A 48,254-nucleotide genomic window follows, 5' to 3' on the forward strand; every position below is an offset into this window, starting at 1 on the left:
GATGTTCGAGGTAGGCTCGTTCAACTGTTCGGGCTTATAGCCAGAGCGGAGAGGTGAATGGCGGTTCTGCTGCTACACGTGCTTATCAACACTGCTGCTGAACAACCTGCCATTCACCGCTCTCACCTCAGATTCTATTCCTTCTTCTAGACACAAGCTGCCGAAGGCTGCGTCCAGGACCCGCGCGACTTTCCTGGAACTACGCGGCGGCCATGACGCGGCCTGCGGCCGCTGCTACGGGGTTATGCCAAACGTTCGGTGGGGTTGTAGGGGGCGGGGTCGATGATCGGCTCACGCCCCAGCATCAGGTCGGCGAATAGCTGGCACGAGGCCGGCGCCAGCACCAGGCCGTTGCGGTAGTGGCCGCAGTTGAGCCACAGGCCCTCGAAACCTTCCAGCCGGCCAATGAACGGGATGCCTTCCGGCGACCCCGGCCGCAAGCCCGCCCAGTGTTTCACCGGCGTCGCCTGCGCCAGCGCCGGCAACAGTTCCACGGCCGAAGCCTTGAGGCTCTCCAGCGCGCTGACGGTCGGCGTCTTGTCGTAGCCTTCATGCTCCAGCGTGCTACCCACCAGGATATGCCCGTCGCGCCGCGGGATCGCATAGCGCCCCTTGGCCAGCACCATGCTCGGCAGGAAGTCCGCCTCGCACTTGAACAAAATCATCTGGCCCTTCACCGGCTCCACCGGCAGGCGCACGCCCAGGCTTTCCAGCAGATCGCCGCTCCAGGCGCCAGCGGTCAGCACCACCTGGTCTGCACGCAGCGCGCCCTCGGCCGTGTCCACCCCAACCACCGCCTGCCCGTCGCGCAGGAAGCCGCGCACCTCGCAATGCTCACGCACGCTAACGTTGGCGCAGGCCTGCAGCGCCGCCTTCAGCGACTTCACCAGGCGCGGGTTGCGCACGTTGGCCACGTCGGCCATGTACACCGCGCTGCGGTAGCCACCGCCCAGCACCGGCACGTCGTCGTAGGCGGCGGAAATATCCACCTTGCTCAGCGGCCGGTTCAGCCGCGCCGCCCAGGCCAGGGCCTCGTCCTCGTCGGGCAGGTCCAACCAGTACAGGCCGGTGGTATGCACCTCGGGGTCGATGCCGGTGTCGGCAAACAGCCGCGCACCCAGTTGCGGGTAGAAGTCCTGGGACCAATGCGCCAGCGCCGTCACTGCGGCGCTGTAGCGCCAGGGGTACAGCGGCGAGACGATGCCGCCGCCCGCCCACGAGGACTCCTGGCCCACGCCTGAACGGTCTAGCAGGGTGATGTGGCCCACGTGGGGAGCCAGGTTGAGGGCGGTCAGTAGGCCGATGACGCCGCCGCCGACGATGATCAGTTCTTGTTGTGTGGGCATGCTTGGTCCAAGGGTGAAAAGGTGATCAACGGCCCCAGCAGGTCGCAACGGTGACACCAGAGCCGGTGCCGCTAATAGAGCGGGTACCATCCTGAAGCAGGGTAAAAGTTCCGCAGGCATCAGAGGCCATCAGCGTACCGGCGATGGGCGTGGCCGTCAGCGAATAGGTAGTACTTGTGGGACGCGAAAGGGCAACCGAGTACCACGCATTGCTCGAAGGCGGCGTAAATACTGCCGTGGGCGCCGTGGTGACATCTGCGTAGCTACCGTACTTCGAGTTCCAGCGCTCGAGGTTTTGCGCAGTCTCCGACATCAACTCGACAATTTCCGCGCGGTGCGTGCGCTTTACGTAGTTGGTGTAGGAGGGATAGGCAATGGCGGCCAGGATGCCGACGATTGCTACCACGATCATCAGCTCGATCAAGGTAAAGCCGCGTGTCTTGCTATTCATGCTCATGTTCCTTCATTGAATTTGCCGCCACATGATCCGCCCCGGCGACGTGGTAATCCCCAGTTCCCCTTGGGACCTTTTCTCGCCGCTGGACAGGTTGACGATCTTCACCTGGGCACCATTGGTGGAAAGGATGCCGTTGACGTTGGGAATACCCGTCGAGTAATAAACCCCAGCGACGATAGTGTCACTGGAATTGACCAGCAGATCCCCCGTGGTGTCCAGCACCGGGTAGCTGAACATGCTGCCATTGATGGCGTCCAGCTCCACAAGGTAGCCCGAGCCCTGGCTGGAACAGGGGTCGGTGGTATCGACGTAGGCCGTGGTGAAGATGATCCGCCCGTTGGTGGTCAGGGCCGGGTAGATCACCCGCTGGCCGGTCAGTTGGGTACCCAGCACCAGCGGCAGGTACCAGCCCTTGAGCGAGGCATAGTTGGTGGCCGTCGTGGATGTGAGCAAGTACTGGCTGGTGCCCACGGTGGTGATGGCAGTTATCGACTGGGGCTGCAAGTTGGCCACAGTGTAGTTGCCGGCACCGTTGTCGGCGTCCCATACCGCGTAGAACCCCTGGGCGGCGGTGGTGGTCTTGTCCGCTGTTTCCAGCAGCTTGCCAGTGCCGAAATACACCATCTTGCCGCTGGTGGTGTTGTTGATCAGCAGCGGTTGCGCGGTGATGGGCTGGTTGGCGCCGCCTGGGGCGGTGAACAGCGGGTTGCCGGAAAACGCCACGCCCCAGCTGGCCGTGGAAGTGCTGCTGAGGTCGAACTTCCACATGTGCCCCAGCAGGTCGCCGCCGTAGGCAGCCTGCACCACGTTGGAGGCGTTGACCTTGAGCTTCACCGACGACAGCCCATTGCTGCCATTGGTGCTCTCGGCGACGATCTCCTTGATCAGCGCACCGGTGGCCAGGTTCACCACGAACAGCGAAGCCACGCCTTTGGTGCTGCCATAGCCGTTGGCGATGAACGCGGCCCAGGTGCCATCGGGCATGCGCGCCACTTCCGGCTTCGAATAGGCGTAACCCAGGTTGGCGAACGCCGTGGCGGTGTCGGGGCGCAATTCCCACAGCGCCTTGACCACGTTGCCGGCGGTGGCGTCGTACAGCTGGATAGCCTCGTAGGCCTTGCCACCGGCCCCGGTGCCTCCCAGGGCCAGGGTCTTCCAGCCGCTGTTGATCTGCGCATCGTAGATGCCTATCTGCCCATCGTTGAGGAACGCGTGGGCAGTGCCATTGATGTAGCCGGTGTCCGACACCTTGTACAACGATGCCAGCGCCGTCGAGGGCATGTAGGCGTAGGTCCGCGCGCCTGTCGCGGCGTTGAGGACGTTGGTGTAGCCGTCGTTGGCATTCACCACCAGGCTGGCGGTCATGCCGGCGGCCTTGGTGGCCAGGTAGGCCGTGTAGGTGGTGTCGTTGGTGAGGTCCGAAGCGGTTTGCGCGGTGGGCGACGCCAGGGCCAGGGTCGAGTTGATGATATCGCCCATCAGCACGCTGCGCGTGCGCAGCCCGGTGATGTTGGTGCCCTGGCTCCAGGCCACCAGGTTGGCACCGGTGATGCCGGTAGGCAGGTTGGCGTTGAGCACCGCCTGCTGCGCGCTCGAGTAGTTGCCGTAGGCCATGGTGATGGGGGCGGCGGTGCTGGTGTTGTACGACTCGAACAGCGGCGTGATGGTGCCCACCGCCATGCTGGTGTTGGTGGTCCAGGTGGGCGTGGTGCCGATGACCCCGGTGCTGCTGAGTGGGTAGTTGTTGACGATGCCGCGCCAGTCCACCGGGTCATACAGGGTCTGGTAGTAGGCGGTGCTCGCGCTCAGGGTGGATGAACTAGTGGTACCGGCGCCCCCGGAACCCGCCTTGGAGGTGATGTCGCTCAACGCCGAGGACAACGCGGTGGTCAGGGTAGCGCTGTCGGTGGCCAGGTAATACTTGCCGTGGCCATAGCTGGCGGTGTCGAGCAGCATCTGGTTGCTGGCGGTGAAACCCACGGCGTAGGTCGACATGTTCTGCGTGGGGAAATCCACCGCGTCCCAGCTCTTGCCGGCGGCATCGGTGCCGTTGCTGGTAGTGCGCATGTCGATGTCGTAGGCGAACTTGGCAAGGTCATCGAGGTACAGCGTGTCGCCCTCGGCATCGCCGTTGAGGTTGTTGCCGTCGTTGTTGATGCCGTCCCAGTTGGGCAGGTTTTTGCCACCCAGAGGATCGTTGGTCGGGAACGTCCGGTCATAGGTGGGCAGGCCGTCGGTGATGACCACGCCGAAGTTTTTCTGGCAGCGCCACTGGATGGGGCTGGTATAGGTGTTGGGCGTGGAGTTGTAATACGGCGCCATGCCGCGCATGTAGCGGGTGATTTCGTAGTAGGTCTCTGCCAGCGGCGTGTTTGAACTGGCGGTCAGCGCGGCGATGGAGTTCTTCAGGTTGTTGAAGTTGCTGTCCGCCGTGGCCTGGCTGACAGCGGTCACCGTACCGCTTGCCGCCACCGGCGACAGGTCACTGATGGCCTGGGCGATCTTGCCGCCGGGGCCGGGGTCGGAGTTGGTCGGCGGGTTGAAGGTGGCCAGGCCGATGCGCAGCGCCCGATTGGCGGTGATCAGGCTGGTGGCCACGCTGATGGCCGTGAGGATCCGCGTGCTGTTGGTCACCGTGATGGTGTTGCCAGCGATGGCTTGCGCTACCAGATAGTTGATGTAGTTGATCGGGTAGCGGGTCAGGCCGCTGCCACGGGGGTCGGGCAGCGTCAGGCAGAGCACGGTGGTGGCGTTCTTGTAGAACGAATATTGACCGCTGCTGCAGTAGGAGGTGCTGAGATTGCCCACGAACACGTAGTCGGCGCTGCCATTGCTGATGGCACTGCCAGGCGCGTAGCCACCGCAGACAAACAGGAAGCAAGAGCGCGTGACCGAATAGCTGGTCGGGTATGTGAGGGCCGAGTTGAAGCCCGAGTCCATCAGGATGCTGTCCATGCTGCCGGAGTTGTCCACCAGCAGCATGAGGTTGGGCGGCACGGCGGCAGCGCTCAACAGCGGCGAGGTCGAGGGTGCGAACGCGTCAGCGGGGGTGCCGATGAACAGGGTCAGCACCAACCCCATGAGCAGGCTCAGCCACCGCGGCAATGGCTGCTTTTTACTTGACATAGATACTCTCCACCACGCTGCGCGGGTTGGTCGTGGCTACGGCAGTGAAACCAATGGCCGTGATGCGGTAGAGCGAGGCGCTGGTGGTACCCGAGGTGTTGTTCACCGGATCGCTGGTGGTGCCCACCAATTGCACGCCATAGAAACCGGTGGTGCCCACGGCGACCCAGGTGATGCCCGCAGTGCCGTACACCCCGGCCGCGGTGACGTTGTTGTAGTCCGACGCTGGCGGCGGCGCGCAGCCGGCGACGCCGGAGCAAGCCGTGAGGCTGTACGAGGTGGCAGCCACCGCGTTCTCGCCCACGCGCAGTGCGGCTTCGGCAGCCTGGAAGGTGGTGTTACGGGTCTGCACACTGTTGGCCATTTTTTCCTGCATCGTCGCGTTTTGCATGGACGAGACGCCGATCATGGTGATCAGCAGGAGCATGACCAGCGCTATAAGCAGCACCATGCCCTGTTGCCGGCGTGCGCCTGGGGCGCGATGGATGTGTCGCAAATTGCTCATGGCGCCTCCGTCAGGGTAAGCGATTACGAATGCCAGCCACCGCCGAGAATGCGCGCGGCTGCAGGCGACCTTTGGGATCGGTCAGGGTAATGCTGATTCGCACGCTGCGAATCAGCCCCGGCAATGTGGGCGTGGCATTGTACGAACTGATTGGGGTGCTCAAGCTGGTGTCGGTTGCCATGCCAAACAACACGTTGAACGCACTGACGTTGCTCAGCAGCGTGTAAGCAGTTCCCGCGACCGTGGTGGTGAGCGTCTGGGTTGCACTGTTGTAGGTGTAGATGACCTTGCGGATGGGCAGGGCAATCTGCCCTGTGCCCGCAGCCTTCGCCCCCCCATACACGGTGGCCGGGCTGCTTACACAGTCGGTGAGAATCGTCCAGTTAGGCGTGCCGCCATTGCTGCCAACGTCGCCCGTGATCAGCGTCAGCACCTGTGTGGTGCCCGTGGTGACATAGCTGATGGGCGTCGCTGCCGCGAGCAGGTAGTCGGGAGCACTGGCATCAGGGGTTACGGTGGCAATGCATCCGAACATGCCGACCATCCGCACTTCCTGCAGTATTTTGCTCAGGCCATAGCGCGCATCTTCCTGCATGGCAGCTGCGGAATTCTGACTGAGGTAAGTATTTTTCGCCGAGACGAATACTTGCGAAACGCCTAACAGGATGATCAGCCCCAGGGTCAATGCCACCATCAACTCGATCAGGCCGAAACCGGCCGACTGCTTCTTCATTGGGTCACCGTGGCGTTATTGAAGGCGCGGGAGACCAGCGTGAAGGTCTGCAGGGTGGCGCTGTTAGTGGCCGCGTTGGCATTTATGGCATTGATCGTCGTCCCGGCGCGGCTGTCATCCCAGGTGATGGTTATGGTGATCACGTTGTTGGCAATGCTGATAGTGCCATCTGCCGAACTCCCCAGAATGGCGACATTGCCCTTGAAGTCCGACCAGTCAAACAGCCGGGGGTTGCTCAGATCCGTCGTGGTGGCCGCCGCCTTGGCGGAGGCCAGGGAATAGTTCACCGCGTTGTTGGCCCGGATACGATCCAGCATGTCATAGGCAATGAAGCTTGCTTGGGTTCGCATGGACGAACTGTCAGTATATTTCAGCGCGTTGAGTTGGATTGCCGCCGCGCCTAGTAAGCCGACGCAGAGCACCAGCACAGCTACCATGACCTCGATCAGGGAAAAGGCCCGCTGGGAATGTTTCAGGCTCATGAGCATGTCCCGTTCAATACTACCCTGCCGTTCAGGCACACCCCCAAGTTGCGGGTCACCGGCCCCTGGGTGTAGGTCAGCGTCAACGCGGCGGCAGGATACGCCAGCCCACCCAGGTTATTGAATTCGATATAGCCGGGCGCGGTGTTGAAGGACAGGGCCGAGCTTGCCGCCATGGCCGGGATCACACGCAGGGTGGTACCGGCAGAACTCAGGGTAATGTTCAGGGCGCCGGTCCATACGCCTGTAGTTGCGGGGGTAACCCGTACGCTCAAACCACGATTGATCGCCTCCAGGCGCGTGTAATTGAGTGCGCGGTAAAAGTCTCCGGTTTCCGTGTCTGCCCGGTTCTTGGAAATGATGGAGGTGTACGACGGCAAGGCGAGGGACACCATTATCGCCAACACCACCAGCGCCATCAGCAGCTCCACCATGGTAAATCCATTACGTCTTGAATCCATTTTCCCCACTCCCCCCGGATGCGCTGGACTATAAACCAGCAGTGCCTGCGCCAAAGCACGGCACAGGATATACGGTTGTTCCAGAGGGATCAGCGTTCATCTGTACAAAGACGTCTCGGCTTTGCCACGCAAGGAGCACCGGCATGCACCAACAAGGTTTTTCACTGCTGCAATTGATGATCGCCACGGCGGTCGCCGGGGTACTGATGCATCTGGCCGTGCCCCACTACCAGGGCATGACCCAGGCGCTGCGCCGCCAGGTGCTGGCGCAGGAGCTGCACGACAGCCTGCGTGCCGCGCGCAGCGAGGCGGTGCTGCGTGGCCGCGATGTGCTGATGCATCCACTGGAAGGCAACTGGGCCAACGGCTGGCGGATCGTGGTGGCGCCTGACGAGGCAGTGCTACGGGTGCACCAGGGCAACCCCAAGGTGCGGGTGCAAGGCAACGGCCCGGTGCGTGGGCAGGTGCGCTTCAATGCCAATGGCTGGGGAAGGCTGGAAGGCGGCGGCTTTCTGGCCGGTACTATCCATGTGTGCGATGGGCTGGGCTACAGCGATTATCAGGTGGTGGTGGCCATGTCCGGCCGCGTGCACCTGACAAACAAAAGGGCCCATGAGGCCCTTTGTTCAGTACAACGTTCAGATCGCCTTGACGCGTAGTTCCTTGGGCATCGAGAACGTGATGTTCTCCGGGCGGCCGTCCAGTTCTTCGGCGCCCGTCGCGCCCCACGCATGCAGCTGGTCGATCACGCCGCGCACCAGCACTTCGGGTGCCGATGCACCGGCGGTGATGCCGATGCGCTGCACGCCGTCGAACCAGGCCTTTTGCATGTCCTCGGCACCGTCGATCAGGTACGCCGGGGTGGCCATGCGCTCGGCCAGCTCGCGCAGGCGGTTGGAGTTGGAGCTGTTGGGGCTGCCCACTACCAGCACCACGTCGCACTCGTCGGCCAGTTGCTTGACCGCGTCCTGGCGGTTTTGCGTGGCGTAGCAGATGTCGTCCTTGCGCGGGCCGCCGATGTTGGGGAAGCGTGCGCGCAGGGCGTCGATGACACGGCTGGTGTCGTCCATCGACAGGGTGGTCTGGGTGACGAAGGCGAGGTTGTCGGGGTTGCGCACATCGAGCGTGGCAACGTCCTTCTCGTCTTCCACCAGGTAGATGCTGCCGCCGTTGCTGGCGTCGTACTGGCCCATGGTGCCTTCCACTTCCGGGTGGCCGGCGTGGCCGATCAGGATGCATTCGCGGCCGTCACGGCTGTAGCGAGCGACCTCGATGTGCACCTTGGTCACCAGCGGGCACGTGGCGTCGAACACCTTCAGGCCACGGCCAGCGGCTTCCTGGCGCACAGCCTGGGAAACCCCGTGGGCGCTGAAGATGACGATGACGTCGTCCGGCACCTGGTCCAGTTCCTCGACGAAGATGGCCCCGCGGTTGCGCAGGTCTTCGACCACGAACTTGTTGTGCACCACTTCATGGCGCACGTAGATCGGCGGGCCGAAGACTTCCAGGGCGCGGTTGACGATTTCGATCGCCCGGTCCACGCCAGCGCAGAAGCCACGGGGGTTGGCGAGTTTGATTTGCATGCTAGGCCTCGTGTCAGCGCGCTGGCGTCAGGCTCAAAGAGCCTTGACGTCGATGATTTCCACTTCGAAGTTCAGGGTCTTGCCAGCCAGCGGGTGGTTGAAGTCGACGGTCACTTGCGCGTCGTCGAACGCTTTCACCACGCCAGGCAGTTCAGTATTGGCCGCGTCGTTGAAAATCACCAGCAGGCCTTCCGACAGCTCCATGTCCTGGAACTGGGAGCGTGGCATGATTTGCACGTTCTGCGGGTTGGGCTGACCGAAGGCGTTCTCCGGCGGCACGACCACGGTGCGCTTGTCCCCGGCCTTGAAGCCGAAGATGGCGGCCTCGAAGCCTGGCAGCAGGTTGCCGTCGCCGACCTTGAACACGGCCGGGGCCTTGTCGAAGGTGCTGTCGACGGTGTCACCGTTTTCCAGGTGCAAGGCGAAGTGCAGGGTCACTTCGGTGTTTTGAGCGATACGCTGCTCAGTCATTGACCGCTTCTCCGGTTTTCTTGCTCTTGAACATATCCAGGGCCAGCATCACGGCGCCCACGGTAATAGCGCTGTCGGCCAGGTTGAACGCCGGGAAGTACCAGCGGTTCTGCCAGTGCACCAGCACGAAGTCGATCACGTGGCCCAGCACGATGCGGTCGTACAGGTTGCCCAGCGCGCCGCCCAGTACCAGCACCAGCGCCACGGCCAGCCAGTTCTCGTTGCGCCCCAGGCGCTTGAGCCACACCAACAGCACGGCGCTGACCACCACGGCGATCAGCGCGAACAGCCAGCGCTGCCAGCCCGAGCTGTCAGCCAGGAAGCTGAACGCGGCACCGGTGTTGTAGGCCAGGGTCCAGCTGAAGTAGTCGGGAATGACCACCATCTGCTGGTACAGGCTCAGGTTGCTCTGGAAGTAGAACTTGCTGGCCTGGTCGAGGACCAGGACCAGCACGCTCAGCCAGAGCCAGCCCAGGCGCCCGAAGCGCCCGGCATCGGCCTTAGGCATAGTGACGTACCTCACCGGCACCGCTGATGTTGTCGACGCAACGGCCGCAGATTTCCGGATGCTCGGCGTTCACGCCGATGTCATCGCGGAAGTGCCAGCAACGGGCGCACTTGGTGTAGCCGGACTTGACCACCTTCAGCTTCAGGCCCGCCACTTCGGTGACCACGGCATCGGCCGGGGCATCGACGAACGGCGCGACCGTGGCCTTGGAGGTGATCAGCACGAAGCGCAGCTCGTTGCCCAGCTTGGCCAGGTCGGCGCTCACGGCTTCATCGGCGTACAGGGTGACTTCGGCCTGCAGGTTGCCACCGATGGCTTTCGCCGCACGCTGGTTCTCCAGTTCCTTGTTGACCGCGGTCTTCACCGCCATCACGCCTTCCCAGTACTGGCGACCCAGCTCGAAGCCTTCCGGCAGTTCGGTCAGGCCCTGGTACCAGGTGTTGAGCATCACCGATTCGTTGCGCTCGCCCGGCAGGTACTGCCACAGCTCGTCGGCGGTGAACGCCAGGATCGGTGCGATCCAGCGCACCAGCGCCTCGGAGATGTGGAAGAGCGCGGTCTGGCACGAACGGCGTGCGGTGCTGTTGGCGCCGGTGGTGTACTGGCGGTCCTTGATGATGTCCAGGTAGAAGCCACCCAGCTCCTGCACGCAGAAGTTGTGGATCTTGGAGTACACGTTCCAGAAGCGGTATTCGCCGTAGTGCTCTTCCAGCTCGCGCTGCAGCAGCAGGGCGCGGTCCACGGCCCAGCGGTCCAAGGCGATCATTTCCTCAGCCGGCAGCAGGTCGGTGGCCGGGTTGAAGCCCGACAGGTTCGACAGCAGGAAGCGCGCGGTGTTGCGGATACGACGGTAGGCGTCGGCGCTGCGCTGCAGGATGGTGTCCGAGACGGCCATTTCGCCCGAGTAGTCGGTGGCCGATACCCACAGGCGCATGATGTCGGCGCCCAGGGTGTCGTTGACCTTCTGCGGGGCGATGACGTTGCCCAGCGACTTGGACATCTTGCGGCCGTTCTCGTCCACGGTGAAGCCGTGGGTCAGCAGCTCGCGGTACGGCGCGTGGTTGTCGATGGCGCAGCCGGTCAGCAAGGAGGAGTGGAACCAGCCGCGGTGCTGGTCGCTACCTTCCAGGTACAGGTCGGCGCGCGGGCCGGTCTCGTGGCCCATCGGGTGCGAACCGCGCAGCACGTGCCAGTGGGTGGTACCGGAGTCGAACCACACGTCCAGGGTGTCGCTGATCTTGTCGTACTGGGCAGCTTCCGCGCCCAGCAGCTCGGTGGCGTCCAGCTTGAACCAGGCCTCGATGCCTTCCACTTCAACGCGCTTGGCGACTTCTTCCATCAGCTCGACGGTGCGTGGGTGCAGCTCGCCGCTTTCCTTGTGCAGGAAGAACGGGATCGGCACGCCCCAGTTGCGCTGACGCGAGATGCACCAGTCCGGACGGTTGGCGATCATCGAGTGCAGGCGCGCCTGGCCCCAGGCCGGGACGAACTTGGTCTCTTCGATGGCTTTGACCGCGCGGTTGCGCAGGGTGGCGCCTTCGACAGGCTGCTTGTCCATGCCCACGAACCACTGCGCGGTGGCGCGGTAGATCAGCGGGGTCTTGTGACGCCAGCAGTGCATGTAGCTGTGGCTGATGGTCTCGGTGTTCATCAGCGCGCCGACTTCGGCCAGCTTGGCGATGATGTTCGGGTTGGCCTTCCAGATGAACTGGCCACCGAAGAACTCCAGCGAGTCCACGTACACGCCGTTGCTCTGCACCGGGTTGAGGATGTCGTCGTTGACCATGCCGTACTTCTTGCAGGTCACGAAGTCGTCTTCACCGTAGGCAGGCGCCGAGTGAACCACGCCGGTGCCGGCGCCCAGTTCCACGTACTCGGCCAGGTAGACTGGCGAAGTGCGGTGGTAGAACGGGTGCTGGAAGTGAATGTTTTCCAGGGCCGAGCCCTTGGCGGTGGCAATCACGTTGCCGGTCAGGCCGTAGCGGCTCAGGCAGGCTTCCACCAGCTCTTCGGCCAGGATCAGCAGGCGGTCACCGACGTCCACCAGGGCGTAGGTGAAGTCGGGGTGCACGTTCAGCGCCTGGTTGGCCGGGATGGTCCACGCGGTGGTGGTCCAGATGACGATGGCGGCGGTCTTTTCCAGGCCCGGCAGGCCGAAGGCGTCGGCCAGGCTCTGCTGGTCGGCGACATTGAAGGCCACGTCGATGGTGTCGGATTTCTTGTCCTGGTATTCCACTTCCGCCTCGGCCAGGGCCGAACCGCAGTCGAAGCACCAGTTCACAGGCTTCAGGCCCTTGAACACGAAGCCGTTCTTGACCATTTCCGCCAGGGCGCGGATCTCGCCGGCCTCGTTGGTGAAGTTCATGGTCTTGTACGGGTTGGCCCAGTCACCCAGCACACCCAGGCGGATGAACTCGGCCTTCTGGCCCTCGATCTGCTCGCTGGCGTAGGCGCGGCACAGTTCGCGGGTCTTGTCGGCACCCAGGTTCTTGCCGTGGGTGACTTCGACCTTGTGCTCGATCGGCAGGCCATGGCAGTCCCAACCCGGCACGTACGGCGCATCGAAGCCGGCCAGGGTCTTGGAACGGATGATCATGTCCTTGAGGATCTTGTTGACCGCATGACCGATGTGAATGCTGCCGTTGGCGTACGGAGGACCGTCGTGCAGGACGAACTTTGGACGGTCCTTGCCAATCTCACGCAGCTTCTGGTACAGGCCAATGCTGTCCCAGCGCTGCAGAGTTTGCGGCTCGCGCTGGGGCAGGCCGGCCTTCATTGGGAAGGCGGTGTCCGGAAGGTTTAGCGTGGCTTTGTAGTCGGTCATTTCAGGCTCTTGGGTTAGCAGTTGGCCGATGCTCAAGGGCATAGGCTCGGGCGGCGGCGACATCCGCATCGATCGCCGACTTCAGCGCCTCAAGGGAGGCGAAACGCTGCTCATCACGCAGCTTGTGGTGGAATACCACCGTCAAACGCCGGCCATAGAGGTCACCGGCAAAGTCCAGCAAATGTACTTCCAGGTGGGCACTGCCATCACCTGCAACGGTTGGCCGCACGCCTATGTTGGCGACTCCCGGCCATAGCGTGCCGTCGATTTCGGCGCTTACCTGGTATACCCCGGTAAACGGCACGCGACGGCGCTTGAGCTGCACGTTGGCGGTGGGCCAGCCCAGTTGGCGGGCCAGCTTCTGGCCGTGCAGCACCCGCCCGGCAATGCGGTACGGGCGGCCGAGCAGTTGCTCGGCCAGGGAAAAATCGGCGGCGGCCAGGGCCTTGCGCACCTGCGTGCTGCTGACGCGCACGCCATTAAGCTCGACGGTCTGCGCCGCTTCCACGGTGAAGCCCTGGACCACGCCTGCCTGCATCAGGAAGTCGAAGTCGCCCAGGCGGTCGCAGCCGAAGCGGAAGTCATCCCCCACTTCCAGGTGCTGCACGCCCAGGCCATCGACCAATATGGTGTCGACGAACTCGGCGGCGCTGAGCTTGCTCAGGCGCTGGTTGAAGGCCAGGCACAACACGCGGTCGACGCCCTCCTCGGCCAGCAGCGCGAGCTTGTCACGCAGGCGCGCCAGGCGTGCCGGGGCCGTCTCGGGGGCGAAGTACTCGCGCGGCTGCGGCTCGAAGATCACCACGCAGCTGGGCACGCCCAGCTCCCGGGCACGCTCGCGCAGCCGCGCCAGGATAGCCTGGTGGCCACGGTGAACACCGTCAAAGTTGCCAATAGTGGCGACACAGCCCCGATGTTGGGGCCGCAGGTTGTGGAGGCCTCGAACCAGCTGCATAACGCGCTTCTTGCTCATAAAGTGGCCGATTATAACCACACACGGGCGCTGGCGACAGGCGCCACCGCCCGCCATGGGGCACTAAACCGGAAAACCGACGCCGGACGGTCAGGCCAGCCCGCGGCGGGCAAAGTCCCGCAGCCGGAAGCCGAACGCGAACAGCACACCGAAATACACTACCACGCCTGTCAATACCAGGGCGCCCAGGCGCAGGAAACGCGCCAGCATCTGGCCGTCGGACCAGGCCGGCATATAGTGCATCAAGCCCAGCAGCACGGCGGCCATGGCAATTACTGCCAGCAACAGCTTGACGAAAAATTTCATCCAGCCCGGCTGCGGCTGGAACATGTCCTGCTTGCGCAGTTGCCAGAACAGCAGCCCGGCGTTCAGGCAGGCACCGCCGCTGATAGCCAGGGCCAGGCCGGCGTGGGCCAGTGGGCCGATGAACACCAGGTTCATCAATTGCGTGGCCACCAGGGTAAAGATGGCGATCTTCACCGGCGTGCGGATGTTCTGCTGGGCATAGAAGCCGGGGGCCAGCACCTTGATCAGAATGATCCCCAGCAGGCCCACCGCGTAGGCAATCAGTGCGCGCTGGGTCATGGAGGCGTCGAAGGCGTCGAACTTGCCGTACTGGAACAGCGCCACGGTCAGCGGCTCGGACAGCAGCGCCAGGGCCACGGAACACGGTAGCACCAGCATGAAACACAGGCGCAGGCCCCAGTCCAGGATGCGCGAGTATTCCTGGCGGTCGCGGTTGGCGTAGGTCTTGGCCAGGGTGGGCAGCAGGATGGTGCCCAGGGCCACGCCCAGCACGCCGGACGGCAGCTCCATCAGCCGGTCGGCGTAGTACATCCACGACACCGAGCCCGCCGCCAGGAACGAGGCGAAGATGGTGTTGATGATCAGCGAGATCTGGCTCACCGACACACCCAGGATCGCCGGCCCCATCTGCTTCATCACCCGCAGCGCGCCAGTGTCGCGCCAGCTGAAACGCGGCAGCACCAGCATGCCGATCTTCTTCAGGTGCGGCAGCTGGTACAGCAGTTGCGCCAGGCCACCGGCCAGCACGCCCCAGGCCAGCACCATGATGGGCGGGTGGAAATAGGGGGTCAGGAACAGCGCGAAGATGATCTGCGCGATGTTCAGCAGCGTCGGGGTGAAGGCCGGCACCGAGAAACGGTTCCAGGTGTTGAGAATGGCGCCGACGAACGATGACAGCGAGATCAGCAGGATATAGGGGAAGGTCACCCGCAGCAGGTCAGCCGTGAGCTGGAATTTTTCCGGCGTGTCGGCGAAACCCGGGGCCGTGACCCAGATGACGAACGGCGCGGCGATCATCCCCGCCACCGTCACCAGGGCCAGCACCAGAGTCAGCATGCCGGCTACATAGGCAATGAAGGTGCGCGTGGCCTCCTCGCCCTGCTGGCTCTTGTACTCGGCCAGGATCGGCACGAAGGCCTGGGAGAAAGCCCCTTCGGCGAAGATCCGCCGCAGCAGGTTGGGCAGCTTGAAGGCAATGAAAAAGGCGTCGGTAGCCATGCCGGCGCCGAAGATACGGGCGATCAGGGTGTCGCGCACGAAGCCCAGCACCCGCGAGATCATGGTGATGGAGCTGACCGCAGCCAGTGACTTGAGAAGATTCATCGAAAGATTTTTCTGCCTTCTGGACGAAAGAGCAGCGCGAGAATGCGCCCAACTGTGCGATACTCCGCGCCGCATCAGCAGGCAGAGCCAAAACTCGCGAGTTTACAGGTCATGCGCCAGAAGTGAATCACTTCACTCTGGAGAGTGACCACTCAGCGGAACGTCTCACCCACCCTTGACAATAGATCCAGTCATCGGCATGATTCGCGGCCTATTTTGTTTGCTATTTAAAAAGTCTTTCGAGGAGCTCGACGGTGGCCAACTCACCTTCCGCCAAAAAACGTGCTAAACAGGCTGAGAAGCGTCGCAGCCACAACGCCAGCCTGCGTTCCATGGTCCGCACCTACATCAAGAATGTAGTCAAAGCCATTGACGCAAAAGACGCCGAAAAAGCACAAGCTGCTTACGTTCTGGCCGTGCCAGTTATCGACCGTATGGCCGATAAAGGCATCATCCACAAGAACAAGGCTGCTCGCCATAAAGGCCGTCTGAATGGCCACATCAAAGCACTGGTTCAGGCTGCCGCCTAAGCAATTGCTTGATGTACCAAAAAACCGACCCTAGGGTCGGTTTTTTGTTGCCCGCGATAAAGCTACCGCTTAAAACGTGATCAGGCCCTGAGACACGGCAATGCCGATGGCATGCCCGCGATTGGTCGAGCCCAACTTGTGGCCCGCGTTAGCAATGTGAAAATCCACGGTGCGCTCGGCACAGCCGATGATGCGACCAATTTCCCAACTGGTCTTGCCCATGCTCGCCCAGCCCAGGCACTCCGCCTCCTTGAGCGTCAGGCAGGTCTCTGGCGACTGTTCGATGACCATGCGCCGCTGCAAACCCTCGATCAGGTAGGGCACCAGCATGAACAACATGCCCAGGTCGTCGTCACGCCCAACCTGCACCCCCTCCCCCGCAACATGCGCCACGCTGAGCGCGCCCACCAGCGTCTTGCCGCGCAGCGGAATGCTGACCCCACCCTGCAACCCCTCGGCCGCCAGCGCCTCCCAGTACTCCTTGGTGCGCCCCCGTGCGCGACGCTGGGCACGCTCCCAGAACAGCGGCTTGAGGTGCTGGCGACAGTGGCGAGCAATAGGATCGATGTCCTGGTAGTGCTCACGCTCATAATGCTCCAGCCAGCCACTGGGGAAGTTGGTCAATGGGCGAACAGGCTCGGCCCCCTTGACCGAACCAAACGACATCGAATAATAACGAAAGCTCATGCGCTTCAATATCCGGCGCAATCGCAACTCCCAACCGCGCTGATGAGCACGCCCCGCCAACAAGGCAAAGTCTGCCAGCAATGAACTTTCCAACAGACGAACGCTGTCGACCGACTGATTCGAAATCCGGCTTTTCATATTATTTCGCACTCAATTTACACTGCAACCATTACAAGGGGGACAGCGCTATCCCCCTCCATGGCAACACCCACGACCCATGGGCCCTGCCGTCGCGCCGGCGTGCGACGGGCGGGACACTACGCATGGACGGAAAACGTGTCAATGCGCCGAAACACTTTGGATTAGCCGGGAAGTGCAACCCTGGAAAGTGAATAGCGAGGGAACATTCAGCATTGAATCAAGGCGCCAAGCTTTGTTTCAACGGGTTAAAAAGATGTTTTCGAAAAATAGCCGACAGCAACCCACATAACAAAATTTCCGCCGCAGCAATACTGTGCTTTCCCCAAGGAAACCAACCCCCCTTATTAATCACAGATTAATTAATAACAATAATATTCAAGAGGGAATAATAGTCCCGCACATTAATCCCGCACATAAAAAACGGCGAGCAATGCTCGCCGTTATGTGCAGCCGTTAGACCAGGCCCGGTTATGGCTGGGCCCAGGGCAGGATCGGAATGGCCGTCACCGCATTCTGCGGGCTACCCTCGATCAGGCGGTCGCTGTACACCAGATACACCAAAGTGTTGCGCTTCTTGTCCAGGAAGCGCACCACCTGCATGGTCTTGAATACCAGCGAGGTGCGCTCCTTGAACACCTCCTCGCCATCCTTCAGGTCATCAAGCAGGTGGATCGGCCCCACCTGCCGGCAGGCGATCGACGCTTCGGCACGGTCCTCGGCCAGGCCCAGGCCGCCCTTGATGCCACCGGTCTTGGCGCGCGACAGGTAGCAGGTCACGCCCTGCACCTTGGGATCATCAAAGGCCTCGACGACGATACGGTCGTTGGGGCCCACGAACTTGAACACCGTCGACACCTGGCCAATTTCCTCGGCCAAGGCAAACAACGGCAACGCCAGCAGCAGCCCGACCGCCGCCTTGATGATCACGCGCATGAGTATTCCTCAGACCAGAATGAGATTGTCGCGGTGCACCAGCTCCGGCTCGGCGATGTAGCCCAGCAGGCGCTCGATGACCTCGGAGGACTGGCCGATGATCTTCTGCGCCTCGGCAGCGCTGTAGTTGGCCAGGCCGCGCGCCACTTCACGCCCATCGGGCGCCAGGCACACCACCATCTCGCCACGGCGGAAACCGCCCTGCACACCCTTCACGCCTACCGGCAGCAGGCTCTTGTGACCTTCCAGCAGGGCCTGCACGGCACCAGCGTCCAGGGTCAGGGTGCCACGCGTCTGCAGGTGGCCAGCCAGCCACTGCTTGCGCGCTGCCAGCATGCCACGCTCGGGCGACAGCAGGGTGCCCAGGCGCTCGCCAGCCTTGAGACGGTCCAGCACGCGCTCCAGGCGCCCACCAACGATAATGGTATGGGCACCGGAACGGGCAGCCAGGCGCGCGGCACGCAGCTTGGTCTGCATGCCGCCGCGGCCCAGCGCGCCACCGGTACCACCCGCCACCGCGTCCAGCGCCGGATCATCGGCACGGGCTTCGTAGATCAGCTGGGCATCGGGGTTGTTGCGCGGGTCGGCGTCGAACATGCCGTCACGGTCGGTGAGGATCACCAGCAGGTCAGCCTCCACCAGGTTGGCCACCAGGGCCGCCAGGGTGTCGTTGTCGCCGAAACGGATCTCGTCGGTGACCACCGTGTCGTTTTCGTTGATGACCGGGATCACCCCCAGCTGCACCAGGGTGCGCAGGGTGCTGCGGGCGTTCAGGTAGCGCTTGCGGTCGGACAGGTCGTCGTGTGTCAGCAGGATCTGCGCCGTGTGCCGCCCATGCTCGGCAAAGCTCGACTCCCAGGCCTGCACCAGGCCCATCTGGCCGATGGCAGCAGCCGCCTGCAGCTCGTGCATGCCACTGGGTCGCTTGGCCCAGCCCAGGCGGCTCATGCCGGCCGCTACCGCGCCTGACGACACCAGCACCAGCTCCACGCCAGCCTCGTGCAGCGCCACCATCTGCTCAACCCAGACGCCCATGGCGGCACGGTCCAGACCCTTGCCGTCAGCTGTCAGCAACGCGCTGCCGATTTTCACGACCCAGCGCTGCGCACCCGTCACCTTGCTCCGCATGTTCTTCCAACCTATGCCCGGGAGAATTAATTCGTAGAAACCAAAACGCCGCTCCCTGGGGAGCGGCGCTGTAGTTTACTACGGGTCCTGCATCAAGCGGTGTGTCAGTTACGACCTCTTCGCGGGCAGAGCCCGCTCCCACAGAGCCCGGGACCGGCCTCAACGCGTGGGAGCGGGCTCTGCCCGCGAAGAAAACACCACCAATCAGTCGCGCACGTAGATGATTTCCGGACCGTCTTCAGCGTCCTCTTCATCCCAGAAGCTGTCGTCCTCGCCAATGTCGTGGACGCTCTTCACGCCGCTGCGGCGCAGGGCACGGGCATCGTCCAGGGCTTGCAGCTGGGCGCGCGCCTCGTCTTCGATGCGCTGGTCCAGGTCACGCAACTCTTCGGCGTAGGCCGGGTCGTTGGCCAGGCGGTCGGCACGGTCTTCCAGGTAGCGCATCAGGTCGCGAGTCAGGCGCTCGGTCCCTTCCTTGGCGATGGCCGAGATCACGTAGACCGGGCCTTCCCACTGCAGGCGCTCGACGATTTCCTTGACGCGCGCCTCGTGCTCTTCTTCCAGGATCTGGTCGCACTTGTTCAGTACCAGCCAGCGCTCGCGCTCGGTCAGCGACGGGCTGAACTTGGTCAGCTCGTTGACGATGACTTCAGCGGCATCGGCCGGGCTGGTTTCATCCAGCGGCGCCATGTCGACCAGGTGCAGCAGCACGCGGGTACGCGCCAAGTGCTTGAGGAAACGAATGCCCAGGCCAGCACCGTCGGAAGCACCTTCGATCAGACCAGGAATGTCGGCGATGACGAAGCTCTTCCAGCGGTCGACGCTGACCACGCCCAGGTTCGGCACCAGGGTGGTGAACGGGTAGTCGGCGACTTTCGGCTTGGCGGCCGACACCGAGCGAATGAAGGTGCTCTTGCCGGCGTTCGGCAGGCCCAGCAGGCCGACGTCGGCCAGCACTTTCATTTCCAGCTTCAGGTCACGCTGCTCGCCCGGCTTGCCTGGCGTGGTCTGGCGTGGCGCACGGTTGGTGCTCGACTTGAAACGGGTGTTACCCAGGCCGTGCCAGCCGCCATGGGCAACCAGCAGGCGCTGGCCGGCCTTGACCAGGTCACCGATGATTTCCTGGGTGGCCGCGTCGATCACGGTGGTGCCGACCGGCACGCGCAGCTCCAGGTCTTCACCCTTCTTGCCAGTGCAGTCGGTGCTGCCGCCGTTCGAACCGCGCTCGGCATCGAAGTGACGGGTGTAGCGGTAGTCCACCAGGGTGTTCAGGTTTTCGTCGGCGATCATGTAGATCGAGCCGCCGTCACCACCATCACCACCGTTGGGGCCACCGTTCTCAATGAACTTTTCCCGGCGGAAGCTCATGCAGCCATTGCCGCCGTCGCCTGCTTTTACCCGGATGGATACTTCATCAACAAATTTCATGAAAAACGCCTCTCGCCTTACGGACGAGCCAAAAAAAGCAAAGACATAAGGCTCTTGCAAAAATGAGCGCGGCGGACCCCATCAACGATACTCGCGCCAGCGGCCCATGCAAACCTTTGCAAGAGACTCACCCCACAAACGAAAAAGCCCCGTCGCGAGACAGGGCTTTCCAAGCGAACTCGCGATTAGGCCGCGACTACGCTCACGTAACGACGACCGAAGGCGCCTTTTACTTCGAACTTGATCACGCCTTCGACTTTAGCGAACAGAGTGTGATCTTTACCCATGCCAACGCCGTAGCCAGCGTGGAATTGGGTGCCGCGCTGACGCACGATGATGTTGCCTGCTTTGATAGCCTGGCCGCCATACATCTTCACGCCAAGGCGTTTGGCTTCTGAGTCGCGACCGTTACGGGTACTACCACCAGCTTTTTTGTGTGCCATGAGTCAATTCTCCTAGTGAGGAATTAGGCTGAAATTAAGCCTGAATACCGGTGATTTTGATCTCGGTGTACCACTGGCGGTGGCCCATGCGCTTCATGTGGTGCTTACGACGACGGAACTTGATGATACGAACCTTGTCGTGACGACCTTGGGAGATCACTTCAGCAACAACGGTAGCGCCAGCAACAACTGGTGCGCCGATGTTGACGTCGTCGCCATTGGCGACCAGCAGAACGCGATCAAAGGTAACGGATTCGCCAGTGGCGACTTCCAGTTTCTCGATCTTCAGGTACTCACCCGGGGCGACTTTGTACTGCTTGCCACCGGTAACAATTACTGCGTAAGACATGGTATTTCTCCGATAATCCTGCTCACCCAGCTCTTTATAAGTAGAGTGTCGGCTGGCATGGCTGCATGGGGTGGAACGACCCAAATGCAATTGCGTAAGGCAGGTGCTGCCCAGGAAGTTCAGGGTGCGCGATTGTACGCAAGCCCCGCCCGCCTTGCAATAGGCCGTCCATCGCGCCTTGACAGGGCCGGACCTGAGACCTAGCATGCCGCGCAACCCTTCTGGAGCACCTGTCGCTGATGCAACCCCAAGCTTTCTACCGCGCGGTGGCGGACGATTTCAACGCCGTCGACGTCATCATCAAGAAGCAACTGACTTCGCGCGTACCGCTGGTGTCGAAAATCGGTGACTACATCACGTCGGCCGGGGGCAAGCGCCTGCGTCCTTTATTGGTGCTGCTGTGCGGCAAGGCCCTGGGGCGCGAAGGCGACCAGTTGCGCCTGCTGGCGGCCACCATCGAATTCCTGCACACCGCCACCCTGCTGCACGACGACGTGGTCGACATGTCCGGCATGCGCCGTGGCCGTTCCACCGCCAACGCCATGTGGGGCAACGCCCCCAGCGTGCTGGTAGGCGACTTCCTGTACTCGCGCTCGTTCGAGATGATGGTCGAGCTGGGCTCGATGCCGGTCATGCGCATCCTGTCCCAGGCCACGCGCGTCATCGCCGAGGGCGAGGTGCTGCAATTATCCAAGGTTCGCGACGCCAGCACCACCGAAGAAGTGTATATGGAAGTTATTCGCGGCAAGACCGCGATGCTCTTCGAAGCGTCCACCCACAGCGCCGCGGCCCTGGCCGAAGCCACGCCAGAGCGGGCCGAAGCGCTGCGCACCTTCGGCGACCACCTGGGCGTGGCCTTCCAACTGGTCGACGACCTGCTGGACTACAAGGGCGACGCCGAAACCCTGGGCAAGAACGTCGGTGACGACCTGGCCGAGGGCAAGCCGACCCTGCCGCTGATCTACACCATGCGCGAAGGCACCGCCGAGCAGGCTGCCCTGGTGCGTCGTGCCATCCAGAAAGGTGGCATCGAGGACCTGGAAAGCATCCGCGCCGCCGTGGAAAGCTCCGGCGCCCTGGCCTACACCGCCAACCTGGCCCGTGACTACGTGAAGCGCGCCATTGCCTGCCTCGACGTGCTGCCGCCCAGCGAATACCGCGATGCGCTGGTCGAGCTGAGCGAATTCGCCGTAGCCCGTACGCACTGATCCTGTAGCCGCTGCCGCCAGGCTGCGCTTGCCCTCATCCTCACTGTAAATCTGCAGTGTACTAGGGGGCCAGCGCAGCCTGCGGCAGCGGCTACGGTGCTTTCGGCTCCTCCTTGGGTTAAAAACCCTATACAATGCGCGCCTTTATTTTGCCCGCACCGAGGATCCCGCGTGAGCACTCTGCCTGCCTGCCCCAAATGCAACTCCGAATACACCTACGAGGACGGCACCCAGCTGGTGTGCCCGGAATGCGCCCACGAATGGTCGGCCAGCGGTGAAGCCGAGGCGGCTGGCGATGACTCGGTGAAGAAGGACGCGGTAGGCAACGTGCTGCAGGACGGCGACACCATCACCGTGATCAAGGACCTCAAGGTCAAGGGCACTTCGCTGGTGGTCAAGGTCGGCACCAAGGTGAAGAACATCCGCCTGTGCGACGGCGATCACGACATCGACTGCAAGATCGACGGCATCGGCCCGATGAAGCTGAAGTCCGAATTCGTCCGCAAGGTCTGAGCCGACGAATGGTTGCGAGGCTGCCCGCTGCGGCCTCCGCCCACCTCCCCCGCCCCGCCGCGACAAAATTGACGCGATAGATCCTTGCTATTCTTTGAATAAGAATTATTCTCATTGAACGCTTTCAAGGAGAATCATCATGACCTATCTCATCGACGCCTGGCTGGACCGGCCACACCCTTACCTGCGCATCCTCCATCGGGAGACGGGCGAAGTGTGTGCGGTGCTGGAAGAAGAAGCGCTGGACGAACTGCGCGACCAGGGTGACCTGGACCTGTCGGGGTTGAGTTCCAGCGAGCCGATCGTGCTCAAGGAGCTGGTGCGCAACCTGTTTCTGTTCTGCTATGCCCGAGCGTTGCGCCCGGTAAGCAGCCTGCATTGAACCCTGCCCCCGTAGCAGCTGCCGCAGGCTGCGTCCGCCACCACCGCGAGTCCGCGGCGCCTGGGACGCGGCCTGGTGGCCGCTGCTACGGGTGAGTAGTGCTTACAGTACGTCCAGCAGCTCTACGTCGAACACCAGCACGCTGTGCGGCGGGATGCTGCCAACGCCCTGGGCACCGTAGGCCAGTTCGCTTGGCACGTACAGGCGCCATTTGCTGCCGGCGTTCATCAGTTGCAGCGCCTCGGTCCAGCCTGCGATCACGCCGCTGACCGGGAACTCGGCCGGCTGGCCACGCTCGTAGGAGCTGTCGAACACGGTGCCGTCGATCAGGGTGCCGTGGTAGTGGGTGCGCACGCTGTCATCGCGCGAAGGCTTGGCGCCTTCACCGGCGGTCAGCACTTCGAACTGCAGGCCCGAAGCCAGGGTGGTGATGCCGTCGCGCTTGGCGTTTTCAGCCAGGAACGCCAGGCCAGCGCCAGCGGCCGCTTCGGCCTTGGCAGCCGCTTCGGCTTGCATCACTTCACGAATGACCTTGAAGCTGGCAGACAGGTCTTCCTGGCTGACGCGGCTTGGCTGGCCATTGAAGGCGTCGGTCAGGCCGGCCAGGATGGCGTCCAGGCTGACACCCGGCGGAGGGTTGTCGCGCAGCTGGTCACCCAGCTGACGGCCAATGCCGTAGCTGACGCGGGTTTCGTCGGTGGACAGGTTTACTTCGGACATCTTCGTGCTCCGCTGCAGGGCCCGGCAGCGGGCAACCATGACGTCGCCTGCCTCCCCGGGCCCAAACCAAAAGGGCAAGCAGACTAGCACACTGAAGTGGCCAGTCCAGCCTGCCTGGGCCGTCAGTGGCGGGAGCGGAAGGAGATGGGCACGCGCAGGTCTTCCTCGGCGCTGTCGCCCAGGCCGCACATCTCGTCGTGCACCGAGCCGTGCACCAGGTGGAACGGCATGGCCGGCAGGGTCTGCAGCAGGTCGCGGGCGTGCTCCACCGAGCGCAGGTGCAAGGCGTGGCCGGTGGCGTCGTTGAGCGGGTGGGACTTGCCGTGCATGCGGGCTTCAAGCAGGTAGATGCCGCCTTCGAGCGAGATCAGGTTGAGCTCGTCGATCATGCCGGCATTGGCGTGGGTGGTCAGTTCCTGAAAATTCATGACTGCACCTCAGGTAATTCGAATGGATGTCACCGCTCATTTTTCGTACAGCGGCGCACAAAGCACAAGGCGGCCGCCACGCCGCCCGTCCGATAGCTGTCGGTCAGTGCTTGGTGATCTTGTCCAGGTAACCCATGGCGAACGCGGACACCACGAAGGTCATGTGGATGATCACGTACCACATCAGGTATTGCGGCTCGATGTTGCGCGCGTCCATGAACATGCGCAGCAGGTGAATCGAGGAGATGGCGACGATGGATGCGGCCACCTTCATCTTCAGCGAACTGGAGTCCATCTTGCCCAGCCAGCTGAGCTTCTCCTCGCCTTCGTCGACGTCCAGCTGCGAGACGAAGTTCTCGTAGCCCGAGAGCATCACCATCACCAGCAGGCCACCCACCAGCGCCATGTCGATCATTGACAGCAGCACCAGGATCAGGTCGGCCTCGCCCATGGAGAACACGTTGGGGATGACGTGAAAGACCTCCTGGAAGAACTTCAGGGCCAGCGCCAGCAGCCCCAGGGACAAGCCCACGTAGATCGGCGCCAGCAACCAGCGCGAGGCGTACATGGTTTTTTCGATAAAGCGTTCCATTGAAAACTGCACCTGGGCGGTAAAATCGGGACGCGATTATACCTGCGCAGACACATTGCCCGCCTTATTGCGACACTCCGTCACTGCCACAAAACCCGTAGCCGCTGCCGCAGGCTGCGCTGTCCCCATGCCTCACTGAAAATCTTCAGCGTACACACGGGCCAGCGCAGCCTGGCGGCAGCGGCTACGGTGCGCGGGGCGCCCGCTAGGACGAACAGCGGTGACAGCGCTCGCCGTTGATCTTGCGCAGCTGCGCCTGCAAGTGCAGCGACCAGATCTGCGGGTCACCCGCCACCTGGTATCCATGCAGCGTCAGGCTGTCGACGATGGCCTCCATCACCGACTCGGCCACGGTGGGGCCGGGGAAAGGCCCCTGGGACTTGATGGCGGAGGGTTGTTCGCCGGCCATGCCAGCGGCAAAAAGCAGTGTCCACATCCCGGTATCACCGGCCAGTGGGCGTATGCTGCATTCGATTCGGGTCACCAGACCCAGGCATTGGCGAGTAAGGCTGAGGTTGCGCGGCATGGCGTCGCTCCTCAATAAAGCTTTTGCTTCAACCTTCAAGGGAAGGCTGTTTCAATCCTGCGACCCGTGGCTATCCATGCCCTGAGGATAGAAGAAAACCTGGGCTGGCAATGTGCGACTGCGCAGTCAGGCGCCGAATGGTCATCCGGCGCCCTCCCCGCGTCAGGCTGGCTTGACCTGGGCCAGTTCGGCCTCGGCGTGCTCCTTCTCGGCTTCCTTGAGGTCTTCCTCGCTGATCATCTCGGCAATTTCCCGCAGGCGCTCCACTACCCGCGCGTTGACGCTGCCCTCGGGGAACTCGCCGTTGGCGTCCGGCGAACCGGCGTCCTCGCCCACCAGCAGGCTCAGGGCCTCGTCGGCCTGGCGCACGGCGTAGACGTGGAACTGCCCGGCACGCACGGCCTGCAGCACCTTCTCGTCGAGCATCAGGGTGGCGACGTTGGCATAAGGGATGATGGCCCCCTGCTCGCCGGTGAGGCCGCGGGCCTCGCACAGGCGGAAGAAGCCTTCGATTTTCTCGTTGACCCCGCCCACCGCCTGCACTTCACCGAACTGGTTGATGGAACCGGTGATCGCAAAGCACTGCTTGAGCGGCGTGCGCGACAGCGCCGAGATCAGCGTGCAGGCCTCGCCCAGCGACGCGCTGTCACCGTCGACGTAGCCGTAGGACTGCTCCAACGCGATGCTGGCCGAGATCGCCAGGGGGAATTCCTGGGCGTAGCGGCTGCCCAGGTAACCGGTGAGGATCATCACCCCCTTGGAGTGGATCGGCTGGCCCAGGTTGACCTCGCGCTCGATGTCGACGATGCCGCTGCCGCCCGGGTACACCGTGGCGGAGATACGCGCCGGCACGCCGAACGCCGAATCACCGACCTCCAGCACCGTCAGGCCGTTGCACTTGCCCACGGCGGCGCCGTCGGTGTCGATGAGGATGATGCCCGCCAGCATGTCGTCGAGGATGCGCGCCGACACCCGTCCGGTGCGCGTGGCCTTGGCCTTCAGCGCGCGGTCGATGTGGCCGGCGTCGGTCATCTCGTCGTTGGCCAGATGGCGAATGAAGTCCGCCTCGCTGACCAGCTGGAACAGGTCGCCGATACGTGCCGACAAGCGCCCCTGGTGTTCGGCCAGGCGCGCGCTGTAGGTGGCCAGGCGCGCCACGGCGTCGGCGGTCAACGGCGCCATGCCCTCTTCCGAGGTGCGGGTCTTGAGCAGCTGGGCGAACTGCTCCAGGCTCTCGTCGACCATGGGAATGTCTTCGTCGAAGTCCACCAGCACCCGGAACATCTCCTGGAAGTCCGGGTCGGCGTCCTGCAACGCGTAGTACAACTGGCGCGAGCCGATGATGATGACCTTGACCTGCAAGGGGATCATCTGCGGCGTCAGGGTGACGGTGGCCAGGCGGCCGTACTCGCCCAGCGGCGATTCCATCTTCAGCTTGCGCGACTGCAGGGCGCGCTTCAGTGCGTCCCACACGAAAGGCTCGCCGAGCATTTTCTCGGCTTCCAGAATCAGGAAACCGCCATTGGCGCGGTGTAAGGCACCCGGGCGCAGCTGCCGGTAGGTGGTGTACAGCGCGCCCTGGTCGGTGCTGTATTCGATGCGGCCGAACAGGTTGTCGTAGGTAGGGTGCGGCTCGAACACCACCGGCGCGCCGCCATTGCCCGGGTGGCCGACCACCAGGCTGGGGGCGTATTGCTCTTCGAGCAGCTTGCGCGCCTGGGCGTCGGTCTTGCTATCGTCCACCAGTTGCTCGACCACGGTCTTGAGCAGGTACACCTGCATGGCCTGCAGGTAGGCGCACACCGCAGCGTTCTCGGCGTACTTCTCCGACAACGGCGACAGCAGCGGCTGCAGGGCCAGGGTGATGGTTTCCTCGTTCAGCTGGCGCAGCTGGTTGCCCGACTCGCGCTTCCACTGGGGCAGGCTGGCCAGCTCCTCGTTGAGGCGCTCTTCGAGGTCGGAAATGTCCGAATGGAAACGCTCGCGGTCGGCTTCGGGCAACTGGGCAAACTCGGCCTCGTCCAGCGCCTTGCCGTCGAGCATGGGCGTGAAGGCGATGTTGCTGCTGTCACGGTACAGGGCCACGTCCTTTTCCAGCGACAGGCGCTCGATCACGTCCAGGGCGCGGTCATAACGCTGGTTGAAGGCGCGGTCGATGCCGCTCTTCTTCTGCTGGTAGGAGGGGTGTTCGAACACCGCCGGGAAGGTCGACAGCAGGTTGTCGATCAGCCCGCCGATGTCGGCGATGAAGGCGCTGGCGGTACCAGGCGGCAGTTCCAGGGCGCGCGGCTCGCGCGGTTCGTCGAAATTGTTGACGTACACCCAGTCCGGCGGAGTCTGCAGGCGCTTGCCTTCGGCCTTCAGGTAGCGTTTTACGAACGAGAAGCGGCCGGTGCCCGGCTCGCCCATGACGAATACGTTGTAGCCCGGGCGTGGCATGGCCACGCCGAATTGCAGCGCCTCCACGGCGCGTTCCTGGCCAAGCACACCGCGAAAGGGCTCCAGATCATTGGTGGTGGAGAAGCTGAACTGTTCAGCGGAAAACGGACGGGTCAGCGCTTCTGGCGCAAGACGCAAGCTGGCAGCAACAGGATCAGGCATCGGGCATCCTTACTTCGGCGGGGCAGATGACGGCATTCTGGCGCCGATAAGCGCCAGCCTGCAAGCGACATGCGCGGTGGATGCGGACGCGGCCTTGCGGCCGCTGCTACGGGGATGGGTGTCGGGCTCAAAAGGCAGTTTTTCAGTTGAACTGTGAATCCCCGCCTAAACTCCAACCTGCGTCCTGGAGCCGTGCCGTCCCAGGCAGTCCTGAACCTTAAGTTTTGCACCTTCAAAAGAGAACAAAGCTATGAAACGGATTCTTCTGGGTACGCTCTTCACTGTTGTCTCGCTGAACGCCATGGCCCAGGCCCCTGGCGGCCCCGACTGCGGCTGGGGGAACATGCTGTTCCAAGGCCAGCGCGGCACCCCCGCCCACTTCCTGGCATCCACCACCAACGGCACCTCGGGCAACGCCACCTTCGGCATGACCTCGGGCACCAACGGCTGCTCCACCAACGCCGCGCTCACCTACGGTGGCAAGTCGTGGATCGCCATGAATGGCATGATGAATGAACTGTCCGAGGACATGGCCAAGGGCCAGGGCGAAGCCCTGACCACCTACGCCGTGGTACTGGGCGTGGCGCCACAGGACCGCGCCTACTTTGAATCCGTCACCCACCAGCACTTCCAGGACATCTTCACCACCGCCAACGTCACCGCCGACGATGTCCACGCCAACACCCTGCACGTGCTGAAAAACGACCCTCGCCTGGCCAAGTACGCAACCGAGGCCTAAGCTCGAACCGCCCGCCCTTCGGGGCGGGATTTCCACGCCACTGCGGCACGCCTTTTCGTCCATCTGACTTAGTTGCCAAAGATGCTCAAACGCCTTGCTTACCTGGCGCTCTGTGTCTGCGCCCCGCTGCATGCCGCACCTCACGTGGATCCATCCCGCATCACCGCCCTGGCAGCCGACCCGTACTGGCTCGCCCTGGGCCATTACACCCCAGCCAAACTGGGCGGCTGGCGCAGCTACGTGGATGACAGGCGCTTTTTCCTGGCCGCCGACGGCGCCCACCACCCGGAGCAGGAACTGGCGGCCACGGTCGCGGCGCTGTACGCCCCCGCCAGCCTGGGCAACCAACAGGCCCAGTGCGTGTTTCCCGCGCGTACCCGCTGGCTGCGGCAACAGCTGGACCTGCACGATTTGCCCACGCCCGAGTGCGGCGATTTCCAGCAGTGGTACAAGGAAATCTCCCCCCACCACACTGTGCTGGTATTCCCCGCGGCTTACCTCAACAGCCCCTCGTCCATGTTCGGCCACACCCTGCTGCGCATCGACCAGGCCGAGGCCAGGCAGGACAAGACCGCGCTGCTCAGCTCGGCGATCAACTTCGGCGCCTACATCGAGGGCAACGACAACAGCATCCTCTACGCCTGGAAGGGCCTGGCGGGCGGCTACCCGGGCATGTTCTCGCTGGTGCCCTACCAGCAGAAACTGGCCGAATACCGCAGCCTGGAGAACCGCGACCTGTGGGAGTACCACCTGGACCTGACGCCCGAGGAAACCGGGCGCATGGTGGAGCACGTGTGGGAGCTCAAGCAGATCCGCTTCGACTATTTCTTCTTCGACGAAAACTGTTCGTACCGCCTGCTGGAGCTGCTGCAAGTGGCGCGGCCCAGCCTGCGGTTGACCGGGCAATTCCCGCTGACGGCCATCCCCACCGACACGGTGAAGGCGGTGAAGCAGGCAGGCATTGTCGGCGAGATCGATTACCGGCCGTCCCGCGAGCGGGAGCTGCTGGCCCGTGCCAAGCCCCTGGATGCCGATGAGCAACAGTGGGTGCTGAAGGTGGCCGCCGACACCGGGCAGCTGCAGAACCCTGCCTACAGCGCCTTGCCGGCCCCGCGCCGGGCGCTGATCCAGGACGCCGCCTACCGCCTCGAGCGCTACCGCGCCACCGCCCAGGAGCGCGACCCGGCCAGCGCCCAGCGCAGCTTCCAGCTGCTGCGCGCCATCAGCCAGAACCCGCCGCCGGAGCTGCAGGTAGAGCGCCCCGGCCTGCCGGAAGATGGCCACGACTCGCGCACCTGGCAGGTGGCCGCAGGCAACCGCGACGGCAAGAACTTCGCCGAGTACGGCCTGCGCATGGCCTACCACGACCTCAACGACAACAGCGAGGGCTTCCCCCTGGGCGCACAGATCGAGATCCTCAACACCAGGCTGCGCCAGTACGAGGGCAACCGCTGGCAGTTGCAGCGCCTGGACCTGGCCACCATCCGTTCCATGACCCCGCGCAACGAGCTGCTGCAGCCCTTGTCCTGGCAGGTGACCGGCGGCCTGGAACGAGTGCTGGGCAAGCACGGCGACGAGACCCTGGTCAGCCACGTCAACGGCGGCGCTGGCGGCACCTGGCAGCTGGGCGAACACACCCTGGCGTTTGCCCTGGGCACCGCACGGCTCGAACACAACAACGACTTCTCGGCCATGCTCTCCCCCGCCGCCGGCTTCGACAGCGGCCTGCTGTGGCGCAACCGCCTGGGCAACCTGCGCCTGGAGGCCCAGGGCGACTACTTCCTCAACGGCGAAGTACGCCGCACCCTGAGCCTCAACCAGCAGTGGGAGCTGTCCCGCAACCTGGGCCTGCGCTTGAGCGCCCAGCGCGACTTCAGCGAGCTTGCAGGGCCACGTAACGAGGTGATGCTGGAGCTCAAGTGGTACCACTACTGACAATTCCATCACACGGCGTTGACGGGGCGGCAACCAAATCGAACCTAGACTTGACTCACGGGTCCACCGTTTGACCGTCGCAGTTTCCAGGCGGGAGCGGTGGGCATGAAACGGGAGTCGGATCATGTGGCGCTGTGTGGTGGTTTTGATGGTGGTGGCGTTGGCGGGATGCCAGTCCACCCATGAGCAAATGGTCAGCCAAGGGTACCCGCCGGGTTACGCCGACGGGTTCAAGGATGGCTGCGGCAGTGGCCGGGAAGCGGCAGGCGTAAACGGTTTCTTCCGCAAGGACGTGCCGCGCTACCTCAACGAAAAGGTCTACGCCACCGGCTGGGACGACGGCTTCAGGCAATGCCAGGCCAGCGCCAGCGCGCAGCCGGACCAGAGCGACTGGAGCGTGCAGCACGGCGACGACCGCGAACGGGCGTGGCAGCAGCAGAAAACCCAGGGCGAAGGCCGGGCGTACCACCCTTGATTGCTGCCGACCAACAAACGCGTAGCCGCTGCCGCCAGGCTGCGCTGGCCAGCGTGAACCCTGAAGATTTCCAGCGAGGCATAGGGCCAGCGCAGCCTGCGGCAGCGGCTACGCGTTTGCGGTACGGCCCATAAAAAACGGGGCCCGAAGGCCCCGTTTGTGTTTACGCCAGTTTCTTGTGGCGTACCCGGTGCGGCTGGGCCGCTGCGTCGCCGAGGCGCTTCTTGCGGTCGGCTTCGTATTCGGTGTAGTTGCCTTCGAAGAACACGGCCTGCGAATCATCCTCGTACGCCAGGATGTGGGTCGCCACGCGGTCCAGGAACCACCGATCGTGAGAGATCACAATGGCGGCGCCAGGGAAGTCCAGCAGCGCTTCTTCCAGCGAACGCAGGGTTTCCACGTCGAGGTCGTTGGATGGTTCGTCGAGCAGCAGGACGTTGCCGCCCTCTTTCAAGGTCAGGGCCAGGTGCAGGCGGCCACGCTCACCACCGGACAGGTCCTTGACGAACTTCTGCTGGTCGCCGCCCTTGAAGTTGAAACGGCCGACGTAGGTGCGCGACGGGATCTCGTAGTTGCCGATGCGAATGTTGTCCGAACCGTCGGAGATCTGCTGGAACACGGTCTTGCTGCCGTCCAGGTCGTCACGGCTCTGGTCCACGCAGGCCAGCTGCACGGTTTCACCGATCTCGATGCTGCCCGAGTCCGGTTGTTCCTTGCCCATCAGCATGCGGAACAGGGTCGACTTACCGGCACCGTTGCCGCCGATCACGCCGACGATGGCGCCCTTGGGCATGGCGAACGACAGGTTGTCGATCAGCACGCGGTCGCCGTAGCCCTTGGTGACGTTCTTGAACTCGATGACCTTGTCACCCAGGCGCGGACCGGCCGGGATGTAGATCTCGTTGGTTTCCGAACGCTTCTGGAATTCCTGCGACTGCATTTCCTCGAAGCGCTGCAGACGAGCCTTGGATTTCGACTGGCGGGCCTTGGCGCCCTTGCGCACCCACTCCAGCTCTTCCTTCATGGCCTTTTCATGGGCCGACTGCTGCTTGGATTCCTGGGCCAGACGGTCGGACTTGGCTTCCAGCCAACCCGAGTAGTTGCCCTCGTAGGGGATGCCGGCGCCGCGGTCCAGTTCCAGGATCCAGCCTGCCACGTTGTCCAGGAAGTAACGGTCGTGCGTGATCGCTACCACGGTGCCCGGGAAGTCGTGCAGGAAGTGCTCCAGCCAGGCCACCGAGTCGGCGTCCAGGTGGTTGGTCGGTTCGTCGAGCAGCAGCATGTCAGGGGCCGACAGCAGCAGGCGGCACAGGGCCACGCGGCGCTTTTCACCACCCGACAGGTGTTCTACCTTGGCGTCCCAGGCCGGCAGGCGCAGGGCGTCGGCCGCCACTTCCAGCTGGCGCTCCAGGTTGTGGCCGTCGCTGGCCTGGAGGATGGCCTCGAGCTTGGCCTGTTCGGCAGCCAGTTTGTCGAAATCGGCATCCGGATCGGCGTAGGCGGCATACACTTCATCGAGGCGCGCCTGGGCGTCCTTGATGACGCTGACCGCTTCTTCCACCACTTCACGCACGGTCTTGGCCGGGTCAAGTTGTGGCTCCTGCGGCAGATAACCCACGTTGAGCTCGGGCATCGGGCGGGCTTCACCGTCGAATTCCTTGTCGACGCCGGCCATGATTTTCAGCAGGGTGGATTTACCCGAGCCGTTGAGGCCCAGCACGCCGATCTTGGCGCCAGGGAAGAACGACAAGGAAATGTTTTTGAGAATTTCCCGCTTCGGCGGCACAACTTTGCTCAGCCGATGCATGGTGTAGACGTATTGAGCCATGAGAAACCTGGTGACAGTAGACAGATGAAGAATCCGCGAGATGGTCAAAGCTACCGGAATGCGCGAGACAGGGCAAACGACCTGCAAGCACTGGTGGCACATGGCCATAAAACAAGGCATGCTAGCCGCCCTTCGGGCGTCCGGCTTATAGTGCGCGCAGTTTATGGCCAGGGGGCCCTTTGCAGCGGGCTGCAAGCCCTGTTGCCAGCCACTTGCCACAGCCAGCCAGACCGCAGGATCACAGTTTGACCAACCTCAACCAGCCGTCATCCCTGCGCTCCCCGATCAACGCGACCGGCGAGCCGACGCGCGGCACCTTAAAAAGCGCCCTGGCCCTGCTGGCCTTGCTGCTGCTGACCTTGCTGGTGTGGCAACTGCTGGACCAATTCAAGCACAGCGTCGCCGACCAACGGCAGCGTACCCTGGACTACACCACGGTGCTGGGCGAGCACCTGGGGCTGAACATGGCCCTCAAGGGCCAGCAGGCCCTGTACCGCGCCACCAGCGGCGATGCGCAGACGCCCCAGGGCGTCCAGGCGCTGCTGCAGGCCCACCTGCCGGCCCTGCAAAGCGTGGCCCGGCTCGACAGCCAGGGCAACGTGCTGGCCGACAACGGCCATGCCGCCGCCGGCTACGACCTGCCCAGCCTGGTGAAGCGCAGCCTGGGCGAGAGCTTCCACTTCAGCCAGAGCCCCGACGCCCATCAGGTATACCTGCTGCTCAGCGCCAGCGAGCGCCCCGGCGAAGGCTACTGGCTGCTGCGCCTGGACGCCTCCATCTATTCCATCCTCACCCACCGCGTCGACCCCACCGCCCCGCCGCGCTGGCTGCTGGAAAGCCGCGAGCCGGCGCTGGTGCTGCAACGCGACCCGGCCAGCAGCGAGACCGGCCTGGCCCTGAGCGCCCGCGAGCAGGCCCAGAGCGTCACCAGCGTGCCGCTGGCCAACACCGACTGGCAACTGCGCACGCTGTTCGACGAACACGACGCCGAGCTGCAACTGCTGCCCGCCCTGATCGGCAAGTTCCTGCTGCTAGGCGCCTGCTCGCTGCTGCCGCTGCTGGCGCTGTTCAACCTGCGCCGCCGCCAGCGCCAGCTGCATGAAGACCGCCGCCGCTACCAGGACATCTTCGAGGGCACCGGCGTGGCCCTGTGCGTGCTCGACCTGTGCGCCCTGCAAGACTTCCTCGCTGCCAACGGCATCGCCACCCCTGCCGAGCTGGACACCTGGCTGGCGGCCCAGCCGGCCCGCCGCGAGGCGCTGATGCAGCAGCTGCGCATCACCGAGGTCAACCAGATGGCCCTGGGCCTGCTCAACGTCGAAGACAGCCAGGGCGCCTGGCAGCGCCTGTTCGGCAGCGACCGGCTGGACAACGCCAGCGTCGGCCGGCAACTGCTGGACACCCTGCTGGGCGAGCAGCGTGAGCTGGAAACCGAAATTCGCATCAACGATCGCCTGGGCCAGCACCAGTACCTGTGGCTGACCCTGCGCCTGCCCCACGCCAGCGGCGACCACGGCTCGGTGATCCTCAGCATCAACGACGTCACCAGCCGCAAGAGCGTCGAGCTGTCGCTGGTGGAGCGCGAAGGCTTCTGGTCGGACGTGGTGCGCACCGTGCCCGACCACCTGTACGTGCAGGACGTGTTGAGCCAGCGCATGATCTACAGCAACCACCACCTGGGCCAGACCCTGGGCTTCAACAAGGCCGAGCTGGTGCAGATGGGCGAATACTTCTGGGAGATCCTGCTGCACCCCGAAGACGCCGGCGACTACCAGCGCATGCGCCTGGCCCGGCGCCAGGACGCCGACCTGCAGCTGCTGCAGTGCCAACTGCGGTTCAAGCACAAGGACGGCCGCTGGCTGCGCTTCGACATCCGCGAACAGGCCCTGGCCCGCGACAGCGAAGGCCGCGCCACGCGCATCATCGGCGTGGCCAAGGACGTCACCGAGCAGATCGAGGCCAGCGAGTCCCTGCGTGACAGCGAGCAGCGCTACCGCATGCTGGCCGAAAGCATCAGCGACGTGATCTTCTCCACCGACAGCCAGCTGGCGCTCAACTACGTCAGCCCCTCGGTGCAGGCAGTGCTGGGCTACGACGTGAAGTGGGTGTTCGACAACGGCTGGCAATCCACCATCGCCAACCCGCAGCAACTGACCGGCATCTACCAGCTGATCGAACGGGTCAGCAAGGTGCTGGACCAACCGGATGAATTGGCCGCCCTGCGCAACCAGCTGACCACCCAATTGTTCGTGCTCGACTGCCTGCGCGGCGATGGCCGCAAGATCCCCATCGAGCTGCGCCTGGTGCTGGTGTGGGACGACCACGGCACCTTCGAGGGCATCCTCGGCGTGGCCCGCGACATCAGCCAGCAGCGCCGCGCCGAGAAAGACCTGCGCATGGCCGCCACGGTATTCGAGCACTCCACCTCAGCCATCCTCATCACCGACCCGGCCGGTTACATCGTGCAGGCCAACGAGGCGTTCAGCCGCGTCAGCGGCTACGAAGTGGCGCAGGTGCTGGACCAGTTGCCCACCATGCTCACCGTCGACCAGGAGCAACAGGCGCACCTGAGCTACGTGATCAAGCAGCTGCACACCCGCGGCACTTGGGAAGGCGAGGTGTGGCTCAAGCGCCGCAGTGGCGAACATTACCCGGCCTGGGTGGGCATCACCGCGGTGTTCGACGACGAAGGCGACCTGGCCAGCTACGTGTGTTTCTTCAGCGACATCAGCGAGCGCAAGGCCAGCGAACAGCGCATTCACCGCCTGGCCTACTACGACGCCCTCACCCACCTGCCCAACCGCACGCTGTTCCAGGACCGCCTGCACACCGCGCTGCAGCAGGCCGAGCGGCAGAAGTCGTGGGTGGTGCTGATGTTCCTCGACCTCGACCGTTTCAAGCCGATCAACGACTCCCTGGGCCACGCCGCCGGCGACCGCATGCTCAAGGAAATGGCCACGCGCCTGCTGGCCTGCGTGGACGACGAAGACACCGTGGCGCGCATGGGCGGCGACGAGTTCACCCTGCTGCTGCAACCGCGGGCCACCCGCGAGGCGGCACTGAACCGCGCCATCCACGTGGCCGAGCAGATTCTCACCAGCCTGGTGACGCCGTTCGTGCTGGAGAACCGCGAGTTCTTCGTCACCGCCAGTATCGGCATCGCCCTCAGCCCGCAGGACGGCAGCGAGCTGAGCCAGCTGATGAAGAACGCCGACACGGCCATGTACCACGCCAAGGAACGCGGCAAGAACAACTTCCAGTTCTACCAGGCCGACATGAACGCCAGCGCCCTGGAGCGCCTGGAGCTGGAAAGCGACCTGCGCCACGCCCTGGAGCAGAAAGAGTTCGTGCTCTACTACCAGCCGCAGTTCAGCGGCGACGGCAAGCGCCTGACCGGCGCCGAGGCCCTGCTGCGCTGGCGCCACCCACGCCGCGGCCTGGTGCCGCCGGGCGACTTCATCCCGGTGCTCGAAGAGCTGGGCCTGGTGGTGGACGTCGGCGACTGGGTGCTGACCGAGGCCTGCCGCCAGCTGCGCGCCTGGCACCAGGCCAAGGTGCGCGTGCCCAAGGTGTCGGTGAACATCTCGGCACGGCAGTTCTCCGACGGCCAGCTGGGCACGCGCATCGCCAACATCCTCAAGGAAACCGGGCTGCCGCCGGCCTGCCTGGAGCTGGAACTGACCGAAAGTATCCTGATGCGCGAAGTCAACGAAGCCATGCAGATCCTCGACAGCCTGAAGTTCCTGGGCCTGAGCATCGCGGTGGACGACTTCGGCACCGGCTACTCGTCGCTCAACTACCTCAAGCAGTTCCCCATCGACGTGCTGAAGATCGACCGCACCTTCGTCGACGGCCTGCCCGAGGGCGAGCAGGACGCGCAGATCGCCCGCGCCATCATCGCCATGGCCCACAGCCTGAACCTGGCGGTGATCGCCGAGGGCGTGGAAACTCACGAGCAGTTGGACTTCCTGCGCGAGCACGGCTGCGACGAGGTGCAGGGCTATCTGTTCGGCCGGCCCATGCAGGCCAGCCGCTTCGAGGCGCAGTTCAGCAATGACGCCCTATTCATGTTCGACTAACCCTCTGTAGCCGCTGCCGTCAGGCTGCGCTGGCCCGCGTGAACTCTGCAGATCTCCAGTGAGGCACAGGGCCAGCGCAGCCTGCGGCAGCGGCTACACGGTGTGCATGAACACCACTCGTCAAGGCAATGACTGCCTTTCATATGCCAGATAAAACGCGATGGGGTAGAATGCGCGCCTGATCACCTTTTTCCAGCACGATCCTTGAGGACCGCCATGTTCAGCCGTGATTTGACCCTTGCCAAGTTCGACGCCGATCTCTTTGCCGCCATGGAGCAAGAAGCTCAGCGCCAGGAAGAGCACATCGAGCTGATCGCCTCGGAGAACTACACCAGCCCAGCCGTCATGGAAGCCCAAGGCTCGGTGCTGACCAACAAGTACGCCGAAGGCTACCCAGGCAAGCGCTACTACGGCGGCTGCGAGTACGTCGACGTGGTTGAGCAACTGGCCATCGACCGTGCCAAGCAGCTGTTCGGCGCCGACTACGCCAACGTCCAGCCGCACGCCGGCTCCCAGGCCAACGCCGCCGTCTACCTGGCCCTGCTGCAGGCCGGCGACACCATCCTGGGCATGAGCCTGGCCCACGGCGGTCACCTGACCCACGGCGCCAGCGTTTCCTCGTCGGGCAAGCTGTACAACGCTGTCCAGTACGGCATCGACGCCAACGGCCTGATCGACTACGACGAAGTCGAGCGCCTGGCCGTCGAGCACAAGCCGAAGATGGTCGTGGCCGGTTTCTCCGCCTACTCGCAAGTGCTGGACTTCGCCCGCTTCCGCGAAATCGCCGACAAGGTAGGTGCCTACCTGTTCGTCGACATGGCTCACGTGGCCGGTCTGGTCGCCGCTGGCGTCTACCCCAACCCTGTGCCGTTCGCCGACGTGGTCACCACCACTACCCACAAGACCCTGCGCGGTCCACGTGGCGGCCTGATCCTGGCGCGCGCCAACGCCGACATCGAGAAGAAGCTGAACTCCGCCGTGTTCCCAGGCGCCCAGGGCGGCCCACTGGAGCACGTCATCGCCGCCAAGGCCGTGTGCTTCAAGGAAGCGCTGCAGCCTGAGTTCAAGGCCTACCAGCAACAAGTGGTGAAGAACGCCCAGGCCATGGCCGGCGTGTTCATCGAGCGCGGTTTCGACGTGGTGTCGGGCGGTACTCAGAACCACCTGTTCCTGCTGTCCCTGATCAAGCAGGAAATCTCCGGCAAAGACGCCGACGCTGCCCTGGGCAAGGCGTTCATCACCGTGAACAAGAACTCGGTGCCAAACGACCCACGCTCCCCGTTCGTCACCTCGGGCCTGCGCTTCGGCACCCCGGCCGTGACCACTCGTGGCTTCAAGGAAGCAGAGTGCAAGGAACTGGCCGGCTGGATCTGCGACATCCTGGCCGACCTTTCCAACGAAGCGGTGATCGACGCCGTTCGCGAGAAGGTCAAGGCCATCTGCGCCAAGCTGCCGGTGTACGGCAACTGATAGCAGCAGCGTGATGCACAAAAGCCCGGCTCAATGAGCCGGGCTTTTTTGTTACAGCAGGAAGCGTCCGATCATCCCCGCCTGTTCAGGTTCTTTGAACGAACCTGCGACTACCAACTTTCCACCTTGCTGGAACGCGTCAAAGACACCGCCCTGCTGACTAGAAACTACCCAGCCGCCATCCCCAAAATGCTCATCGGCGACGCCACCTGGGGTGAATCGACCTTGGACTGCAAAATTGCCCCCAGCACTACCTTGCGAAACCCCTGCTACAACAATCAGATGGTCAAGCCCGACACTGACCGATCTGAGTTCGCAACCCGTGCCATTCGGTAAAACCTCGATAACGGCTGTGCCATCCGCAAACCCGGGATTACCGAACCCATCAAGCTTGACGATTAACCCAACTCTCACGTTGAAAAAACCAACTGCCACGATTTCATCGGATGGGGTAAAAGCCAAGCTGCGCAGGAATGCCAGGTCCCGCAAAGGCGAAAGAGTGTAGGAGCCACCTTGCGCAAAAGACTCCTCGATATGACCATCCAGATCGAATGCACTCAGCCTGCAGAAATCGCTGTGGCCATGTGCGACGATCAGCCTTGAGATAGCTTGCTCACCCGGCTTGCGGCCTATGGCGATGTCTTGCACAACCCCTTCGAGCTGTAGATACCCTTCGGTCGCAAAATGGATATCGATGCTGCCGGTGTCGGACAATGCGGCAATCATATGCCCCCTGTGCACCAGATAGCCTCCCGAAGGCAGCAAGGCGACCCGAGAACCGCCGCTGCCAGCGTCGGGCTGGACAGCCATGGGAATAGTAACCCTACCCTGCTCACCGAAAGTGTCGTCATCGGTGCCATCCGCTAGGAACCGTGCTACCTCCAAGCCGGTTCCAAATGAAGAAACCAGCAGGCAACCCCCTTCCGGCAAAGGGTGCAACCGCGGATTGAGCAGCGGGCCGGTGAGCCGATTCTTCCTATGGCCGCCCTCGCCGAACGCGTCGTCAAAGGTTCCATCTTCATTCAATCGCACCATCCAGAAATGAACTGAATCGGGGTCGTTGTACACACCGATGGTTTTGTTCCCTGGCGCAGGGCAAATGGCCCAGACCTCCCTCGCCGTGTTGAACATGACGGGGGAACCGTTGTTGAAGCCGTCGTCGAAATCACCCGCGTTTAGCGTTGAACTGTTCATGGTGTTGCTCCTTGAAGACTAAGGCGTCGTACGCTCAAGGTATTCGTCGTGGCACCGACCCGAAACTGTCAGAACTAACAGTAGCGCCCGCGCCGGACGCAGCCTTCGGCAGCTGCTACGGTGGACACTGCCTGCTTTCGTAGCAGCGGCCAAAGGCCGCGTCCAGGGCGCGGACGCAACCTGCGGCAGCTGCTACGGGAACACTGCCTGCTTTCGTAGCAGCGGCCAAAGGCCGCGTCCAGGGCGCAGACGCTACGGGGTGCCGGGGTGGGGGGTTGGGTAGGTTTTGTCCAGTTGCAGCGGGTGCGCGTAGGGGCTGTCCCACAGTTGGGCATGCAGTTGGCCTACGCGCGTGGCCATGGCCGGGTTGCGCATCACCACCTCCAGGTTGCGCGACTTGTCCATGTAGCCACCCAGCCAGTTGCTGGTGCCCACCCAGGCCACCTGGCCGTCGATTTCCATGGTCTTGCTGTGGGTCACCCGCGCGTAGGGAATGAAGCCCGTGGGCGCCTCGGGAATCGTGACGATGCGCACCTGCACGTTAGGCAGCACCGCCAGGCTTTTCAGATAGTCCAGCTCAGGCTCGGCGGTGTTCCAGTCGGACACCATCAGCTTCACCAGCACGCCGCGGGCTGCCGCAGCGCGCAGGGCGTTGTCGATGACCGGGTAATAAGGGCGGGTGTGGTCGGGGCCGTAGGACAGCGGCGCATAGTCCAGCAGTTGCACGCGTACCTCATGTTTGGCCTCGGCCAGCAGTTGTGGCAGCTCCTGCTCCGAGTCGCCCACACCGGGCGGGTTGAAGCGCGCCGGGCTGGCCACCAGGTAATTGCCAGTGCGTGGCGCAGGTGCGCCCTGGGCCGGCTGCGGCACCGGCTGGTGCTGGCTGAGGGCCTGCTCGGCGGCCCAGTCCTGGTTGAAGATGGCCTGCACCTGGGCGGCCATCTGCGGCTCGCTGATGAGCATGCCGGTCTCGTGGATGTGCTCCATGGAACGCCAGTCGAAATTCTGGCTGCCAACGAACGCCTGCGTGCCGTCCACCACCATGAACTTGGCGTGGATGATGCCATTGCCGGTCAGCTGCGCGTAGGGCAGCACGGCGAAGCTCAGGTTGGGGATGGCCCGCAGCCGCGCCAGGGTGGCCGGGTCGGAGAGCTTCTGGCCCTTGTCTTCCAGCAGGAAGCGGATCTTCACCCCGCGTTCGCCAGCGGCCTGCAGGTGCTTGATCACCTGCTCCATCACCGAGCCTGGGTGGTCGACGGCGTAGAACTGTTCGATGTCGATGCTGTGGCGGGCGTTGTCGAACAGCTGCATCCACACCGGCCCCGGCGCGCGCAGGTCGGGGGTTTGCAGGGTGGTGGCCAGCGGCACCGTGTGCACCAGCTCGAAGCCGGGAATGCTGAAATCGGCGCGTGCCGCCGGCAGTGCCAGCAACAGGGCAAGGGCCAACCATGGCCGTGGGGTATGGCGTGAACGCATCGGTGCTCCGCTGTCAGGGGGTGGGCAGGGGCGCCACGCTAACAGCGAAACATGACCGATCGGTTAAGCCTGCAACGCGGCAAAGCCGGCGCGGATCTTTTCCTCGGGCAGGTCGTCGGCGATGAACACCATCACGCTCTCGCGCGCCTCCCCCGGGGCCCACTCGGTGTCCCAGTCGAAGCCATACAGCTTGAGCACGCCCTGGAACACCAGGCGGCGGTCTTCGCCGGCAATGTTCAGCACGCCCTTGTAGCGCAGCAGCTGGCGGCCGTGGTCTTCCAGCAGCTGGTTCATGAAGTCGCTGAGGCGGTCGATGTCCAGTGGCTGGTCGGTGCGCAGCACCAGGCTGCTGATGCGATCCAGGCTGCCGGCGGCCACCACCGGGCGCAAATTGAGGCTGGCGTTGAGGTTGAAGCCGCGCACGTCCAGCAGCTCGGCCAGGTCGATCTCGCCGTGCTGCACCACGCGCACCGGGGCGCGGCGGTTGATACGGGTCAGGCGCTGGCTCAGGGCCTCGTAGGCCTGGGCACTGACCAGGTCGGTCTTGCTCACCAGCAGGCGGTCGGCAAAGCCCACCTGGGCCTGGGCGATGGTCTGCGCCAGGTGCACGTCGGCGTTGGCGGCGTCCACCAGGGTGATGATGCCGTCGAGGATGTAGCGCTCGCGCAGTTCCTCGTCGATGAAAAAGGTCTGCGCCACAGGCGCGGGGTCGGCCAGGCCGGTGCACTCGATCACCAGGCGGTCAAAGGCCAGCTCGCCGCTGTCCAGGCGTTCCAGCAGCAGGAACAGCGCCTTGGTCAGGTCGGTGTGGATGGTGCAGCAGACGCAGCCGTTGGCCAGGGTCATGACCTGCACCGGGGCGTCGCCCAGCAGCTGGGTGTCGATGCCGGCGTCGCTGAATTCGTTCTCGATGACGGCTATTTTCAGGCCGTGCTCGGCCTTGAGCAGGTGGCGCAGCAAGGTGGTCTTGCCGGCGCCCAGGAAGCCGCTGAGGATGGTGACGGGAATGGGGGAAGACAAATGCATACTCCAGAAGTGACCGTAGCCGCTGCCGCAGGCTGCGCTGGCCCTGATGTACCCTGGAGATCTCCAGTGGGGTACAGGGCCAGCGCAGCCTGCGGCAGCGGCTACGGGTTAGCGGTGGGTCAAATCAACAACACTTCGGCCCGCCCTTGCCGCCGTAGCGGGCCTCCTGGCGTTCGCGGAAGAACGCCTCGTAGTCCATCACCGGCTTGTCCGGGTGCTTGGCCTGCATGTGCGCTACGTAGTTGTCGTAGTCGGGCATGCCCACCATCAGGCGCGCGGCCTGCCCCAGGTATTTGCCCAGCCGGCTCAGGTCATTGAACATGTCTGCCTACCTCGTTCATCACGCGTCCGGGACCGCCTGGAAAGGCGATTCCTTGTCGGTGCGCTCGGTCTTGCCCCAGGCCGCGATACCGACCTTGATGGCATAGAACAGAATCGCGAACACCACGAACAGGAACAGCCCGGTCAGCGCCGCGTTGGTGTACGCGTTGAAGATCACGTGCTGCATCTGGTTGATGTCCTTGGCCGGGGCAACGATCTGCCCGGCGTCCAGCGCCGCGCTGTATTTCTTCGCCAGGGCCAGGAAACCAATGGCCGGGTTGGCGTCGAACAGCTTGATGAAGCCCGCGGTAGTGGTGCAGATCAGCAGCCACACAGCAGGAATCAGTGGCACCCAGATATAGCGCTGGCGCTTCATCTTGATCAGCACCACCACGCCCAGCATCAGCGCGATACCGGCCAGCATCTGGTTGGAGATACCGAACAGCGGCCACAGGGTATTGATGCCGCCCAGCGGGTCGACCACGCCTTGATACAGCAGGTAACCCCACAGCGCCACGCAACCGGCGGTGCCGATGATGTTGGCGGTCCACGACTCGGTGCGCTTCAGCGCCGGCACGAACGAGCCCAGCAGGTCCTGCAGCATGAAGCGCCCGGCACGGGTGCCGGCGTCCACCGCGGTGAGGATGAACAGCGCCTCGAACAGGATCGCGAAGTGGTACCAGAACGCCATGGTGTTCTCACCCGGCAGCACGTGGTGCAGGATCTGCGCGATACCCACGGCCAGGGTCGGCGCGCCACCGGCACGGGCCAGGATGGTGTTCTCGCCAATGTCGTGGGCCACGGCCGTCAGGGCGTCCGGGGTAATGGCAAAGCCCCAGTTGCTGACGGCGGTCGCCACCGCCACCACGTCAGTACCGACCACGGCGGGCGGGCTGTTCATGGCGAAATACACGCCTGGCTCGATCACCGAGGCCGCCACCATGGCCATGATCGCCACGAAGGATTCCATCAGCATGCCGCCGTAACCGATGTAGCGGGCGTTGGTTTCGTTATCCAGCAGCTTGGGCGTGGTGCCCGAGGCAATCAGCGCGTGGAAGCCCGACACCGCGCCACAGGCAATGGTAATGAACAGGAACGGGAACAGGCCGCCCTTCCACACCGGGCCGGTGCCGTCGATGAACTGGGTCAGCGCCGGCATTTTCAGCACCGGCGTGGTAATCAGGATGCCGATCGCCAAGGCAATGATGGTGCCGATCTTCAGGAAGGTCGACAGGTAGTCACGCGGCGCCAGCACCAGCCATACCGGCAGCACCGCCGACACCGCGCCGTAGCCGATCAGCATCCAGGTGATCTGGATGCCGGTGAAGCTGAAGATCTTGTTCCACGCCGGATCAGCGGCAATCTGGCCCCCCAGCCAGATCGAGCCCAGCAGCAGCAACACGCCGATGATCGAGATCTCGCCGATGCGGCCCGGGCGGATGTAGCGCATGTACACGCCCATGAACATCGCGATCGGGATGGTCGCCATCACCGTGAACATGCCCCATGGGCTGTCGGCCAGGGCCTTGACCACGATCAGCGCCAACACCGCGAGGATGATGATCATGATCAGGAAGCAACCGAACAGGGCGATGGTGCCGGGAATGCGGCCCATCTCCTCGCGCACCATGTCCCCCAGCGAGCGCCCGTTGCGCCGCGTGGACATGAACAGCACCAGGAAGTCCTGCACCGCGCCGGCCAGCACCACGCCGGCGATCAGCCACAGCGTGCCGGGCAGGTAGCCCATCTGCGCGGCCAGCACCGGGCCCACCAGCGGCCCTGCGCCAGCGATGGCGGCAAAGTGGTGACCAAAGAGAATGTGCTTGTTGGTCGGCACATAGTCCAGACCGTCGTTGTTGAGCACCGCCGGCGTGGCCCGACGCGGGTCGAGCTGCATCACGGTGTTGGCGATGAAGAGGCTGTAGTAACGATAGGCAACCAGATAGATAGCCACCGCCGCCACCACAATCCACAGTGCGTTGACCGCTTCGCCGCGGCGCAACGCCACGACGCCGAGGGCGCACGCTCCCAGTACTGCCACGATCAGCCATGGCAGATGGCGGAGCGGACTATTGTTGTTGTTCATTTTTTTTATTCCAACCAAGTGGATACGAAAGTCAGCCCTGCGAGTCTAGCGAGACTGAAGGGAAAGGCCACCCCTTACGTTGGTCTAGAGCGCTCTTTTACAGGACAACCATCATTTTTATCCGCCCTTGCCTGGCACTTGGCAAGCACCAGCGGACCAGTGAACACCGCGGCCAAACGCCGGTCGCAATAAGTAAGCCCCCGCACAGGAATGCCCCCATGCCCAAGGCCCCGTTTCCACCGCCGCTGCTGTACCTGACCTTCATCGCCGTGGCCATCGCCCTGAGCTACGCCCTGCCCCTGCCCGTGCCCGACACCGGCTGGACCCGCGCCACCGGCGTGGCCCTGATAGTGCTGGGCCAGGGCCTGTCGTTCTGGGCCATGCTGCGCTTCAAGCGCCAGGCCACCAGCCCCAGCAACTTCGAACAGCCGGACCAATTGCTGCAGCACGGCCCCTTCGCCGTGTCACGCAACCCGGTCAACCTGGGCGACACCCTGTCCTACGCCGGCATCGGCGTGCTGCTGAGCAGCCTGTGGCCATGGCTGCTGCTGCCCGCCCTGATCGCCATCATGAACCGCGCCGTCATCCGCCCGGATGAGGCGCAGCTGGAGCAACAGTTCGGCGACACCTATCGTCAGTATTGTCGACGGGTTCGAAGATGGCTTTGAGACACTAAGCTATAGTCAGGGGAATCGCAGAGGGCCGCAGCCATGACCGATACCCACGACGAGCGCCGCCGCTTCAAGCGCGTCGCCTTCGACGCCAAGACCCAGATCAGCCAGGGCGACCGCAACTGGTCGGTGAAACTCATCGACCTGTCCCTGCGCGGCGCCCTGATCCAGCGGCCCGACCACTGGGACGTCGACCCGCGCAAGCACTTCCAGATCAACATCCACCTCACCGACCTGATCGAAGTGCGCATGGACGCTGAGTTGCGCCATGAAGAGCACGGGCACCTGGGGTTCGCCTGCCTGCACATTGGCCTGGAGGATATCGGCCATTTGCGCCGCATCATCGAGTTGAACCTGGGGGATATGGAGGAGCTGGAGCGGGAGTTGGGGGCGTTGGTGGAGGTCTGAGGGGGAAACTGCTCTCGGGACTGTAGCCGCTGCCGCCAGGCTGCGCTGGCCAATTGCCTCACCATAGACTAAATCTTCGGCACCGGTTACATCAGCGCTCTCTGCGCCATGCACACCTACCTGCCGGCTGCCTGGAGCGGGAGAATGCCCGAAGCCACTGCACCCGTGCCGCTACACACCAGTCTCATCAAGCTTGCAAAGGACGAACGCACTATCTGAAGCGAAAACACTCAACTCAATGGAATCAAATGTGTTTTTATCAGTGCCTTGTAGTACAAATTCGCTGAGCGAGGCCTTCACATCGGAGCATATTTCCAAAAAATACTCATCACTTCCTACCACGCTCAACCCGCGATCAAATCCAACCTTGAAAATAGAAACCCAGAAAAACAAACACATCAAAGTTGAGCCAGGGCCGCCAGAGCAATCCATTTCATCGCTGGCAAAATGGAATGCTGCCAGACTGCTAAAGCTCCGCTCCGACATAGCGAATTCGTACAGCCCCTTCGCAACTTGCAACGCATCCAGGTACCCATCCCATTTTGTCATTGCTCATCTCTAGTAAATACATTCAGCTGAATGACTGGATTACGGACCATTTCTCGTGGATCTAGTGCGCTGGCGCGTTAACCGAGCCTGCGAACACCTCCAATAGATTCTTCGAAACGCTCATTCCAGCCATCCGAACAAAACCAGAAGCCTCCTACAAACCGTAGGGAAACCTTCCCAATGGATATCCCATCACCCAGCCCCCAAGGCAGGAAGTCCCATGAACAGCACCGCCCTCAACGACCTTAGCAAATTCCTCAGCTACGTCCTACGCCACGAGCCCCAAGCCATCGGCCTTACCCTGGACAGCGAAGGCTGGGCCGACCTCGACCAACTCATCCGCGGCGCAGCCACCCAGGGCCGCACCCTGAACCGAGACCAGATCCAAGCCGTAGTCGACACCAGCGACAAAAAACGCTTCGCCCTGTCCAGCGACGGCCAGCGCATACGCGCCGTGCAAGGCCACTCCACCACCAGCGTCAACCTGCAGCTAGAAGCACAAGAGCCACCGACCGTGCTCTACCATGGCACTGCCACCCGCTTTCTGGATTCCATCCGCGAACAAGGCCTGATCGCCGGCGCGCGCCACCACGTGCACCTGGCTGAAGACATCACTACGGCAGCGGCCGTGGGGCAGCGCTATGGCAAGCCTGTGGTGCTGCGCATCGAGACACAGGCGATGCAGCAGCAGGGCTTCACGTTCTTTCGAGCGGAGAATGGGGTGTGGTTGGTGGAACGCGTGCCTGCGCAATTTCTGAGGCTGGACACGGAGAAGGCAGAACCAAGCCAAGGCTGACGGGTTATGAAAATGCGCCGCCAGTTTCTGCGCGCATCCCCCACCCCAAGCAAGTTCTGTAGCCGCTGCCGCCAGGCTGCGCTGGCCAGCAGCCCCGCAGCCCATGCCAAGCGCGCACCTGCGCCTGGAACAATTAACGCGCTCCCCCTTCTTTGCGGCAAGTCTACCTCCCTCCCCCCCTCTCACCTTCTGTTTCTAAACGTTTTAGCCTCTTGCGCCCGCACCTCGCGACCACGATCATCGCTTGCCGAAATAATTATCGTGGGTACATTAACTGTGCGATTTCCGTACGATCCAGGAAAGTGCGCACGTAACCTGGCAGAGCGTGAAATATCGTTTGATAGCGCCCAGGAGTTCGACTGGTCAACTGCCCAGATGCGGCAGGATCTCAGGTTCGACTACGCCGAACCGCGTTACCAGGCAATTGGTTTTATCCACACACGCTTGCACGTGCTGATCTTCACACCGCGCGATAACACGGTGCACGTCATCAGCCTTCGCAAGGCAAACAAACGAGAAGTTCGAGGCTATGCACAAGCCCAGCAAATCTGACCAACCAGATGCAGTCAGCCCGGAATGGTCCGACGCCGCCTTCGCGCAGTGAAGTGCTTCCTGAGTTGTTTGGGGCGCTGCAAGCAAGCGAGATGCTGAAACCCAAGCGCGGCCGGCCGAAAGCCGAGGTGTGCAAAGAGCACGTGAACCTTCGGTTGGATGCCTCCGTGCTGGATGCTTTTCGCGCCTCGGGCCCCGGCTGGCAAACCAGGCTGAACGCTGCCCTGGCGGACTGGCTCACCCACCACTCGCCCGCCGACCTGGCGCGATAAACCGCTGATCCCATCCCCTGTAGCCGCTGCCGAAGGCTGCGCTGGCCAGCCGCCTCACCCCTCCACCACGGCATCCACTAGCGCCTGGGCGCTGGCTACCAGCTCAAGCACCGCCCACACCAGCGCGGTGTTGGGGTGGCCGCTGTCGGTGAGTTCGTAGGCGGTTTCATGGGCGCATTTGAGGATGTGGGAGGCGTGCACCAAGGCGTCCTCGGCGCTTATCCCAGCGGCAACCTGGAACATCGGCACACTCCGTCTATCTGGGGTGCCAAATGACTTTTTAACGGTGACCGAGCACGGCTTGTAGGTTTCCGGGAAAGAGCAGGGTTCGTTGTTGAGGTTCATGGGTAAAGCTCCTTAATGATGAGAGCCTCGATCTGTGCGGCCTGTCAAAACCGACCACTGCAATTGGCAGCGGGTGCCGCAGCATAGGACCGTGACCTCTTAGGTACAATCCAGAGTGGGCCGTCTAGTCAAAAATCGGAACGGTCCTACAGAATTGCCTTTCCCATCGTGTCCCAAGCTGAGCTTTGCGAAAAAGGCAAAATAATCCTGTTACAAAATCGCCCAGCCCTTGCCAGCCGCGGCCTGGACCCCATGTGCGCAAAAAGTTGCGCACTTTCCTTGGTGTTAAGATCCGCGCCCCGTGCAGGAAGCTCTGGATCCAACC

47 protein-coding genes are annotated in these 48,254 nt (G+C 63.3%); 15 read left to right on the forward strand and 32 right to left on the reverse strand.

Features of this window, described 5'->3' with window-relative positions:
• Window positions 1–242: 242 nt before the first annotated feature.
• Genes thiO through AC0Z2B_RS28420 form a run of 7 tightly spaced genes read right to left on the reverse strand, consistent with a single transcriptional unit; the run spans window position 243 to window position 7,110 of the window.
• Window positions 243–1,346, reverse strand: coding sequence for a glycine oxidase ThiO (gene thiO / locus AC0Z2B_RS28390; RefSeq protein ID WP_476301092.1), 1,104 nt, complete (start codon window positions 1,344–1,346; stop codon window positions 243–245).
• A 25-nt stretch (window positions 1,347–1,371) separates the two neighbouring features.
• On the reverse strand, window positions 1,372–1,797 hold the full coding sequence (locus AC0Z2B_RS28395) for a type IV pilin protein (protein WP_476301094.1): 426 nt from the start codon (window positions 1,795–1,797) through the stop codon (window positions 1,372–1,374).
• Between the two features lie 12 nt (window positions 1,798–1,809).
• Window positions 1,810–4,929 carry a pilus assembly protein gene (locus tag AC0Z2B_RS28400; RefSeq protein ID WP_476301096.1) on the reverse strand — a complete coding sequence of 1,040 codons (3,120 nt, stop codon included), beginning with the start codon at window positions 4,927–4,929 and terminating at the stop codon, window positions 1,810–1,812.
• A complete protein-coding gene (locus tag AC0Z2B_RS28405; RefSeq protein WP_476301098.1) occupies window positions 4,919–5,434 on the reverse strand; it encodes a pilus assembly PilX family protein in 516 nt (171 codons plus the stop codon). The genes AC0Z2B_RS28400 and AC0Z2B_RS28405 overlap by 11 nt, the downstream gene beginning before the upstream one ends.
• A gap of 10 nt (window positions 5,435–5,444) precedes the next feature.
• Window positions 5,445–6,167 carry a PilW family protein gene (locus AC0Z2B_RS28410; RefSeq protein ID WP_476301100.1) on the reverse strand — a complete coding sequence of 241 codons (723 nt, stop codon included), beginning with the start codon at window positions 6,165–6,167 and terminating at the stop codon, window positions 5,445–5,447.
• The gene (pilV, locus tag AC0Z2B_RS28415) at window positions 6,164–6,649 is read right to left on the reverse strand and encodes a type IV pilus modification protein PilV (protein WP_476301102.1); all 486 of its coding nucleotides are present in this window, start codon (window positions 6,647–6,649) and stop codon (window positions 6,164–6,166) included. The genes AC0Z2B_RS28410 and pilV overlap by 4 nt, the downstream gene beginning before the upstream one ends.
• On the reverse strand, window positions 6,646–7,110 hold the full coding sequence (locus AC0Z2B_RS28420) for a GspH/FimT family pseudopilin (protein WP_476301104.1): 465 nt from the start codon (window positions 7,108–7,110) through the stop codon (window positions 6,646–6,648). Before AC0Z2B_RS28420 ends, pilV begins: the two co-directional genes overlap by 4 nt.
• A 143-nt stretch (window positions 7,111–7,253) precedes the next feature.
• On the opposite strand from AC0Z2B_RS28420, the gene AC0Z2B_RS28425 reads away from it, so the two are divergent.
• Window positions 7,254–7,769, forward strand: a complete 516-nt coding sequence (locus AC0Z2B_RS28425) for a GspH/FimT family pseudopilin (protein ID WP_476301106.1) — start codon at window positions 7,254–7,256, stop codon at window positions 7,767–7,769.
• On the opposite strand, the gene ispH is transcribed toward AC0Z2B_RS28425, so the two are convergent.
• The 6 genes from ispH to murJ form a co-directional block, all read right to left on the reverse strand.
• Window positions 7,749–8,693, reverse strand: a complete 945-nt coding sequence (gene ispH, locus AC0Z2B_RS28430; RefSeq protein WP_476301108.1) for a 4-hydroxy-3-methylbut-2-enyl diphosphate reductase — start codon at window positions 8,691–8,693, stop codon at window positions 7,749–7,751. The two genes, AC0Z2B_RS28425 and ispH, sit on opposite strands and share 21 nt — an antisense overlap.
• A 33-nt stretch (window positions 8,694–8,726) precedes the next feature.
• Window positions 8,727–9,164, reverse strand: a complete 438-nt coding sequence (gene fkpB, locus AC0Z2B_RS28435; protein WP_416426955.1) for an FKBP-type peptidyl-prolyl cis-trans isomerase — start codon at window positions 9,162–9,164, stop codon at window positions 8,727–8,729.
• Window positions 9,157–9,672, reverse strand: coding sequence for a signal peptidase II (gene lspA / locus AC0Z2B_RS28440; RefSeq protein ID WP_416426956.1), 516 nt, complete (start codon window positions 9,670–9,672; stop codon window positions 9,157–9,159). Before lspA ends, fkpB begins: the two co-directional genes overlap by 8 nt.
• Window positions 9,665–12,496 (reverse strand): isoleucine--tRNA ligase, encoded by a 2,832-nt coding sequence (ileS, locus tag AC0Z2B_RS28445; protein WP_476301110.1) that lies wholly within the window; start codon window positions 12,494–12,496, stop codon window positions 9,665–9,667. Before ileS ends, lspA begins: the two co-directional genes overlap by 8 nt.
• A gap of 1 nt (window position 12,497) precedes the next feature.
• Window positions 12,498–13,451 (reverse strand): bifunctional riboflavin kinase/FAD synthetase, encoded by a 954-nt coding sequence (gene ribF, locus AC0Z2B_RS28450; RefSeq protein ID WP_476301112.1) that lies wholly within the window; start codon window positions 13,449–13,451, stop codon window positions 12,498–12,500.
• 108 nt (window positions 13,452–13,559) lie between these two features.
• Window positions 13,560–15,098: a murein biosynthesis integral membrane protein MurJ gene (murJ, locus tag AC0Z2B_RS28455; protein WP_476301114.1), complete on the reverse strand. Its 1,539-nt coding sequence runs from the start codon at window positions 15,096–15,098 to the stop codon at window positions 13,560–13,562.
• Between the two features lie 254 nt (window positions 15,099–15,352).
• On the opposite strand from murJ, the gene rpsT reads away from it, so the two are divergent.
• Window positions 15,353–15,628 carry a 30S ribosomal protein S20 gene (gene rpsT, locus AC0Z2B_RS28460; protein ID WP_027981210.1) on the forward strand — a complete coding sequence of 92 codons (276 nt, stop codon included), beginning with the start codon at window positions 15,353–15,355 and terminating at the stop codon, window positions 15,626–15,628.
• A gap of 69 nt (window positions 15,629–15,697) precedes the next feature.
• Here rpsT and AC0Z2B_RS28465 read toward each other — a convergent pair whose 3' ends face one another.
• The 6 genes from AC0Z2B_RS28465 to rplU form a co-directional block, all read right to left on the reverse strand.
• Window positions 15,698–16,453, reverse strand: coding sequence for an autoinducer binding domain-containing protein (locus tag AC0Z2B_RS28465; RefSeq protein WP_476301116.1), 756 nt, complete (start codon window positions 16,451–16,453; stop codon window positions 15,698–15,700).
• Window positions 16,454–16,924: 471 nt separating this feature from the next.
• Window positions 16,925–17,389 carry a CreA family protein gene (locus tag AC0Z2B_RS28470; protein ID WP_476301118.1) on the reverse strand — a complete coding sequence of 155 codons (465 nt, stop codon included), beginning with the start codon at window positions 17,387–17,389 and terminating at the stop codon, window positions 16,925–16,927.
• 9 nt (window positions 17,390–17,398) lie between these two features.
• The gene (gene proB, locus AC0Z2B_RS28475) at window positions 17,399–18,517 is read right to left on the reverse strand and encodes a glutamate 5-kinase (RefSeq protein WP_416426962.1); all 1,119 of its coding nucleotides are present in this window, start codon (window positions 18,515–18,517) and stop codon (window positions 17,399–17,401) included.
• 204 nt (window positions 18,518–18,721) lie between these two features.
• Window positions 18,722–19,945, reverse strand: coding sequence for an Obg family GTPase CgtA (gene cgtA, locus AC0Z2B_RS28480; protein ID WP_416426963.1), 1,224 nt, complete (start codon window positions 19,943–19,945; stop codon window positions 18,722–18,724).
• Between the two features lie 185 nt (window positions 19,946–20,130).
• Window positions 20,131–20,388, reverse strand: a complete 258-nt coding sequence (rpmA, locus tag AC0Z2B_RS28485) for a 50S ribosomal protein L27 (protein WP_003281574.1) — start codon at window positions 20,386–20,388, stop codon at window positions 20,131–20,133.
• A 34-nt stretch (window positions 20,389–20,422) separates the two neighbouring features.
• Window positions 20,423–20,737, reverse strand: coding sequence for a 50S ribosomal protein L21 (gene rplU, locus AC0Z2B_RS28490; RefSeq protein WP_007950961.1), 315 nt, complete (start codon window positions 20,735–20,737; stop codon window positions 20,423–20,425).
• 239 nt (window positions 20,738–20,976) lie between these two features.
• Here rplU and AC0Z2B_RS28495 point away from each other — a divergent pair, with 239 nt between their 5' ends.
• The 3 genes from AC0Z2B_RS28495 to AC0Z2B_RS28505 all read left to right on the forward strand — a co-directional run bounded on the left by AC0Z2B_RS28495 (window position 20,977) and on the right by AC0Z2B_RS28505 (window position 22,840).
• A complete protein-coding gene (locus tag AC0Z2B_RS28495; RefSeq protein WP_476301120.1) occupies window positions 20,977–21,945 on the forward strand; it encodes a polyprenyl synthetase family protein in 969 nt (322 codons plus the stop codon).
• A gap of 171 nt (window positions 21,946–22,116) precedes the next feature.
• Window positions 22,117–22,458 (forward strand): zinc ribbon domain-containing protein YjdM, encoded by a 342-nt coding sequence (locus AC0Z2B_RS28500; protein ID WP_476301123.1) that lies wholly within the window; start codon window positions 22,117–22,119, stop codon window positions 22,456–22,458.
• A 139-nt stretch (window positions 22,459–22,597) separates the two neighbouring features.
• Window positions 22,598–22,840, forward strand: coding sequence for a PA4570 family protein (locus AC0Z2B_RS28505; RefSeq protein ID WP_158153825.1), 243 nt, complete (start codon window positions 22,598–22,600; stop codon window positions 22,838–22,840).
• A 102-nt stretch (window positions 22,841–22,942) separates the two neighbouring features.
• On the opposite strand, the gene AC0Z2B_RS28510 is transcribed toward AC0Z2B_RS28505, so the two are convergent.
• The 5 genes from AC0Z2B_RS28510 to AC0Z2B_RS28530 all read right to left on the reverse strand — a co-directional run bounded on the left by AC0Z2B_RS28510 (window position 22,943) and on the right by AC0Z2B_RS28530 (window position 27,707).
• Window positions 22,943–23,560 (reverse strand): FKBP-type peptidyl-prolyl cis-trans isomerase, encoded by a 618-nt coding sequence (locus AC0Z2B_RS28510; RefSeq protein WP_476301125.1) that lies wholly within the window; start codon window positions 23,558–23,560, stop codon window positions 22,943–22,945.
• Window positions 23,561–23,682: 122 nt separating this feature from the next.
• Window positions 23,683–23,988, reverse strand: coding sequence for a DUF6482 family protein (locus AC0Z2B_RS28515; RefSeq protein ID WP_416426967.1), 306 nt, complete (start codon window positions 23,986–23,988; stop codon window positions 23,683–23,685).
• A 103-nt stretch (window positions 23,989–24,091) separates the two neighbouring features.
• A complete protein-coding gene (locus tag AC0Z2B_RS28520) occupies window positions 24,092–24,580 on the reverse strand; it encodes a TIGR00645 family protein (RefSeq protein ID WP_027981200.1) in 489 nt (162 codons plus the stop codon).
• A gap of 205 nt (window positions 24,581–24,785) precedes the next feature.
• Window positions 24,786–25,106, reverse strand: coding sequence for a PA4575 family protein (locus tag AC0Z2B_RS28525; RefSeq protein WP_416426968.1), 321 nt, complete (start codon window positions 25,104–25,106; stop codon window positions 24,786–24,788).
• 162 nt (window positions 25,107–25,268) lie between these two features.
• Entirely contained in the window at window positions 25,269–27,707 is a 2,439-nt protein-coding gene (locus AC0Z2B_RS28530; protein ID WP_476301127.1) for a Lon protease family protein, read from the reverse strand.
• A gap of 250 nt (window positions 27,708–27,957) precedes the next feature.
• Between AC0Z2B_RS28530 and AC0Z2B_RS28535 the strand changes: the two genes are divergently transcribed.
• From AC0Z2B_RS28535 to AC0Z2B_RS28545, 3 genes are all read left to right on the forward strand, one after another.
• On the forward strand, window positions 27,958–28,446 hold the full coding sequence (locus AC0Z2B_RS28535) for a DUF3015 domain-containing protein (protein ID WP_416426970.1): 489 nt from the start codon (window positions 27,958–27,960) through the stop codon (window positions 28,444–28,446).
• Window positions 28,447–28,527: 81 nt separating this feature from the next.
• Complete coding sequence (locus AC0Z2B_RS28540; RefSeq protein ID WP_476301129.1) at window positions 28,528–30,381, forward strand: Lnb N-terminal periplasmic domain-containing protein; 1,854 nt, start codon at window positions 28,528–28,530, stop codon at window positions 30,379–30,381.
• Window positions 30,382–30,505: 124 nt separating this feature from the next.
• Window positions 30,506–30,856: a hypothetical protein gene (locus AC0Z2B_RS28545; protein ID WP_416426972.1), complete on the forward strand. Its 351-nt coding sequence runs from the start codon at window positions 30,506–30,508 to the stop codon at window positions 30,854–30,856.
• Between the two features lie 163 nt (window positions 30,857–31,019).
• Here AC0Z2B_RS28545 and ettA read toward each other — a convergent pair whose 3' ends face one another.
• Window positions 31,020–32,684, reverse strand: a complete 1,665-nt coding sequence (gene ettA, locus AC0Z2B_RS28550) for an energy-dependent translational throttle protein EttA (protein WP_416426973.1) — start codon at window positions 32,682–32,684, stop codon at window positions 31,020–31,022.
• A 245-nt stretch (window positions 32,685–32,929) separates the two neighbouring features.
• On the opposite strand from ettA, the gene AC0Z2B_RS28555 reads away from it, so the two are divergent.
• Together AC0Z2B_RS28555 and glyA are read left to right on the forward strand one after the other, a co-directional pair.
• On the forward strand, window positions 32,930–36,763 hold the full coding sequence (locus AC0Z2B_RS28555) for a sensor domain-containing protein (RefSeq protein WP_476301131.1): 3,834 nt from the start codon (window positions 32,930–32,932) through the stop codon (window positions 36,761–36,763).
• Between the two features lie 216 nt (window positions 36,764–36,979).
• The gene (glyA, locus tag AC0Z2B_RS28560; protein ID WP_476301133.1) at window positions 36,980–38,233 is read left to right on the forward strand and encodes a serine hydroxymethyltransferase; all 1,254 of its coding nucleotides are present in this window, start codon (window positions 36,980–36,982) and stop codon (window positions 38,231–38,233) included.
• A 51-nt stretch (window positions 38,234–38,284) separates the two neighbouring features.
• On the opposite strand, the gene AC0Z2B_RS28565 is transcribed toward glyA, so the two are convergent.
• The 5 genes from AC0Z2B_RS28565 to AC0Z2B_RS28585 all read right to left on the reverse strand — a co-directional run bounded on the left by AC0Z2B_RS28565 (window position 38,285) and on the right by AC0Z2B_RS28585 (window position 44,336).
• Window positions 38,285–39,427 carry a hypothetical protein gene (locus AC0Z2B_RS28565; protein WP_476301135.1) on the reverse strand — a complete coding sequence of 381 codons (1,143 nt, stop codon included), beginning with the start codon at window positions 39,425–39,427 and terminating at the stop codon, window positions 38,285–38,287.
• Window positions 39,428–39,679: 252 nt separating this feature from the next.
• Window positions 39,680–40,903 carry a phospholipase D-like domain-containing protein gene (locus AC0Z2B_RS28570; RefSeq protein WP_476301137.1) on the reverse strand — a complete coding sequence of 408 codons (1,224 nt, stop codon included), beginning with the start codon at window positions 40,901–40,903 and terminating at the stop codon, window positions 39,680–39,682.
• A gap of 63 nt (window positions 40,904–40,966) precedes the next feature.
• Window positions 40,967–41,929 carry a GTPase gene (gene yjiA, locus AC0Z2B_RS28575; RefSeq protein ID WP_476301139.1) on the reverse strand — a complete coding sequence of 321 codons (963 nt, stop codon included), beginning with the start codon at window positions 41,927–41,929 and terminating at the stop codon, window positions 40,967–40,969.
• Between the two features lie 124 nt (window positions 41,930–42,053).
• A complete protein-coding gene (locus tag AC0Z2B_RS28580; protein ID WP_416426978.1) occupies window positions 42,054–42,251 on the reverse strand; it encodes a YbdD/YjiX family protein in 198 nt (65 codons plus the stop codon).
• An 18-nt stretch (window positions 42,252–42,269) separates the two neighbouring features.
• Entirely contained in the window at window positions 42,270–44,336 is a 2,067-nt protein-coding gene (locus AC0Z2B_RS28585) for a carbon starvation CstA family protein (RefSeq protein WP_416426979.1), read from the reverse strand.
• A 218-nt stretch (window positions 44,337–44,554) separates the two neighbouring features.
• Here AC0Z2B_RS28585 and AC0Z2B_RS28590 point away from each other — a divergent pair, with 218 nt between their 5' ends.
• Window positions 44,555–45,004: a methyltransferase family protein gene (locus AC0Z2B_RS28590; RefSeq protein ID WP_476301141.1), complete on the forward strand. Its 450-nt coding sequence runs from the start codon at window positions 44,555–44,557 to the stop codon at window positions 45,002–45,004.
• A 42-nt stretch (window positions 45,005–45,046) separates the two neighbouring features.
• Entirely contained in the window at window positions 45,047–45,415 is a 369-nt protein-coding gene (locus tag AC0Z2B_RS28595) for a PilZ domain-containing protein (protein ID WP_416426981.1), read from the forward strand.
• 171 nt (window positions 45,416–45,586) lie between these two features.
• Here AC0Z2B_RS28595 and AC0Z2B_RS28600 read toward each other — a convergent pair whose 3' ends face one another.
• On the reverse strand, window positions 45,587–45,964 hold the full coding sequence (locus AC0Z2B_RS28600; RefSeq protein WP_476301143.1) for a hypothetical protein: 378 nt from the start codon (window positions 45,962–45,964) through the stop codon (window positions 45,587–45,589).
• 220 nt (window positions 45,965–46,184) lie between these two features.
• On the opposite strand from AC0Z2B_RS28600, the gene AC0Z2B_RS28605 reads away from it, so the two are divergent.
• From AC0Z2B_RS28605 to AC0Z2B_RS28615, 3 genes are all read left to right on the forward strand, one after another.
• Complete coding sequence (locus AC0Z2B_RS28605) at window positions 46,185–46,760, forward strand: RNA 2'-phosphotransferase (protein WP_416426983.1); 576 nt, start codon at window positions 46,185–46,187, stop codon at window positions 46,758–46,760.
• A gap of 6 nt (window positions 46,761–46,766) precedes the next feature.
• A complete protein-coding gene (locus AC0Z2B_RS28610) occupies window positions 46,767–47,312 on the forward strand; it encodes a BrnT family toxin (protein WP_476301145.1) in 546 nt (181 codons plus the stop codon).
• 92 nt (window positions 47,313–47,404) lie between these two features.
• Window positions 47,405–47,584 (forward strand): BrnA antitoxin family protein, encoded by a 180-nt coding sequence (locus AC0Z2B_RS28615; RefSeq protein WP_476301147.1) that lies wholly within the window; start codon window positions 47,405–47,407, stop codon window positions 47,582–47,584.
• A gap of 54 nt (window positions 47,585–47,638) precedes the next feature.
• Here AC0Z2B_RS28615 and AC0Z2B_RS28620 read toward each other — a convergent pair whose 3' ends face one another.
• On the reverse strand, window positions 47,639–47,929 hold the full coding sequence (locus AC0Z2B_RS28620) for a DUF3077 domain-containing protein (RefSeq protein ID WP_476301149.1): 291 nt from the start codon (window positions 47,927–47,929) through the stop codon (window positions 47,639–47,641).
• Between the last annotated feature and the right edge of the window lie 325 nt (window positions 47,930–48,254).

The organism is Pseudomonas sp. GYB4201 (assembly GCF_056312595.1).

Excerpts from the sequence above, each read along its gene's own strand:
- AC0Z2B_RS28600 (WP_476301143.1), bottom strand. The coding sequence starts at position 45,964 with ATGACAAAATGGGATGGGTACCTGGATGCGTTGCAAGTTGCGAAGGGG.
- AC0Z2B_RS28580 (WP_416426978.1), bottom strand. The coding sequence starts at position 42,251 with ATGTTCAATGACCTGAGCCGGCTGGGCAAATACCTGGGGCAGGCCGCG.
- ileS (WP_476301110.1), bottom strand. The coding sequence starts at position 12,496 with ATGACCGACTACAAAGCCACGCTAAACCTTCCGGACACCGCCTTCCCA.
- AC0Z2B_RS28530 (WP_476301127.1), bottom strand. The coding sequence starts at position 27,707 with ATGCCTGATCCTGTTGCTGCCAGCTTGCGTCTTGCGCCAGAAGCGCTG.
- fkpB (WP_416426955.1), bottom strand. The coding sequence starts at position 9,164 with ATGACTGAGCAGCGTATCGCTCAAAACACCGAAGTGACCCTGCACTTC.
- AC0Z2B_RS28515 (WP_416426967.1), bottom strand. The coding sequence starts at position 23,988 with ATGAATTTTCAGGAACTGACCACCCACGCCAATGCCGGCATGATCGAC.
- AC0Z2B_RS28585 (WP_416426979.1), bottom strand. The coding sequence starts at position 44,336 with ATGAACAACAACAATAGTCCGCTCCGCCATCTGCCATGGCTGATCGTG.
- AC0Z2B_RS28535 (WP_416426970.1), top strand. The coding sequence starts at position 27,958 with ATGAAACGGATTCTTCTGGGTACGCTCTTCACTGTTGTCTCGCTGAAC.
- AC0Z2B_RS28615 (WP_476301147.1), top strand. The coding sequence starts at position 47,405 with ATGCTGAAACCCAAGCGCGGCCGGCCGAAAGCCGAGGTGTGCAAAGAG.
- AC0Z2B_RS28540 (WP_476301129.1), top strand. The coding sequence starts at position 28,528 with ATGCTCAAACGCCTTGCTTACCTGGCGCTCTGTGTCTGCGCCCCGCTG.
- ribF (WP_476301112.1), bottom strand. The coding sequence starts at position 13,451 with ATGCAGCTGGTTCGAGGCCTCCACAACCTGCGGCCCCAACATCGGGGC.
- AC0Z2B_RS28495 (WP_476301120.1), top strand. The coding sequence starts at position 20,977 with ATGCAACCCCAAGCTTTCTACCGCGCGGTGGCGGACGATTTCAACGCC.
- rpmA (WP_003281574.1), bottom strand. The coding sequence starts at position 20,388 with ATGGCACACAAAAAAGCTGGTGGTAGTACCCGTAACGGTCGCGACTCA.
- AC0Z2B_RS28565 (WP_476301135.1), bottom strand. The coding sequence starts at position 39,427 with ATGAACAGTTCAACGCTAAACGCGGGTGATTTCGACGACGGCTTCAAC.
- lspA (WP_416426956.1), bottom strand. The coding sequence starts at position 9,672 with ATGCCTAAGGCCGATGCCGGGCGCTTCGGGCGCCTGGGCTGGCTCTGG.
- thiO (WP_476301092.1), bottom strand. The coding sequence starts at position 1,346 with ATGCCCACACAACAAGAACTGATCATCGTCGGCGGCGGCGTCATCGGC.
- yjiA (WP_476301139.1), bottom strand. The coding sequence starts at position 41,929 with ATGCATTTGTCTTCCCCCATTCCCGTCACCATCCTCAGCGGCTTCCTG.
- AC0Z2B_RS28595 (WP_416426981.1), top strand. The coding sequence starts at position 45,047 with ATGACCGATACCCACGACGAGCGCCGCCGCTTCAAGCGCGTCGCCTTC.
- glyA (WP_476301133.1), top strand. The coding sequence starts at position 36,980 with ATGTTCAGCCGTGATTTGACCCTTGCCAAGTTCGACGCCGATCTCTTT.
- AC0Z2B_RS28520 (WP_027981200.1), bottom strand. The coding sequence starts at position 24,580 with ATGGAACGCTTTATCGAAAAAACCATGTACGCCTCGCGCTGGTTGCTG.
- proB (WP_416426962.1), bottom strand. The coding sequence starts at position 18,517 with ATGCGGAGCAAGGTGACGGGTGCGCAGCGCTGGGTCGTGAAAATCGGC.
- AC0Z2B_RS28425 (WP_476301106.1), top strand. The coding sequence starts at position 7,254 with ATGCACCAACAAGGTTTTTCACTGCTGCAATTGATGATCGCCACGGCG.
- AC0Z2B_RS28510 (WP_476301125.1), bottom strand. The coding sequence starts at position 23,560 with ATGTCCGAAGTAAACCTGTCCACCGACGAAACCCGCGTCAGCTACGGC.
- AC0Z2B_RS28605 (WP_416426983.1), top strand. The coding sequence starts at position 46,185 with ATGAACAGCACCGCCCTCAACGACCTTAGCAAATTCCTCAGCTACGTC.
- AC0Z2B_RS28465 (WP_476301116.1), bottom strand. The coding sequence starts at position 16,453 with ATGAAAAGCCGGATTTCGAATCAGTCGGTCGACAGCGTTCGTCTGTTG.
- pilV (WP_476301102.1), bottom strand. The coding sequence starts at position 6,649 with ATGAGCCTGAAACATTCCCAGCGGGCCTTTTCCCTGATCGAGGTCATG.
- rplU (WP_007950961.1), bottom strand. The coding sequence starts at position 20,737 with ATGTCTTACGCAGTAATTGTTACCGGTGGCAAGCAGTACAAAGTCGCC.
- AC0Z2B_RS28610 (WP_476301145.1), top strand. The coding sequence starts at position 46,767 with ATGAAAATGCGCCGCCAGTTTCTGCGCGCATCCCCCACCCCAAGCAAG.
- AC0Z2B_RS28545 (WP_416426972.1), top strand. The coding sequence starts at position 30,506 with ATGTGGCGCTGTGTGGTGGTTTTGATGGTGGTGGCGTTGGCGGGATGC.
- murJ (WP_476301114.1), bottom strand. The coding sequence starts at position 15,098 with ATGAATCTTCTCAAGTCACTGGCTGCGGTCAGCTCCATCACCATGATC.
- ettA (WP_416426973.1), bottom strand. The coding sequence starts at position 32,684 with ATGGCTCAATACGTCTACACCATGCATCGGCTGAGCAAAGTTGTGCCG.
- AC0Z2B_RS28470 (WP_476301118.1), bottom strand. The coding sequence starts at position 17,389 with ATGCGCGTGATCATCAAGGCGGCGGTCGGGCTGCTGCTGGCGTTGCCG.
- ispH (WP_476301108.1), bottom strand. The coding sequence starts at position 8,693 with ATGCAAATCAAACTCGCCAACCCCCGTGGCTTCTGCGCTGGCGTGGAC.
- AC0Z2B_RS28405 (WP_476301098.1), bottom strand. The coding sequence starts at position 5,434 with ATGAGCAATTTGCGACACATCCATCGCGCCCCAGGCGCACGCCGGCAA.
- AC0Z2B_RS28410 (WP_476301100.1), bottom strand. The coding sequence starts at position 6,167 with ATGAAGAAGCAGTCGGCCGGTTTCGGCCTGATCGAGTTGATGGTGGCA.
- AC0Z2B_RS28505 (WP_158153825.1), top strand. The coding sequence starts at position 22,598 with ATGACCTATCTCATCGACGCCTGGCTGGACCGGCCACACCCTTACCTG.
- AC0Z2B_RS28590 (WP_476301141.1), top strand. The coding sequence starts at position 44,555 with ATGCCCAAGGCCCCGTTTCCACCGCCGCTGCTGTACCTGACCTTCATC.
- AC0Z2B_RS28620 (WP_476301149.1), bottom strand. The coding sequence starts at position 47,929 with ATGAACCTCAACAACGAACCCTGCTCTTTCCCGGAAACCTACAAGCCG.
- AC0Z2B_RS28525 (WP_416426968.1), bottom strand. The coding sequence starts at position 25,106 with ATGCCGCGCAACCTCAGCCTTACTCGCCAATGCCTGGGTCTGGTGACC.
- AC0Z2B_RS28395 (WP_476301094.1), bottom strand. The coding sequence starts at position 1,797 with ATGAATAGCAAGACACGCGGCTTTACCTTGATCGAGCTGATGATCGTG.
- AC0Z2B_RS28570 (WP_476301137.1), bottom strand. The coding sequence starts at position 40,903 with ATGCGTTCACGCCATACCCCACGGCCATGGTTGGCCCTTGCCCTGTTG.
- AC0Z2B_RS28420 (WP_476301104.1), bottom strand. The coding sequence starts at position 7,110 with ATGGATTCAAGACGTAATGGATTTACCATGGTGGAGCTGCTGATGGCG.
- cgtA (WP_416426963.1), bottom strand. The coding sequence starts at position 19,945 with ATGAAATTTGTTGATGAAGTATCCATCCGGGTAAAAGCAGGCGACGGC.
- AC0Z2B_RS28400 (WP_476301096.1), bottom strand. The coding sequence starts at position 4,929 with ATGTCAAGTAAAAAGCAGCCATTGCCGCGGTGGCTGAGCCTGCTCATG.